This is a genomic window from Streptomyces sp. RGM 3693 (assembly GCF_050471125.1).
In the GTDB taxonomy this organism is placed as follows: domain Bacteria; phylum Actinomycetota; class Actinomycetes; order Streptomycetales; family Streptomycetaceae; genus Streptomyces.
The window spans coordinates 2860130-2915732 of record NZ_JBMPPQ010000001.1 but is presented as its reverse complement, the minus strand read 5'-3'; the positions used below and the strand labels follow the sequence as shown (position 1 = coordinate 2915732).

Sequence of the window (55603 nt, the reverse complement as noted above, 5' to 3'; positions counted from 1 at the left end):
CAGTGAGTGCGGCAAGACGAACCTGCTCAAGACCATCGCGAGCGGTCTTATCGAGCGGTACAGCGAGGACGAGCTGGTCTTCGCCGTCATGGACCCGCGGCGTAGCTTGCGAGGCGCGATCCCTGAGGAGTTCAACGGGGGCTACGCGTACAACGCCAAGATGTGCGCGGGACTGGCCAACGGTGTCGCTGGCGTACTGGAAAAGCGACTGCCCGATGACAGCGCATCCCTTCAGGACCTGGAGCCTGGCAGCTGGGGCGGCGGCCCGCGCATCGTGGTCCTCGTCGACGACTACGACGTCCTGACCACCGCCGGCCAGGACCCACTGGCCCCGTTCCTGTCCTACATCCCCTCCGCGGTGGACATCGGCCTCCACTTCATCCTGACCCGCCGCGTCGCAGGCGCCTCCCGCGGCCTGTACGAACCTCTCGTACAGGGCCTGCGCGAATCGGGATCCTCTGCCCTCGTCATGGCGGGGGATCGCAGCGAGGGCCAGCTGTTCCCCGGCGTCTACGCCTCCCAACAGCCCCCAGGCCGCGGTGTCCTCATCCGAAGGAGCCACTCCAACCGCCTGATCCAAACCGTGTATTCCCCCTCGTAACGCACCGGGAGCCGTCCCGCGCACGTGACCCACGAGACACCGGCATCGATGCCACAAATGATGAAGGACCAGACGACCCATGACCAAGGACGTCATCGCCCTCACTCCACGGATGCCCGACCCGGGGGCCATGTTCGCCAGCCTGTTCTCCGGGGGCCCGGACAAGCTGGTGGACACGACGGGGGAGGGCGCTGTCGTGCGCCTGTGCGACGGTGAGGGCCGGCCCCTGGTCTCCGTCGAGGCACCACTGCTCGTGCAGGTCCCGGGTGAGGCCGAGCGGCTACTGGGGGCCACCCCACCGCCGGTGCCGTACTGGTGGACCGAAGCCCGCGCCACCACCGGCGTCGAAGAGGCCGAGCAACTCGCGGGCACCTTCGCAGCCCGGCTGGCCGCTTTGGCCGACGGCTCCGCCTGGCCCCCCGAGGCCGCCCGTTCCCTGGCCGTGGTCGCAACCGACGGTATGAGTGTCGCGCCCACCCCGGCCGCCGCGCAGCCTGCCGTCGACGTCCTCACCGACAAGGTCGCCGTGGTCATCCAGGACCGCCCGGTGCTCGCCATGACCGCCTGGCTCTCCGATGCCTTCCGGACCGCCGCCACCGCCGAACTCGGCCTCCAAGTCGTCACCCCGCCGGGAACCACGCTCTCCGCGGCCGCGCGTGACAGCCTCAGCAACTGGCCCTCCCGCTGGGTCGTGCGCGATGAACGCGACGGCTACTACGACGGGTTGACAGGAGCCGTACTGCGCTGGCAGGACGGCATGTTCGCCCCCATACCGTCGGCTGAGGCGCCCGCTGACGATCCGCGTACTCCGGTGGCTGCCTCCTACCAGGAGGTCACGGTTACCGGTGAGCGTCAGCTGGCCGTGACGTTCCGCACTGTCCACCCCGCCAACGAGGACTTGGTGCTCGGTGGCGCGCTGGAGTTGATATGGCGCGAACTGACCGGCGCGCCTCCGGCCGGGTGGGGAACCGCGGAACCGGCCAATCTCCCTTGGTCGCCGCGCCAGATCACCGACCTTGCGCGTGAGAGGGTGCCCGAGCCGACCTGGGTCGTGGTGGTCGGCAGCGCGGGCCGGCCGGGCCTTGCCACGGTGCGGATCAGTCGTACGAAGGCGGGTGTGGAGGAAGACGTCACGCTGATGTTCGGCTACGGCCCAGACGAGGAGCCTCCGGTGGGCGCTCTGCCCAAGGTGGCGGAGCTGCTGGCCACCCGGCACCGCCTGCAGTCGATGCTCGTCCAGCTCCGCAAAGCCCGCCGCGACCTGGCGGTGCCGCCCCGCTTCGAGGGCCCGGGCGTCCCGGTTGCTTTCGTGCTTGGTGCGGAGGAGATTCGCCAGATGCCCGATGACCGTGCCCGGCGTACCCCGCTGTCCCAGCCGCCCGTCTCCCTCGGTCCGAAGTCCCGCCCTGCGATGTACTACCCGTTGCCGGGAGACCCGTCGGACCTGTCGGGCTGGCAGGACTTCGAGCGCCTGATGCGGCATCTCAAGGGCGAATGAGGCCCCTGGTGCGGGGGCGTCGCCTCTCGGCGCTGAGCTGTTGTCACACCTTCGCCATAGCATGGTGTTTACGGATTGCAGCAATGACAACCCGGTTGATAGGCATGTCCGCACACACGATCGTCAAGCCCGCGGGGGGAGCCCGATGAAGTTCGACATGGGAGCGCAGACGCTCTCGACCTTGAGGTCGCAATCGCAGGGATCGAGCACGGAACTGGGGACGTTGATCCACCAGCTCGTCCAGGCAGCCCAGCCGCTTGAGGGCAAGTTCAACGGCGCGGGCAAAGCAGCCTTCGACTCCTTCAAGTCGCACGCGGACGAGATCAGCGCGGAACTGAACAGTGCGCTAGCCGCGATCGTGGGTGGCCAGTCGGGCATGGAGTCGGCCTTCAGCACCGGTGTCCAGGAGCAGGCCGACAACGCCCGGTCGCAGATGTCGGCGGCGAACTTCGACGCGGCCCGCTTCTCGGGCCGCTGACAGCCCGGTTGCGGAAGAAGTACTTGAGACCCCAGGGGGAGTGATTGTGATGGCTGCTGGCATGGACCGCCGCTCGTATGACTCGGGCGCATCGGCGGAGGCACAGGGCAACATCCAGGCGGTGATCGCGCGCCTGGAGCAGGTGATCGCAGCGCGTGACGCGCAGGTGAAGCAGGCGATGGCGGACTTCACGGCCGATGGTGTCGCCGAGGAGTACCACGGCAAGGAAATGCGCTGGAACCGCGCGTCGCAGGAGGTCAAGAACATCGTCCACCTGCTAAAGACGACGCTGGAGAAGAACGACGCCACCGCGCACCAGACGCTCGCGCGCGCGAAGTCCGCGGTCGACAACATCGGCTGAACCGCCCGGCGCATTAGCGGGAGGAGCGTTTCTCCGGAGTGCGCCAACTTGCAGCCGACCGCGGGAAGCGGTGGTGCAGCGCGGGGTGGGGTGGCGGTGATGGTGCAGTAGAGAGAGGAATGCGGGCGTTCATGGCGTCGTGGGACATTCAGCCGCAGGGAGTGCAGGGCCAGTTGAAGGTCGTCGGCACACATGCCGAAGATCTGGGCGACGCCCTCACCACGCTGCTCGCGGACCTGCGGGAGGCAGCCGGGGCGGCGGGCACGGCTGTGCTGGGCTCGCAGGCAGCCACGCTGCCGCATGGGCCCGTGATGGACGGACCCACGCTGAAGGGACCGATGGGCAAGCCCGTGTTGTCGCAGACGTCGACAGGGCCGGTCGCCGCGGCACTGGTTCAGTACGCAGCGCACCGCAACAAGGACTTCACGGCGATGGCCGATCGTTGCCAGGCCGCCGTCCTGGGCGCAGCCAAAGCCACCAACGAGTACGTCCAAGGTGACCTGGAGGCGGCGAAGTACGCCCAAAACGCCGCCCGGAACGTGCAGGTGGATGCGCTCAAGGACTTCGGGGGGAAGCAGAGATGAGCAGCGACGCGCCGGTCGACCCGTCCGAGGTACCGGTCTTCACCGGTGATCTGGACCTTCTCGAAACGAAGGTGAAGTCGCTATCCCATGGTGGCCCCAAGGTCGAGACCGCCGGCTCGGACGTCCACAAGTCCTTCGGCGGCCTGTCCGCCTTCTACAAGGCGCCCGAGGCGGAGCAACTGTTCGGCGTCACCAAACCCGTGGCAGACAAGGCCCACGATGTCGGCCATGACGCCCGTGTCATCGCCGGGGCCCTGGGCACTTACGCCCGTGAAGTAAGGCCCCTTGTCCACCAGCTGCAGCAGCTCAAGCAGGACGCAGCCAATTTCCGCCACAAGGTCGACTCCAGCGACGACGACTGGCGTGAAGACAGCGACCTGACTGACGAGAACCTGGCCCGCCGCAACAAGATCGCTGAGGTCTGGGCCGCGTTCCAGGCAGCCGAACGCGACTGCCACGCCAAGATCGTCGGCCTGGTTGGTGGCCCGGCACTCCACGCCATCGACGCCTCCCACAAGAACGGCTACGGCTACGACGCCGAAACCCTCACACAATCCAAGAGCCTGCCCTGGGGTGACGCGGTGGAGGAATCCGTTCCCTGGTGGAAGGTCTGGGACCACGCCTACGACTTCGGCAAGGGCGTCGTCATCGACGGCGTGTGGGGCTCCATCAAGGGCCTGGGCGCCCTGATCGGCCTCGAAGGCTCGGAGGCCGCCGGACAGGCATGGACGGGCCTGGCCAAGCTCACCACCGGAACTACGATCCTCACCACCATGCCGTTCCTGGCCCCCATGTACTTGATGACACCGGGGCACATGCTCCCCTCCTGGCTGCGGGACTCACGTACCGCGATGCTGGAGACCGGCAAGGCATTCGTGGCCTGGGACCAATGGGAATCCAACGGCTCCCGAGCCGCCGGCGCGGTCTCCTTCAACGTCGTGACCGCGATCCTCACCCGTGGCGGCGGCGCCGCCGTGGAGAGTGCGAGCAAGGCTGGCGTGGCGGTCAGAGCCGTGTCGGTGGCCGGGAAAGTGGGCGAGGTCATCGACCCGATGACCTACGTCTTCAAGGGCGCAGGCGCCGGCATCTCCAAGATCGGCGACGTCATGGCCCACCTCAAGAACGCGGGCCACCTCCAGGTCCCGAAGATCTCCGAAGGCGCCTACAGCCTCCCCGAGGGCGCCGCCAAGCTCACGGACGGCACGGTGCAGCTCCCCAAGGGCACCGCAGTCCCGGACGGGGCAACCAAGCTCCCTCACGACAGAATCAAGCTGCCCGAGGACACCGTCACCCTCCCGCCAAATACGGTGAAGGACCCGGCCACCGGGAAGTACATGAGCGGCAGAGGCGACCTCTACAACGAGGACGGCAGCCTCTTCCAGAAAGCCGAAGACGCCCACAAGGAACAGACCACCACACCGGCCACCGGAGCGGACAACCCGCGGACCGAGACCCCGGTTCGCCAGGAGCAGCCGGTCCTGGCCGGCGTCGGCGGACGCGGCGACGACATCACACGCGTCGGCTCGGACATCTCCGACCCGATGCGTACCGGCGACAATGCAGGCCACGTTGGCACCGGCCCTGCGCACACCGACCCCATGGGCCGTGCCAGCGACCACGGCACCCCGGGCGGCAGCGCAGGCGACCACATGCCTACGAACAGCCACACCCCGGACGGCGGTGGGACCACCCCTCACACGTCGGGCACCGGCGGACTGGACAACTCCACGAGCAGCGCAGGTCACACCGTCGAAACGAGTGGCACGCGCAGTGGCGGCCACGGCCCCGGCCCGTCCATCCCGCATCAGGGCGACGGCCCAGTAGGCATCGGCGCTGGACACGATGTGGTCGGCAGCAGTTCTGCCCATGCTGAACCTCCGGGCGCAGGTAGCGACACGCACACCCCAGCGGGCGACAGCGCCCCGCCACAGCGCGACCCTGCGCCTCGTCCCAGCTTCATGCACGAAGGCGCCAATCCCTATGGCCCTCCTGGTCGGCTCACTCATGAGCAGATCCAAGAAATTCAGGTCTACCGCGCCAATCACGAGCCGGGTTACCGCGAGCACTACTACAGAAAGGACGGAACGCGCAAGGACCTGGACCTGTACGACGAGAGTGGCCACACTCCGCCTCAGCTCGCACGGCTTTCGGAAAACTCCCCGTGGATCCCTGCCAAGCACGCCCCTGAGCCCCCCAAACCCCATTTCTACGACAAGAATTACATCAAAGTGGGGGCGGACACGGTCAACAGCCCGGCCAGGCGTCACATACTGGAAGAGGCTGCGAGGGAGCGCCACTTCGCCGTCCAATACGACAACATCGTGAAGGACTGGAAGGCGGAGGCCGGAGCAGCTCACGAAGCCCATGGCACCGGCGAATCGGCCGCGCAGTGGGGGGAAGCTAAGGGGACATACAAGGAGTCCCACACTGCAATGGGTGATGCCACTGAGGCATTCGGCGAGAAGGCGGCCGAATACCACTACATCGCCGAGAACTACCCGGACTTCGAGAAGCAGACTCTCCTCGGCCCAAAGAATGGCAACGACCAGTTCGACCAGGTGTGGAAGCATGATGATGGTCGAGTGGCCGTCGTCGAGGCCAAAAGTAGCCCTGGTACCGAACTGGGAAGACGTGAACTTCCAAACGGTAGGAAAGTGTCCCAGGGAAGTAGAGAGTACTTCTTCGACATCCTCAAAGCTATGGAAAAGCGAGGCGAGGACGATCTCGTCGACGCTTTGGAAAAGGCCCTCGATGAGGGGAAACTGGAGTACGTCGTCGTCAAGGGCGAGAAAAATTCGGGAACGTATACTGGCTACCAGTACCGGCGATTCGACATCAGCAAGGGGACCCTTCCGTGACCGTCACTGTTGCCCGGCATGAACTCTCGGTAGGACCCGACGCCGAGCGGTTCGCGGAGCGGCTGAATGAACGAGTAGCTAGGCGTATCGGCCGCCTTCAGGAGTCGGCCAACTCGATTGACTTCGCCTTCAGTACCTCTGTCATGGCGCTACACGCTCGCTGCGTCATCGATCCACGCGCGGCGAAGGTGGAGACCTGGGAGGCGACCGTCAACGCAATGCAGCTCGGCTCGGCGCTGTTCGCCGTGACAGGTGCAGGCGAGGGAACTATCCATTGCCGCATCGACCGGAAGACGCGGACCCTTCAGGCCATTGGTCCTCTTTCTTCTGCAGACGCGGGGACTTGGCTGACGGCGTTCTGGTTGGCGGTCATTTGCCGTGAACAGCAGCGGATGACGGAGCTGTGCGAGATTCCCCTTGAGCGCCTGCGCGCGCCGGAGGGGCAGTACGACGAGTACATCTACCAATGGGTGGACGCCCTGCAGACGTACTGGATGCGGCGGCCGGGGCTAGTGGAGAAGCTCACCGCTGCACTCCAGATGTCGCATCCCGACGTGGCGCAGGTCGCCCCGCGGGACCTGCTTCAGGGGGTGCTCTATCCGCCGATCAACCTCTTCTACCACTTCGTGCTCAAAGACGAAGCTGGCTTTAGCCCCGCCTTGGAAGAGGCACTGAAGCTGCACCAGATGTACTGGACGCTGACCGAAGAGCGGCGGACGGACATCGACGGCAGCATCGCCCTGGGCCCTCTCGCGATCGCCTGCCTCGCCTACGACGGAAAGCTCCCGATCGAGGTGGAGTCGGAGTACCTGCCCAAGCACCTCCTGCAGCACAGTTGGCTCGGCGAGTTCCCCACGTGAGGCAGCCGACGCCAGAGGCCGCGAGCGTGCCTTGTCCGAACTACCTCACGGCCGTCATGTCCACAGCGATCGCTTCGAAGCGAGCTGCTGGCGCGTGGCTCGCCCGCCTATGCCAGTTTCAACACGAGTAGCAGGCCGCCCAGAATCACGAGAGGGGCTCCCAAAGCGCGCAGGCAGCCCGGACGCGCGTTGAGCGTCGGTACGTACGGCGTCTCCATGTGGCCGTTTCGCCACAGCATGTTTCGGTGTCGCTCAGCTGCCTTGCGCTGTACTCGCGCACACCAGCGCCGGATGAAGCCACCGCAGTCGACGAGCAGAACGACACCAATGGCTATGTACGCCAGCGCGAGAACGATCCCCATGTGGGAAACATATGACCACCGTGGCGATGCTGGGGATCCCTCGCTGACGTCTCGTATTCCAGACGAATTGGCGACCCGCAGCGGCCTTCTGCACCAGGGATCACTCCCGACGGCCGAAGTCCGGGGTGGAGGTGGCAAGGTGAGCGGTGCTGGGGCGGCTGGCTGGGCTTGGGATCCGGCGCAGCGACGGAGCAGTCGCCCCGCTCTCGTTACCTTCCACAGCAGGCAGGCCGCCGGGCGACGCGGAGGGGCTGGCTCGACCATGTACGGGCGCCGCAGCTACCAGACTTCGGCCAGGTGGTGGCCTGCGAGGTGGTGCGTCGGGCCCGGGTGACTGGGTTACGGGCCCGACTTGGTGGATACCGGCCGGTTCAACGAGTTGGTCTCCATCTCGTCACGGTGGGCCTGCGCGAGGCGATCCCCCTTGGGGTAGGTGCTTCAGGCCCTGCGTAGTTTTGCTGGCGAGTGATTGCGGACCGCGGGCCGGTCACCGGGCACTCATCTTGCCCGGACATCACCGTCGTGGTGCTCCGCAAGCCAAGTGCGCCAGACATGCCGCGTGTTGGGTACCTCAGGGCGGTCGAGGAGCCAGAGAATGTAGCCGGCGTGGCGCTGTGGCCATGGGTTGTCGGACTCGGCGGCGCTGGTGAGCCTGGCACGTAGGTCATTGCCGTCCATGACCCGGCAGATGCGTACGTACTCGCGGTCCTTGCAGCGATAGGGACGTTGGACCACGAGATCGAGCAGCTCCGAGAGCTTGGCCTTGACTGGCTCGGAGTGGTTGTCGACAGCCAAGTCCCGTAGGAGAGATTGTTTCGTGCCCCATGCCTTGGCATGGCGCGTCCACTCCTGTGGGCACTTGGCCTCCCACTCCAGGAACAGCAGCGCAAACGGCAGTCCAGGCCACTTGGTGATGTCGGCATCGGTGGGGCGGTCCCACAACGCGTCGGGCAGCGAGTGTTGCCGGACCACGCAGTATTTCCAGGCGGCCTTCGTCCAGGCTCGCGACGGCCACATTCGTTGCCAAGACTCGTTGAGGAGGTCGATAGCAGTCTGGGTATTGCGCTGCGCTTCGGCAAGATGGGAGAGCGCGGCTGCGCGTGCCGCAGGATCGCTTGCTACCAGTCCGTATGCCCATCCGAGGCACTTGTGCCACTCGTCGGGACCTGCTGGCCTTGCCCCGGCATCTGGTTTCTTCTTCATCCCAAAGAACATGGTTCCGTCAGCCGACTCCGCCTGTGATGACCTCGGTGGTGAGCTGGCGTGCCGCTGAGCGGCGGTGCGTACGGTCCATGTTGGGTCAGCCGCTCATGAGGTTGCCGGTCGTGGTGTCGAGGGTCGATGCATGCGTGGGTTGGGTTACGCGGACGGGTTTGCCCAGGTCGGAAAGGGCCAGTGTGAGGGTGGCCAGGGCCTGCTGCTTGTCCTTGAGCGCGAGGCGGGCCTGAACGAGGCGTCCCTGGGCGTCCACCCATGCCTCTGCGGCGACGGGCAGGTCGCGGCCGTAGCTGTCGCGGAGGTCGTCGAGCTTCTGGCGTGTCTTCTTGGCCATGCGCAAGGTAAGCGTCTTGTGGTCGAGGTTGCCGCTGTAGCGCGTGGCCTGGGTGCCGTTCACTGTGTCCTTGCCCATGTTGCGTGCGTTCCGCATCCTCGCGATCTGCACAAGGGTGTGTTCGGGGTCGTTGAGCGGAGCGCGCAGTAGGTAGTGGGCTTCGGCGGCGTGGCGGGTGGCGACGGCCCAGGTGTGGTCGACGCCTTCCGGTTCGACGTTGCGGACGTAGATTTTGTCGCCGACGAGCAGTTCCTCGGCCCGGTTGCTGCCTTCGATGAGCCGGACGTCGAGCCGGCCTCGGTCGGCCGCCATGTCGAGGCTGCCTTGCGTCTGGATGTGGTAGCTGGTGGTTCCGTCCGCGGTGAGTTCCAGTGTTGCGTTGATGCGGGCGCTGGTGTGTGTGGTAGCAGTTACGGCGCTCTGGACAACGTCGGTCGGTGTCGGGGTGTTGGCCGACTGAGGAGAGTCGGTGGGGGAGCACGCCGCGCAGAGAGCAGCAGTGGTGGCGGCTAGCACGATGCGGCGACGCATTGGGAATCTCCGTGAGTTGTTGGCTGGCCCCGCACGGCCGGACGGCCGTTCCTTCAGTGGCTGGCCGTCCGGCTTTGCGGGGCGTGATGGTCGGTTGGGGCGTGCCGCTATGCGTATCCGTGCGTGAGAGCGACGGGCTCGGGCTGAGGATGTGTTCGCTGCCTGCGTGTCAGCTTCCGCACGACCAGGATGGCGAGGACGGCTGCCGCGATGTTGATCGCGTCGGAGACCATCTCCACCCGCGTCGCGTACTGAAGGGACTGGGGGCCCTCGACTTTGGCGTTCAGCCGCGCTCCGGCTATGCCCAGCGCGTCCGACGCGGCCCAGGTGATCCACCAGGCGAAGAGGGTGGTGCGTGACACCGCGCGCCGGGAACCCTCGGGAGCGTCTTGGAAGCTGGCGTCCCAGACTTGACGCGCGACGCGGAGGGGCAGCCAGTAGTTGCCGATCGGTATGAACCAGGAGCCGATGGCCCACCCCTTGCCCGTGGTGCACGCGCCTGGTGCGAGGACGTCGGCGTTGACGCGTGCTCGGTAGAACCAGATGAGGAAGCAGGTGCCGGTGGCGATCATTCCGAGGACCTGGAGGACTCCGGCCGTCCCGTAGAGGGTGTCCGCCCAGGTGATCTCGCTGAAGTACACGTTCTCGAAGCCGTCGGATATGACCTTGCCCATGAGCGAGTGCATGTTGAGGCCCGCGTACAGCGAGAAGAGATCGATGGCGATGAAGGCGAGCAGCAAGACGGTGATGGCCGTTGCCAGACCCTTGGTGGAACGCAGAACGGGGCCGTCGGGCTGGGCGCCGACGGGGTGGTGCGACACTGCGAACTCCAAATATGTTGCATAAACGCACATCTATGTGTGCGACGGATAAACATACCTTTTGTGTATTCCGTGTGCGCCGGTGGGGCGACCGGGTAGCGGAGCCCCTTGATCAGCCGGCCCGTCAAGTTCGTTGCCAGCGAGGAAGCTGCGCCGTATGTGGGGGCTGCTCCCGCTCGCGCTGCGGCGGAGTAACTGGGCTCCGCTGCAGGCGCCTTGAGCAACATTGAAGTCCGGGCCAACGAAGCGCCTTCGGTGATCGCCGGCCCGGACTGCGGGTGAATCGGTGCTGGCCTAGCGGGGCACGCCCGTGTGTTCGGCGGCTGCGTTGTACCGGGCGTAGACGGAGGCGGTGCCGTCGTCGGAGCGCCGCGCAGTGGCTTCGAACGCGCCGGCGGGTTGGAAGGCCCCGTGCCTGCCGGCGCGAATGCGGTAGGCGAGGTTGTGGGCCCGGTTCAGGTTGCCGAGGGTTTCGATGCGCGCCCACTCGCCTGGGCGGTCTCGGAGGGCTTCTGCAGTGTCGTAGGCGGCCTGACGACGGGTAGGGACGGGCAGGGGTTCGAAGAGTGCGTGCATTCAGCGGCCTCGGACGGTTGGCATGGTGGTCTCGGCGAGTTCTCTGATGCGGGCGGCAGCACGCCACTGGCTGTCGGCGAGGTGCTTGCACAGGCCGTCGGCGAGGACCGCGATGGTGGCGAGGGCCTGTTCGAGGCTGCTGCCCGATGTGGGGGTGGTCTGCTCGCGGATCGTGGCTACTGGTGAAGTGGGCGCTGGTGTCGAGGGGGTGGTGCGAGCAGGGGTGTTCATGGTGCGGGCCTCGGTGCGTTTAGCGGTTGTTGCAGCGGCAGGTGTTGGTGATGGGGTTGAACCAGCTGTCGCAGGACTTGCACCAGATGGCTCCGGGCACCGGCGGATTCTGGCAGGGGTGGTTGTTGGTGTCTTCGCGTATCACGTTGGCTCTCTTTCTAGAAGTGATGGGGGAGTTGGGCGCGGGACCCGTCTGGGGCGAGGACGTTGACGATGTGGTCGAGGTCCTTGGGGCGCCACAGGGCTGTTTCGAGTCCGCAGGCGGCGAGGTGCTTAAGCCATGTGCGTTGTGCGGGGCGGATACGGCCGGTGTCGGACTTCAGCTCGACGAACAGGACACGTTTGGCCTTGGGATGTCCGTAGACCTCGTCGGGCCATCCGGCGTCGCTGCGCTGCGAGTTGTGGGTGTGGTAGGCGAGGGTCCAGCCGCGGAGGGCGGCGAGTTTGCGGACGTGCCGGCGGAACTGTTCCTCGGTCACGCCGCTCTCCGCCGGTGGGGGGTGATGGCTTCGAGGAGGGCGGCGCGGTGTGCGGCTGCGTCCGGATCGGGATGCGGCCGGTGCCGGGGTGCGGCGGGGAGGCGGGGGCGGCGTTGGCGTTCCTTGAGGAGTTCGGGAAGCGGGTGTCGGGTTTCTTCCCAGAGGATCTCGTGGAGGGGGCGGCCGTATCGCTCGATGACGAGGGCCTCGTAGAGGTCGTTGTCGTGGGCCGTGTGCTGGGTGTCGTGGGCGTCGTTGGTGATGGCAGGCATGTCGGGTTTCTCCATGGGATGGCCGGGACCCGCGGGGGCTGCGGGTCCCGGCCTGAGGGGTGGCCCGTATCGGACGGGCCGTTCCGGGCGGGCGGGGCGCGGGGGGTCGCTGCCCGTCCGGAGGCATGGGTGGTGTCGGGCCGTGCCAGGTCCTGACATCACTCAAAACCTAGCACGTCGATGTGCACTGGCCTATTTGAGGTCAGTCGATGTAGGCGAGTTCGTCCGGGTCGTACGGCAGGGGTTTGGGTGCGCCAATCCACAACACCATCACCAGTTCCTTACCGGTGAGGGGGTCGGTGGCGTGGCCGTGGACTTCGCCGAACAGGCGGCGCATGCCCTCGGGAAGTCGGATCAGGGTTACTCCGGTGCGCTTCTCGAAGCCTTCCATGCTGTTCTCCTCGCGTGTCAGGTAAGGGAGTTGTGGGCGACGATGGTGAGTGCGTGCCCCCACTGTTCGGTGACGGGCTCGTTGAAGGCGAAGCCCGATCCGGAGGCTTCGAGGTCGGTGGCGCGCCAGTCGGCGCAGGTGCCGGCGGGTGGGCGTTCGAAGTGCTGGACCGCCCCATCAGGGAGAGTGACAGCCAGGCGGATCACGCCGCAGGGGTCGGTACTCGCGGCAGCCTTGCTGCCGGTGGCCAACGCTTCTTGGGTGAGTGCGTCGCCGAGGTCCATCGGATACTCCTGTTAGGTACTAGCCTATTTCTGGTCAGGTGAGGACGGCGAACCCTTCGCAGGTGGCGCAGGTGGCGCAGGTGGCGCAGGTGGCGCAGGTGTCGCCCGTGCTGCGGTTCGTGCCGTCGGTGCATGTAGGGCAGGGGAGGGATCGGCCGGCTCCGTAGCAGGTGTCGCACTCACGGGTGTGCTCGTAAGGGCCGTGCAGGTAGACGATGGTGCCTGTGCCCTCGCAGTTGTCGCACTCGGGTGCTGAGACTCCGAGGGTTGCGAGGGCGTCAGGCGTGGTGAGGGTGGAAGGCATCGGCGACTCCTTGGCTGCTTGCTCCTGTCGTGCGGCCGGGCTAGTCGATCTTGGTGTAGGTGACGATGCGGCGTCCCCTCAGTGCGCCCCGGCTGCCGGCCAGTTCGATGCGGTCGCCGTCCTGCTCCAGTATTTCGTAGGCGAAGAGGCGTGACTTCACCTCTTCGCGCAGGTCGGCGCCCGCGATGATGTCGGTGTTGCTGGCGGTAATTTCGCCCGCGTCGTCGAAGATGTAGTACTCAATGCCATAGTGGGCGGTCGCATCGATCCGTAAGTCGTCAGCGTTGATCATGGCGGGATTGACCTTTCGGGGGCCTGGGTGTGGGCTCCCACCCTCACCTCTTGCATCTATTCTACTATGGTTTAGGGGGGTGTCCACTCCGCGAAAGCGACCTCGCACCCACAAGTCCCCACCCATGAAGCAGGGTTGGAACCCCTCATGTCTGGCGCGCGGGGAAAAGCTCCTCCTGCACCGAGGCCGGGCCCGCAGGCACACAATCGTCCTCCAGGAACGCCAGGTGCTCGGCAACAGTCCACTTCAACCACTGCCACTCCGGCAGAAGTGGCCGTGGCCGCGGCCCACGCCCGACAACCACGGGCGCCCCGCCGGCTTCGGGAACGTTGGCCGCCGTCGACCTGCGCTCAAGGATAAACAGCTCGCCCCTGACCCGGTGGACTGTGGTGTCGTCCAGCCACACCTCGCAGTACGGCCTGCCCGCACAGGTGAGCATGGCTAGGCGGTGCAGGTCGCCCCACGCTGGATGCAGGCCCCCCGGCTTCACCCACAGCCACGTGCCGGGCAGGACGTCGCCCGGCCCACTTGGGGTGTGCTTGTATGGGGGCCGCTGGCGCCTCCTGCGGCGTGGCTGTGGTGGTCGCCGCGGCGGATAGTGCGGATGGGCCTGGTGGTACTCGTGCCGCTCCTTCGCGTACGCGGCCAGAACATCGGCCCGCGTGTAGCAGATCGGCCCGACGTGCCAGCGACGCCGCCCACGCACCTCCCAGTAGGACGGTGCTCCACACTGGCAGCGACTGACCGTGAGATACGGGTCAGCGATCTGGCACGGCCAGGGAACCGCGCAGGAACGACATGTCCACGGATCCGTGCCCGCACTGGGAAGATGCTCGTCCGGTAGGTAGAGCCGCGGGGGCCTCCAGTCGTCCATGCGCTCACCGGCCCGTGTGGTCCAAGAGTGCCGTGGCGGCCCCGTGGATCTGGCCGACGGACCACTGCGAGCCGTCGAAGGTCAGCTGTGTGAGTCGTTGAGTGCCCTCGATGAGGGTGACGCTGACGGAGCCGGTTCGCGCTGTCAGCGCAAGACGACGTCCGTTCTTGCTGCCGGTTGGCAGACCAGAGAGCTGCCACCCACGGACCTTGACGTTCTCGTCGTCCACTTCCTGTGGCGCGTGGTGGCCTATGACGTTCAGGAGCGTGCCGCTGTCGTGCCGGCAGTCTCCGTGGCACGTCAGCAAGGCGGCACGAGTGCCTTTCACCACGAAGGCATGCCGGGCGAAGGTCTTGAACCTGCGGGTGCGCACGGTGACGTGCGGGGCCGGGGCGTAGGGGGTGCGGTGCATCCAGAAGGCGTCGCTGATCTCGTCACGGTGCCGCCGGCCGAGCTCCCATCCCTTCAAGCGTTGGAGCCTGAACCAGCTCCACTGCTGGGCGTGGAGGCGGTAGTCGGGGTCGGTGGGCCGGTCGGTCATCCACAAGGAGGTGGTCGGCTCCGCATCGAACATCGCATCGTCGGGGATCACGGACTCGATGCGGATCAGTACCAGGGGCGGGTTGAACGGCACCTGTTCCCCAGGCGAGTCGAGCGTAGCGGCCATCACCGGACAGTTCGTGCAGTCCCGCTGCTGCCGTATGCAGGAGCCGAAGCCGCCCCAGCGGGCCCGGCGGGTATCGAAGCTCTCCAGCAGCGTCGTGTACGACTTCGGTTGCAGGGCGCACTGCGGGCCGCCCAGACCCATGTGGGCGTTGAGAGTTAATCGGTTGTAGCCCTTGCCGTCCGAGGGGCGGCCCGGTTCGGGTTCAGGGAGGTAGATAGGCACGAAGCCTCCTGGAGGAGAGAGGAACGAGGAGAGTGAGGGCGGCCGGGCGTGTGATCGTCGCGGGTCAAAACAGTGCGTCTTGGCCATCGGCGTCGCCCGGGCGGAGGAGCCGTTCACGTCGCGGCTTCGGGGCGGGCACCGGATCACCAAAGAGAGCCTCGGTACCCACCTGGTCCGGGACTGCGGGAATGCGCACCCGGCCGGTGGAGATAGGCAGTTCGTTGGGCGCGTCGTAGTCGAACTCAGCGCGCTGCATGGCCGTCCAGTTGTGGCCCATCAGCCGTTCGCTTCCATTCCAGCGTTCGGGTCGGTGGCCATACGAACCCCAGCCTCGACGTTCAGGTCGATGATGGTGCGGACGCCGTGCCCGTCATCCACTTCCAACACTGGCGGCCCGTCTGCCGCGAAAGCCTTGAGCTGTTCGTACGCAAGCCGCGCGGCCTCCTGCGGGCTGGCTGCCTCGAAGTCGTCGGTCCATACCACGCCGTAGGTACGCACAGGCGGCGCAGCCGCCGCCCTGGCCCGTGCCGCGACGTCTGCGGGGACCACGGCTACAGGCTGGTTGCGCAGGACAACGACACACGGCTCGTCGTCTTCACTCGGCGCCAGGCATACGAACCGCCATCCGACGTCCGCGACGCGGGCGTGGTCAGCGAGCGTCCAGGCGTCCATGTCGTCACACTCATCGCACCCATTGCACGGGCAGTCGGCGAAAGTGTGCGGGGCGGCCGGGAACGGTTCGGGGACGTGCTTAGCCGGGCGGACGCCGGTCCCGTTGGCAAGGTAGGCGACCACGAGGTCATCAGGCTTCACCTGATGGGCGCGGACGGCCACGGCGTCGGCCAGGCTGAGGCCGTAAGGCAGAGGCGGGAGCCTGCGGTCGGCCGATCGGTGAGGGTGAGGGGCGTGGAGGAGCCGGTAAGAGTGAGGATGCGCAAGGGGCGTCCTTTCGAAATGAGGACGTTTTAATGGCGGCAGGATTGGCGGGTCGGTGAACCGGCATGTCCCTGGGAGGGATACGTCCGGGGAGTTGGGGTTGGGGCGCGGCGTTCGGCGGCGCCCCGGTGAGTGGTCAGTGGTGCTCGCCGCGCAGGTCGGTCTGCCCGTCGATCCATCCGTCGTTGTACGCCGTCACGACCTTGGCGTCCGGGTCGGTGCCCGTGCAGGATCCGATGAGGCCGGGGTCCCCGCGCCATTCGATGCTCACGGAGCATCCGGGCGCGCCAAAGGTGACTCCAGCGTGCTGGCCGTCGTAGACGTTTGCGAAGGCGTTGAGGGCGCAGAGTGCGGCGGTGACGAGTCCGGCGACGAGGACCGCAGCGCGACGGGGCCGTCGGGTGACAAGGCGCGGCATACGCATGGGAAGGCTCTTTCGGTTCGGGTCTGTTGGCCGTCTCCCCCAAGAGCTTTGAGGCAGCACGGGCAGGGCGGGGTGCGGACGGACTTCGCCCGCACCCCGGGCGATGTGGATTCAGGCGGTGGCAGGCTCAGAAGCCGTATCCCAACCGAACGTGGTCCCTTGATTTCTGCTGGTCAGGCATGTTTTCGCTCGGGTTGAGGGAGGCATGCCGATGTCTTGTGTCCGCTTCATGGTCGAGGGGTGCGTGGTGGCGTCGGTGCTGGGAATGCTGGAGGAGCGGGAGGCGGCTGCCCGCGTGCGGGTGGAGGGCTTGCGGGAGGAAGTCGCGCGGCTGGCTGAGGTGTTGGAGGCCGCGGAGATCGAGCTGGACCGGCGGGTGATCGCGCGGGAGGAACTGGTCGAGGCCCTGGCAGTCTCTGCGGCCGGGTCCACTGCCGTGACCATGACCGAGGCGGAGGAGGAAGCGGCGTCGTCGCTCGCGCCGGTGCCGGGCTCGATGGTGCCGCCCTGGCGGGAAGGGCTGCCGGTGACGGTTCTGGCGCCGGACTATCAGCGGATTGTGGGCGTGCTGGAACAGCAGCGGTCCACGGGTCACGGGCCGCTTCGAGCCAAGGAGATCGCTGTGGAGCTGGGCCTTGGGGCGACTCCGGCGAAGGTCGAGGGGCTGCGGTCGAAAGCCCGACGCCTGGCGGAGCGCGGGTGGCTCCTGCTGGAGGCGTCGGGGGCATTCAGTGCCGGTCAGCGGCCCGTGGCCGTGCCAGGCGTCGGCTCATCCGCGTGACCATCGACCACTGGATCATCGCTTCGCTGGTGGCGGGCAGGGTCTCGTAGTCCCGGGCCAGGCGGCGGGAGTGCATCAGCCACGCGAACGTGCGCTCTGCCACCCAACGCCTGGGCAGCACCACGAACCCTGTCATGTCGTCGGTGCGCTTGACGATCTCCAGGGTCAGGGCGAGTTTGTCCCGGCACCAGTCGACGAGGCCGCCGGTGTAGCCGCCGTCGGCCCAGACGAGGGTGATGTCGCGGTGCAGGCGGCGCAGCCGGGTCAGCAGGCCCGCCGCGGCGTCGCGGTCGCCGATGTTCGCAGCGGTGACCGCGACGACCAGGAGCAGACCGAGGGTGTCGGTCACGATGTGCCGTTTGCGGCCCGGCACCTTCTTCCCGCCGTCGTAGCCGCGTGAGGAGGCCGGCACCGTCGCGGCGGCCCGCACCGACTGTGCGTCGATGATCCCCGCCGTGGGCTCGGCCTCGCGGCCCTCGTGTTCACGGACTTTCCCGCGCAGCCGGTCGTGGAACTCGGCGATCAGCCTGTGCTCGCGCCAGCGCCGGAAGAAGGCGTAAACCCGGCCCCAGCCGGGGAAGTCCGCAGGCAGCGCCCGCCACGGGATCCCGCCTGCGACCAGGTAACGGATCGCGTCCAGCAGTTGCCGATGACAGTAGCCCTCGGGCCGTCCGCCTCGCCCCTGAAGCCAGGCCGGCACCGGCAACAATGGCCGCACGGCCGCCCACTCCGCGTCCGTCATGTCCGACGGATACCGGCGCACCCGATCGGGGTGATCGGCCGCGTTGCCGTACAGGTGCGCGAGACAATCGCACGACACGACGGGCGAGTTGAAGTCAACGGGCTCGGACGCGTACAACAACGACAACAGGGCCTCCGGGAACCGCTCGGAATGGGATCGCACCCCCGAGCTACCAGGAGGCCCTGCCTTCATGCGCGTACCGGCGGAAGATCACCCGACCAGGAACTCCGTTCGACCTGCCCGTTCCAAGATCGGTTGAGATACGGCTTCTGAGCGTTGAAGACCTTCTCCACGACCGGATTAGTGTCCTGTGCCTCGTCCAGGAGTAGGAAGTCCGCTTCGATGCGAGGTTCGGTGAGGGCCCAGATCTTCAGGTAGTGATCGTGGTCGAAGCGAACAACGCCGTGATCAGGGTTCTGGAGGTCCTCCCACGCCTTGTGCGCGTAGGGCAGGACTACGTCGACGAGTTGGGCATGCAGGTCCTCGGCTTCGATGCCGCGGAGGCGGGGGACGTGGTATCGCTGGATCGTGGTGTCAGCGGACTGGCAGAAGCGTGTGACGGTACGCAGCACCGTGTAGGAGAGGGCCTTGTTAGTGACGTTTCGCTCGCCGATCCTGATGCTCATGTTGAGGCCGATTCCCAGAGAGGCCCCGGTCTTCCAGCCCGGCACACGCGGGGCGTCCATGCGGCCGGTGAACCTGCGTCCCACTTCCGCGTAGGCGAGGGAATGGGCTGTCTTGCACTGCACATTGGCCGGGAACTTGGTGGAGGCTTCCACCGCGATGGACTTGTTGAAGGCGACGTACTTCCCGCGCTTCTTGGTGCTCGCCGCGAGCATGGCGAGTGTCGTGGTCTTTCCTGTCCCAGCGCCGGCTTGGAGGACCAGGTGGTCGCCGCTTTGGAAGGTGTCGACGGCAACGCTCTGCTCAGTGGTGGGGGCGGGCATCGTGCTCCTCAATCGTGTGGGGACCGTACGCATGCGCACGGTGACATGACTTGCAGGGTGGTGTCGGGTGATCACCGGAGTCGCTGCACGTGGTTCCGGAATTGGCGGAATCAAAGCGGCCCTGTGGCGCCTTAGGACTGCCGGATAGGACAGGCCTGTTGACCTCCGGGCGGTTGCGAAGCTGGCAGGACTCGTTGCCGCGGAGTGAGAGGTTCTTCGGCGGCACCCAACTCCCCTTCCGTGTCGAGACCGCGCCATGTGGCCGTGTCGGAGGTGTAGCAGCCGCCACTGACAAAGGCCCTCTGAGGAATGAGCCGCTTTTCCCTGCGCGAACGAATGAGTGTGTCGCCCCGGCCAGAGCCCCGCCCGCCGAGGTGGGCATGGCAAGACTTCTGGCCATCGCTAAGGCGGGGTGAGGCCAGGGCCCGAGGCACTCGCTTCACTCACCTAGGCTCGACGTTGGGCGTGGGGCTGGAGCCCTATGTCCACCGCGTCTCGCATTCCGGCCTCGCTCGCGGGCCTGGCCGTCCCCGTCGATGAGCTGGCGCCGTACCACCGCAATCCGCGGACTGGCGATCTCGACTCGATCGCAGAGTCGTTGTCCACGAATGGTCAGTACCGTCCGATCGTCGTCAACCGTGGCACGCTCACTGGGCGTCCGAACGAGATCCTCGCCGGCAACCACACGTACAAGGCAGCCAAGCAGCTCGGGTGGGTCGAGATCGCCGTGACGTGGCTGGACGTCGATGACGACGCCGCGGCGAAGATCGTCATCGTCGACAACCGCACCAGCGATCTCGCCGGGTACGACACCGTCCTCCTCGCGGACATCCTCCAGGACCTGCCGGATCTGCAGGGCACCGGCTACGACCAGGAACAGCTCGATCAGCTCCTGGACGAGACTGATCTGCCGGCTCCGATCGAGCTTCCCAGCGACGGCGTCGGCACGGGCGCCGCGGCCACGGTGGACTACCTCCAGTGGGGCTACCTGCAGTGGTCGTCCACCAGGGTGCGGATCACGCAGGCCGAGGTCGAGTTGCTGGACGCGCTGTACAAGCGGTTCGTTGCCGACAACGACTCCGACATGGGGTTCGGCTGGCACGTGCTCAACGACGAGCACCGCGCCGAGACCGGAGCGGGTGCTGCGGAGTGAAGAGCCTCAACGTCCACTTCGATCCGGCCTATCCGCTGGCGAAGCTGCGGCCGGCCGACTACAACCCGCGACGCCTCTCGGACGACGCGTTCGAGCGCCTTCAGCAGTCTCTGCGCCGCCATGGGGTCGTCAAGCCGGTGATCCTCAATGCGGATGGGACGCTGGTCGCGGGTCACCAGAGGACCAAGGGGTTGAAGGCGATCGGGCAGGACACGACGCCGGCGATGATCCTGCCGCAGAAGGTGCGGCTGCAGGACGAGATCAAGTTCAACCTTCTCCACAACCGGGTCGAGACCGAGTCATCCGTCGTGTACGCGGAGCCGGGGCCGATCGGTCAGTGGTGCTGGATTCCGTGGCAGACCATCGAGGTTGAGGAGTCGAAGAACCTCCCGTTCCAGCAGGCCATCGGGTTCATGACTGCCGCCCACGGCCCGTGGGGCTCAGTGGTCATCGACGACCAGGGCCGCATCGTCCTGAACGCTGAATACGCGGCCGTCGCCCAGTCCCAGCGGTTCGATGTCCTGGCCTGGACCGTGGCGTCCTTCGACGCCGGCCAGCTCGTACAGGACCTCACTGGGGAGTACGGCGTGTACGACTGGTCCGGTCTGGAGGATCAGGCCCCGGTATGGAATCAGCACATCGTGCAGCCGAACCGGCTGCGTGAACACTCCTCGAAGGCGAAGGCGGACAAGGTCCGCTACAAGTCCGAGGTGTGGGAGCGGCTGGTGCTGCCGTGGCTGACGACCTCTGACCGGGTGGTGGACTTCGGTGCTGGCCACGGTGACTACGCCCGGCACCTACGCGCGAAGGGCTACCGGGTGCAGGACTATGAGCCGTACCGGACGTTGAAGGGGAAGTATTCGATCGACATCCGCACGGTTGTCGGCCAACTCCGCGGCATCGAGCGGGAACTGCGGGAGAACGGCCTGTACGAGGTCGTCGTTTTGGACTCCGTCATCAACGCCACCACGTCCCTGGAGTACCAGCATTGGGTGCTGGTCACCGTGAACGCGTTGTGCGCCGCCGACGGGCAGGTGTGCGTCGGAACCCGCAACCTGGAACGCGAGGTGGCGTACGAGAACTCCGAGCACTCCATCAGCCGGGACTCGACCCGACTGGCGTTCCTCGACGATCACAACGTCGATATGCGGTTCGTGCGTGGCAAGTGGCAACGAATTCGCTACCACACGCCCGAGTCGCTCCGCGGGCTACTGTCCCGCTACTTCGAGGACGTACAACTCAGCGACACCACCAGAGCCACCGTGAAGGCCGTATGTCGCAAGCCTCGACCTCTCCCGACAGAAGAATACGAGCGGGCATTCTCCGAAGAATTCAACATGCCCTACCCCAACGATTTCCGTCACAGCAAGCACCACGGAATATCGGAAATATTGATAAAATTGACCAAGGAGAGGAATTCAGCTTCGAAGGAGTGAGAGATGAATCCGGGATCTCCACCAGAGCACGTTTACGTCGAGGTAGACTCACTCGACACGTATCGCGTCATGTGGTTAGCCGGCATACGACAGTTGGACCTGACGCAGCACTGCCTGAAAACGTTCGCAGAGTGCGACCGCCACCACGTCAATGCCAAACGCAGACGACAGATTCTCCGCTTGCCGGGCAGTAATCCTCCTGCGGCCTGGTACTTGTGCGCGCTGCCCATACCATGGGACTGGTCCCGCAATGCACACCTCGCGTTCGAGTACGCGCCGGGAGAGACATGGGAGGGCGATGCACTGGTCCGCGGCCTTCACGTTTGCCTGACCAATGCTCGCCTCATTGCAGACTGGGGCGAGCATTCCATCCCGCTCGATGCCCCCAAGAGAAACTCACTGCGGTATCGCACGTGCAGAAATTGGCAGTTTGCATGGTGGCTGCGAATAAATCGCAACGTTCCCGATGCCCCTCCGCCTTCACCCACACCTACGGAGAATGAAGGTGGGCCAGAACAGCTGATGCTGACGTAGGGAGTGCCTTCACGCTGGCCGTCGGCCACCAAGACCGCCGGCAAGTACAAAGGCACCCCGCTCTACCGACGCCAGTGGCGGGCAGGCCCGGAGGAGGGCCGAGAGGGACGGCTTACAATCCCACTTCGTGGCTATCGAACTCCCCGCTGACTTGATCGAGAAGGAGCACGCCGCCTGGAGTCAGATCCAGGCGGGCGTGCTGACCGTCGAGACTGCACACGAGGTGCACCAGGCGATCTCGGCGTTCGCTGCCAAGTCCGGGGAATCTCGTCTCGACGTCGAGATGGAGTTGAAGCGTGTCGTTCGGCACCCGCAGCCCGACAGCAGCACTGGCTGACGCTCCAGATCTTCGACTCGCAGCCGTGCCACTCATCCGGTGCCCCCATCAGCATCTGCCGGTCCGCAGAGACGGGTGTTGACTACCGACGCATCCCCTACGGCACTGTCATCAGGGCGATCACGGCAGCCAGGCACATCACGGAGAGGACGCTGAGGATCCAGGCCATCGTAAGTCCGTCAGGCTGGACTTCACCGTCGGGATTCCTCCGCTTCTGCTCGACGTACTCCCTGAGCATTCGGCCACGGACCGGCACCAAGGCAATCGGCATCGAGGTGCACACGACGCTGTACAGGAAGAGGATCTCTGGCGCCGGTTCGGGCCGTAGAAGGTTCATTCCCAAGATGGCGCCGAACACTACCGGGGCCAGCAAGGCCGCCGCCCACTTGGATCTTCGTGGCGACTGTTTGCCGGTACTACGCAGATCCTCAGGGAGTTTCGTTCCGATGGCCACCAGCCACAGCCCGAGCATGAGGAAAACGGTCGAAGCAACCGCAATCAGCCACCACCCGTACTCAGGTATTGAAAACAGCATCACCATCGCCTTCCGCAATGATTCTGGACTCATCACCCTATCCAGGGCCCCGAATGACTGCCCGACCAGGTACCGAACAGCCAGTGGGGCGGGGCGCCGTCCGACTGCGTAGCCCGGTCAGGGATCATGGATGGTGGGCGCGGGGCCAGGGAGTTGAGTCATGGGCCGCCCCAACCGGGCCACTCGGGCAGCCATTACCCAGCGCCGCGCCGACGCCATCGACCTGAAGCTGGCCGGGGTGGACTGGCTGACGATCGGCCGGAAGCTCGCCGCGGACCCCTCGATCAACTCCGACGGCATTGCCTACCCGCAGGGGTACGGCATCGACAAGTACAAGCGCAGCCAGGAACCCCCAACCGACAAACGGCTCATCGAGCTCGCTTGCAAGGACGTCTCCAAGGCCCTCGCTGAGCGCACCACTGCTCTTGACGAGAGTGCCGATGAGCTGCGGCAGCTCATGGTGGAGCGACTGGAGCGACTGTTCTTCGGTGTCTACCGGGCCGCGATCCGCAACGGCGACTATCAGGCCGTCGACCGCGCCGTGCGGATCATTGAGCGCAGCAGCCGTCTTCTCGGTCTGGACCGGCCTGCTCGCACGGAACTGTCCGGGCCGGACGGCGGTGCCGTCCAGGTGGAGACCGCGGGCCTGGATGAGTTGGAGCGTTTGATCACCCTCGCTGGTGGCGAGGGTGAGCGGGGCTGACGAGGCGGCTGTCCTCGATCTGTACCGGACGCTTTCCGCCCAGCGTCGTCGTGAGATAGCAGCCGCCTCCAGCCCTGAACTTCGCGCCCGCCTCGTGCGTATCGAGCGCGAGCTGGCGATGGACCGCTCGCCGGGCGCGATGGCGGCCGTGCTCACCGATGGCCGGGAGATGCAGGCCCCGCACCTGGGCTTGATCGATGCTGCCTTCGAGCAGGTCGCTGCCGGGAAGCCGACCAGGCTGCTGCTGACTATGCCGCCGCGGCACGGCAAGAGCCGGCGAGCCGCCAGGTGGGCGCCCTTGTGGTATCTGCGCCGCCGCCCGGAGCACCGGGTGATGATCGCCTCCTACTCCTCCGATCTGGCCGACGATCACGGTCGGTGGATCCGCGACGCGATCCTCACCTACGGCCCGCAGCTCGGCATCAGCCTCCGTCCCGGCTCCAGCGCCGCGAACCGCTTCGATCTCGTCGGCACGGAGGGCGGCGCGGTCATGGCTGGTGTCGGTGGCGGCCTCACCGGCAAGGGCGCGCACCTCGCGGTCGTCGACGACCCGATCAAGGACGCGGCCGAAGCCTCGTCGCCCACCATGCGCAAGCGTCTGTGGGAGTGGTGGCAGGCCGTCCTCCTCACTCGCATCGAGCCCGGCGGCTCGGTCATCTTGATTCAAACCCGCTGGGACGAGGACGACCTTGCCGGACGCGTCCTGTCCGACGAAGGCGACCGCTGGACCGTCATCGACCTGCCCGCCCTCGCACTGTCCGAGGACGACGCTCTGGGCCGGCCGGTGGGCGCAGCCCTGTGGCCGGAGCGGTACGACGCCGCTGCGCTCGCCGAGATCCGCCGCTCCGTCGGTGAACGTGTCTGGTGGAGCCTGTACATGCAGCAGCCGCGCCCGCAGGACGGCGGCGTGTGGCAGTGGCCGTGGATCACCAATAACCGCATCAGTGCTGCCCAGTTGCGGGGCATCGATCTCGCCCGCATCGTGGTCGCCGTCGACCCGGCGGGCGGCGAGTCCGCAGTCGGTGACGAGACCGGCATCGTGGCCGCGGCCTCCGATCGCAACGGTCACCTGTACGTCCTCGACGACCGCTCCGGCAAGCGCGGCGCCGATGCGTGGGGGCGAGAAGCGTGCCTGCTGGCGATCGATCTGCGCGCGGACGCGATCGTGGTGGAGAGCAACTACGGCGGCGACATGTCCCGCCAGATCCTCCAGCAGGCATGGCAGGAACTCCAGCGCGAGCAGCGCACCGAGAACATGCTCATGCCCGCCGTACTGCCCGTGACCGCCAAGCACGGCAAGAGACTGAGGGCCGAGCCCATCGCCCAGCTCTATGAACAGGGAAGAGTTCACCACATCGGGGAATGGCCGGCCCTGGAGCAGCAGATGGTGACCTGGGTCGCCGGCATGGACTCTCCGGACCGGATGGACGCCGCCGTGCACGCGCTCACCCAGCTCGCCGATCCCGTCCACGGCGCGGGGCTGTCTTCTGCGTCGTATTCAGATGGACGGCTTCAGGGCCGTCGATAGGCTCCGATCACGGGAGCTTTCCGGGTTGTCCGATGCGCTGCTGGGGGACGGCTCCTGTCTCATGCCCGGCGAGGCCGAGGCGCGGCCTCGCCTTGGGGCTTGAAGGTTTCCGTGCCTGCCTCGACCTGCGCGGATCGAAAATCCAGGTGCATATCTACCGGTTTACATCCGTATACTCGTCCGGACTTATGGAGGACAGGATGTGCAGACGATGAAGCTTGCTGAGGCACTGGCAGAACGCGCGGAGGCGACGCGTCGTGTGGAGCAGTTGCGTGCGCGCGTCGTCGGCAGTGCGCGGTATCAGGAAGGGGAGACGCCTGCCGAGGATGCGGCCCAGTTGCTGGCCGAGGCCGGTGAGGTGCTGGACATCCTGGAAACGCTGATCCGGCGGATCAACCGGACCAATGCCACGGTGCAGATGGGCCCGGACGGCACGCTCACCGACGCACTCGCGCGCCGGGATGTTCTGCGGATGCGCCACTCGGTGGTCACCGCGGCGGCTGATGCGGCAGCGGGTACGGGCGAGCGAGGATACGGGCGGCAGCTTCGTTCCGAGCTGATGATGCTCTCCGCGCTTCCGGTCGCGGAATTGCGCCGACAGGCAGATGAACTCGCCCGGGAGATCCGTGAGATCGATGTGCGGATCCAGCGGACGAACTGGGAGGTCGATCTGCTGGACTGAGCGTCTCAGCAGACGAGGCGATGTGGAGCAGGTAGCCGTTTCGGAGGCGTGCACAAACCGAGGGCTGGCGGTTTTCCAGCCCACTCCTGGCGCGTGAAGAGCAACGCAAGGGGTTCGATTCCCCTTTAACAATGCAGCTCAGCACCGCGTACAGGTAATGGTGCACATAGCACGGCACATCACCACGTGCAGATCCGGAACGGCGAGGGTGGGCTCGGGGTTTCCCACATCGCAACAGCCAGACCCAGCGGATGGGATTTTTGGCGCAGTGATCGCTCCGCCGCGCGGATGGGAGTTTCACGGCACTACGCTGAATTGCGGCGCGGGGCCGACGATTGGCTCCTGCTGCTGTGGGTGTGCGTGCTCTGCTGACCGATGCCTGGTCGTGGCTGAACTACAAGCCCGTCATGGCCTCCACCGTCGACGGTCGCCCGCACCGGGCGCTGGCCCCGGAGATCCAGGCCAGCTGGCTGCCTGAAGATTCGATCCGCCGTCTGGCCGCCTACAAGCTGCTGGCCACCTACGACTCGAACCAGGCCGGGGAACTGGCCGCACTGACCGGGAACGAGGCAGCCGCGGAACGGCGGGAGTTCGGCGATCCGTCCGCGTTCGTGGATACGGCGCTCGCGCATCTGCTGGGGAAGTCCCAGCAGATCATCGTGCCCGGTGCCGAGCATGCCGGCGACGAGGACGCTTCCCCGAAGGCCGTGGCGGCAGCGGAGGTCCAACAGCGGCTGCGCGACTGGGCGGAGCTCGAGCTGCTGCCGCTGCGGATGCAAGCCGCGGAGCGCAAGGCGGTCCTGCTGGGCGATGCGGTGTATCTGCTGGCGTGGGATCCGGCCAAGGGCCGGGTATCGCTGCGGACATACGATCCCGGCTTCTACTTCCCGGTGATGGACGACGACGCCGACCCGGGCGACTACCCCACCAGAGTTCACCTGGCATGGGAGATACCGGAGGACCCCCGCAAGGGGGTCAAAGCCCGGGTCCGGCGGATCACGTTCGAGCTCGGCCCCATCACCACTGCCCCCGGCGACCGCGAGACCACGCGCCGCTATCCATGGGCGCCGGATCGTCCTTCGCATCTCACCTGCTACCTCTCGGACGCCGAATGGTCCATTGATGACCTGCGCCACGGCCAGAGGCTCGATGAACTCCCCCTGGATAAAGCTAAGTTCCGTACCCGCCGGGACGGACAGGTCCTTGACCGGCTGGACTTGTTGATCGACTTCATCCCCGTGATCCATGTCAGCAACACGGTGGATGACGGTGAGCACTTCGGGCAGTCGGTGCTGGCGAAGGTGATGCAGGCCCTGGATGAGCTGGCGGAGACGGACACCGACTCGGCCCGCGCCTCGGCCACGACTGGCGCGCCGATCATCGGTCTTGCGGGGGCACGGGCGGAGCTCGACCGGGTGACTGGGCGGCCGAAGCCGCTGGCAGTGCAGCCCGGCACGATCTTCCAGCTTGCCGACGGTGGGCGCATGGATGTGCTGGACACCTCCGGTCAGCTGGCAGAGCTGCGAGCGCGGGTCGAGGAGATCCGGGACCGGGCAGCAGTCAATGCCCGGCTGCCCGCCGTCAGTCTCGGCACCGTCGATCCCACCGACGTGCCCAGCGGCTATGCCCTCCAGATCAGCCTTGGTCCGCTGGACTCGCTGGTCGATTCGATGCGGCTGGCCCGTGCCCACAAGTACGCGCTGCTGCTGAAGATGGTGCAGCGGCTTCACCAGGCCGGACGCGCTCACGGGTGGCCACTGGGCGAGACCCTGCCTGCCCGGCTGGTGTTCGGCCCGCACATGCCGACCGACCGGCAGGCCATCCTGGATGAGGTGGTCAAGGGGGTGGGGGCCGGAGTGTTCTCGCTGGAGACCGGCATCCGCATGCTCCAAGACGCCGGCTACCCCATCGGGGATGCACAGCAAGAAGTCCAACGCATTCAGGCTGGTAGCAATCCCACCCAACTACGAGACGGTGATTGGCGCCGAGAGTAGTTCAGCCGTTGAGTAATTTGCCTGTTAGGTTCCGTATGCGCGCTCTCGCCAGGGTCGACATTGAGCCATTCGCCGTTGCACCTACAACCCGATCGCGTCGAGCTGGTGTACGAAAGCTCGGGAGGCGAACGGGCTTCTCGCGCCGGGACCCCTTCGCGCACAGGCGCGCATGGCTCGAACCATCCATGAGCACCCGGTACCGACGACGTGCGCCCACTGGCGCCGAGCATCGATAGAGCACCGGTCGATCATTTGAGCGGTTTGGCCTGCATGTCACCAGCGAGGCGCAAACATCCTTTTTCCACACTGCGATTGCGAGTCTTCGCCGAGCGAACTCGCCATCGGCGCACACTCGGACGAATACCAGGCGCCGAACAGCGCATTCTTCGAGGAAGCGTGAGCCAGACCCATGCGCCGCCGGCCGTGAATTTACTGTTGCATCTTTGCTTTTTTCCCATCTGCACGAGCTTCTGGCGCCGGAAGTGATGCTTCCCCTTGCATGACACCGCCGCGAGCGCATCGAATATTCATCCGAGCCGTGCCACCATTGATTAACCCAAGTTCGATCTCTGGGCTCACATTTGAGTGATCGACATCGATCAAAATCGATGCACAACCCAAAGCATTAGCTCATTGATGCAATGAATACACCGCACAATTATCGCAATCTGACGGACTTGCGGGACGGAGGAGATTGCAAGGCGGGAAAGTTGCTGTTCGCGCAGCGAATTCCTCGATCGGACGATAATCTGGTGCGACCGCATGCAGCCGCCCAGTGGCAGGCTGTAATGGCGGTGGCCTCGGGAGGAAGCCCGAGGCCACCTGTCACGCCATCAACGACCGAAGAGAGAGGCCGAACGTGACCGTTGAAGAGAACCGGGAGCTGCCGTTGCTCCCCCCGGGATTCCCTTCCGTGATTATCCCTGCCCTGAGTGGCGGTGAAACCCCGAGCGTCGCACTGGTCGATCTGCACCTGTGCGCGAGTCTGGCGATCGTCGTCATCATCGTGGTGGCCGCCGTCGTCCTGCTGCCCAGTATGTGGCCTGCCGTAGCCGGCGTACCCGGGGTCTGGCCATTCGCTATGTCCGCGGTGGTGAGCCTGGCAGGTATGTCCTGCCGCAGCTACCTCCGTATCGTCCGCGCCCGCCGGGGCTGAGCCCCACCTCCTGGGTGGGCGCCCACATGCGGCGCCCACCCAGGACCGACTGCTGGGACCCCGGAGCAGATGACTCTCGCCCGGGGCAGCGAAGGGAATCGTCGATGGCAGTGCCATCACCTAAGCGATGTGCCTTCTGTGGGAAGGGCATCGAGCAATCAACATGCGGCGGGCGGCCAAGGGAATACTGCGACGTCACCTGCCGGCAGCGGGCGCAGCGCCGCCGCGACCGTGAGCGGCGAGCCTCGCGGCCATCAGAAACCTTATGGAGGGAGATCACGTACGACCTGTCCTGTCGTGCTCAGCAGTTGCACGTTGCCAGTTCCAGCCAACTACCTCTGGGAATGGTGCTGGAGGTGACAGACCGCCTTCGTGAGGATGCCGAATGCCTCGCCGCTGTCGCGGTGGACTCCGTGCGCCATGAGGGGTGGGCCTGGAGAGAGGTCGCGTCGGCCGCCGACCTGAGTGAAGCATCCGCTCGAGCACGGTGGGGTGGAGTCCGCGTCGTGCGCCTGGTCTCCGCACGCACTCCTGTGTCCACAGGCCGGACAGCACCTCAAGCCCCACTGCTTCCGGCCGCCCGCATCGAATTCGCCCTGCAACCCCCACTGCCGCGGGACCGCGATATCGCGCAGAACGCCACTACTCCGGGGAAGGCGAGCGATGGACGTGGATGAAGGCCGCCACCCGGTCTGCCAGCTCCGCGGGTTCCAACTGGAGTACGCAGCCTTCTGCGAAGCGAACCAGGCTTCCTACCATCGCTACGCCATGGTGCGCCTGGCGGACCGAGTGGAAGCAAGGCGCTGCGTCGAGTCTGTCCTGGGCAACTTGGAGGCAAGCTGGGTCGCAGTGCTGGCCAGTGAATGCCCCGCCGCCTGGGCCTGGAACAGTCTGCGTACCGAGGCCGCCCACCGGACGCTCAGCGCGCTGGGACGTTCCGGACGGTTTCACGCCGTCCTTCGGGACGACCAAGCTGACATCATGCTCCTCCATCATCACCTCAGATTGCCTCTCGACCATGCAGCCAGCCTCATGGGCCTTTCAGACCACGGCGCCCGGGCCTTGTTGCGCGGAGCCAAGCGGGATCTGGGTCACCTGATGCCTCGTTAGTGCAGCTGAAGTAGCTGGTGCATGCTCGGGCAACCGGGCGTGCACCAGCTTGCACTTCACCCTCATTAGTGGTGTAACTCCCCTTGGCTAAAGCTCATTTGAGCGACTAGCCGACTACTCACACGCACTCCTAGGATGAGCCCTCATACCCAGGACTCAGCCAGCACCAGGCCCCACAGGAGTGCGCATGGCTTTCGGGGAGAAACCCCAAACTCACCTGATCGACACCAGCAAAGCCAGTGCCGCGCGTATGTACGACTGGCTTTTAGGTGGGACGGAGAACTACGAGGTCGACCGCGAGGCATGTGGTGAGCTGTTGGCTATCGCGCCCAGCACCCAGCAACTTGCCCGCACCAACCGAGACTTCCTCAGGCGTGTGGTACGTATTCTGGCTAAGAACGGGATCAGCCAGTTTCTCGACCACGGTTCCGGTCTGCCCACGCAGGACAATGTGCACGAGGTAGCGCAGCGGGCTCGCCCTGGCGCCAAAGTCGTCTACGTCGACAACGACCCCATGGTACTTGCCCACGCTCGTACGTCCCTGGACGACAACGAGGACACCATGGTCGTCGACTACGACATGCGGCGCACCCACGACATTGAGGAAGCCACCAAGGGTTTCCTCAACTGGGACCAGCCCATCGCGGCCCTGTTCGTGTCCGTACTCCACTGCCTGCCCGACACCGACGACGAACGGGACCCGGCAGTCCTCATCAGAAACCTCGCAGACCAGCTCCCGGCAGGCAGCTACATCGTCATCTGCCAGCTCGTCAGCGACGATCCTGAAGTCCGCCAAGGCGTCACACAACTCATGGACACTGTCACAGGCGGCAACTGGGGAAGAGTCCGGGAACCCCACGAGGTACGCCGATACTTCGACCCACTGGAGATCCAAGACCCAGGACTGGTTGACGTGATCGACTGGCGGCCTGACTCTCCGCCACCTCCCGCCCATCTGCGCCCCACGGACTGGGTCGAATGGGGCGGAGTTGGCCGCGTCCGAAAGTGACGCCCAAGTGACGAAGCCGCGGCGAACTGAGGGGTACGGTCCCCAAGCCCCTCAGTTCGACGATACTGCGGCGGTCTCCTGCTTCCAGCACTGGAGTGCACGCTCTAGCGCCGCTGCGCTGTCCTTGCGCTCGTAGGCGTTGGCGCGCACGTTGAGCAGGAGCCGGCGGTACTTGTCGAGTTGACGCTTTTGCGTGATGTAGTTCGCCCCATCCAGGTGCTCCACATAGGCCAACTCGTCCCAGTCTCCGTCAGGGAACGTCAGGTGAAAGATCGGGTACGGAGGCATCATGACCTCCTTGCGGACGATGCGGACGTTGATCCCCTTCGTCAAGGTGGCCTTGAGGAGAAACTCGATCTGCTCAGCCATCACGTCGGCGTCGCCGCAGATCCGGTACAGGACGTCCTCGCCGATGAGCGCGGCCAGGGCGGGGCTGCCCTGGTCGATCATGACCTGCCGCTGCATCCGGAGGGCGACGATGCGCTCGATGTCAGCGTCCGGAAGACCGACCTCCATATATCTCACGATGGCCCGTGCGTACGCCTCTGTCTGCAGCAACCCCGGCACCACGCGCGGATCGAACACGCAGATCCTGTTTGCGCTTCTCTCCATGCGGATGAGGCGTTTGAGGAAGTTGGGTGTCACATCGGCGAAGCGTGCGTAGAGGTCAGCGTTCCCGGCCTGCGCCAGAAGCTGCTCAAGCTGGCATCGCTGCTCGCGGGTAAGCCCGTAGAACAACGCGAGGTCGTGGACGTCACGAGGCTTGGCCGGACTCTCGCCCCGCTCCAGGCGACTTACCTTCGAGGTGGAGGCGCGGATCACGTGCGCCGCATCGGCAAGGGTGTACCCCAGTCGCTCGCGGTGGAACCGCAGTTCATCACCCAGCAGCCGGCCTGCGGGACGCTGCTCGTCCGGAAGGTCCATGCGGACGACGGACGCGTGTGGTTCAGGTCGGGCCTTGTGGACGGCGGGCATACGCACTCCGAAGAGATTTAGGGCACACAAATTGGGCCCAGAATGCCCTGCATATGCCCGCCACCACAAACTATGGCCAAAGCGTGGCTCAGAGTTCCATCGTTAGACGGCCAGGTTGTCGAACTCGGCGCTCTTCGCACCATCGAGGAAGGCCCGCATCTCCGTCCTCGTAAAGACCAGGGCCGGCCCCTCGGGGTGCCGCGAGTTCCGGACAGCGACCTCGCCATTTGGCAGGCCAGCCACTTCCACACACTCCCCCGCACCCACGCTTGCTTGCGCCTTCAACCAGGTAGCGCCCTTGATCTCGCCCGCCGGGACTCCGTTCACAATCGTCATCGTCACCCTCATCCTTCTGCTCGTAACTAGCCGAACGCGGTGCACGTCATTCCCATATGGGAAATGACTGCGCCACCCATGCAAAAGGATAGGCATCCCACCCCTCGCAAACAGACCCCCGAAAGAGTGGCAGTTTGATTCCGACTTTCCGATAAAATTACGCAACGACCATGCAGTTCACTGATGCGCCCAACCCCAAGGAAGGCTCTAGCCAGTTCAAGCAGGACTGCCACCCATAGATGGTCAGGCGAGTGCCCGACAACTGTGCGAGGCGGCCCATTCGGCGTGAGCGCCTGTGCTGGGCCTTGGGGTGCGTAGACTCGGTCACGGCGCGGGGCCATCTGGGAGTAGCACTCTTGAGGACCCGCCGCTTGCCCGCACCGTCTGCCGTGCTCGGCTACCGTCGCGATGGCCGCCCGATCCACCCGGTGCTCGGGGCGTCGCCGGAGGACGATTCCAATCGTGACGAGGCGACCGTCAGTCTCAGTCAAAAGCACCTGAGCACTCTGATGGCCAGGGAGAAGGACCAGGGCGGCCGAGCGGCGGTGCGAGGGCTCGTCGACAAGCTCGGGTTCTCCAGCGCCTCTTCCCTGGAGGAGTTCATCTCCCGGGCCCGGCAGGCCAAGCATGAGCAGCTGACCGAGGTCGAGCGCCGTGAGCAGGTACTGGTCGAGCGGGAGCAGGCCGCTGTTGTCCGTGAGAACACCGCGCTCGCGCGGGAGCGTGATGCGGTGCGACGTGCGGTGCTGGCAGGAGCGGGTGCCTCCGGCCGCGATCTCGATGACGCTGTGGCTCTCCTGGGTACTGCTGACGACGCGGACGAGGACGTTCTCGACGCTGCTGTCCGGGAGTTGAAGGGTCGCCGTCCTGAGCTGTTCGCCGCGTCCGGTCAAAAGGGTGGGGTGCCTGCTGCTCCGGGTGGTGCTCCGGCGTCGGTACCGCCACCACGGCCCACAGGGGCCCCTGGCCGACGTCCGGGTGCCGCGGGTCTGGAGATGGCCCGCCGTCGCGGTCTGCTGCCCCATGCCGAATAACTCGCGCACCACACCAGCTCCTGGGGACCACGCCCCTTTTCCCCTTCGTGGACCGCGCCATCGTCCGGTGAGTGCGCGACCGCCACTGGCACCCCTGGAGGATGCGGCGTGAGTCTTCAGCCGTTCACCACCTCTGTGACGGTGACCGCGAACCGGGACTGGCTCGCCTCCCGGCACGGCACCGACTCCACAGAAACGATCACCCTCGACCTGGCCAAGCTCACCAAGAACACCCACTACGTCGAGTCCCCCCATGTTCAACCGCACGGCTACGTCCGCTCCGGTGTCCCCATCGGCCGCGTGACCGCCTCTGGCCTGTATGGCGCCTACGACCCGACGGCCGAGGACGGCCGGCAGATTTTCGCCGGCGTCGTGTACGCCGAGGCCCCGCTCACCCCCGGCGCCACCCTGGTGCCGGCGGCGCTGCTGTGGCACGGAACCGTGCACACCGCGAAGATCCCCGGCGGCATCGACCCTGCGAAGATCGCGCCCAACCCGGCTGGAGCGCAGATCCGCTTCCTGGGGGAGGTGAGCGTGTGAGTGTCGCCGATCTGCTGAAGAATGTCTCGGTTGCTGACCTGACCGTCTATGCCCGCGCCATCCCCAGCCCGGACGACTTCCTGCTGACCCGGACGGTCTTCGCCGAGACCCGGGTGCAGGATGTGAAGTGGCGCATCCGGCAGAACAAGCGCCGTGTGAACGCCGCGAGTTACCGGGCCTACGACACGAGTGTTCCGTTCGCCAAGCGGCAGGCCGAAACGGTCCAGACCGAAGGCACCCTCCCCGCCCTCGGGCAGAAGCTGCTGGTCGGCGAGATGGAGCAACTGCTGCTGGACGCTTCTCGCGGTGCGGACGAGGATCGACTTGTCGAGCTCCTCTACGACGACGTGGAACGACATGTCGAATCCATCCGCTCCCGCCTCGAACTCGCCGCCGGCGACGTCCTGCTGGACGGCAAGTTCACCTTGGCCGGGGAGAACGGCCTGACCGTTGAGGCCGATTACGGGGTGCCTGCGGCGAACATGCCGACCGCGCCGAAGCCGTGGTCAGACCCGCAGGCAGATCCGATCGCGGATGAGCTGCGGTGGATCGACTACCTGGACTCCATCGGTGCCCCGGCTCCCGAGATGGTGCTGACGTCCCGTAAGGCGTGGTCCCACCTGGCGTCCAACGGCGCCTACCGGGCGGCCTATTACGGCACCTCGGCCGGTGGTCAGACGCCGACGGCGACGCTGAACCCGCAGCAGGTCAACTCCGTGCGCGCCACCTACAGTCTGCCGCCTGTCACCTTCTACAAGGCCCAAGTGTGGCAGGACGACGTGTCCAAGCGCGTGCTGCCGGAAGACCGGTGGATCATGCTGCCGCCCGACCGCGCGAAGTGGGGCCAGACCCAATACGGCACCACCACCGAGTCCCTCGCCCTGGCCCGCGGCACAAACCCGCAGATCGAACGGGAAGACGCACCCGGCATCGTCATCACCCGCGATGTCGAGGACGACCCCGTTCAGATCTGGACCAAGGGCGCGGCGATGGCGATGCCGGTCCTGTACTCGCCGGACTGCCACATCACCGCGACCGTCCTGTGAGCGCCACCGTGCAATCTCTCGGCGTCCTGGCCGCTGCCGTCCACATCCTCGATCCGGTGGAGCGCATCCCTGTGGTGCTGCTTCCAGGTGAGCACATCACGGATCCGGCAGTCGCCGAGCAGATCACGCATCCGCGGTGCTGGGAGCTCGGCCAGTCACCCGCCCAGCAGACGCCACCAGGTAAGTCCGTCCGGAAGGCGAAGCCCGCCTAGGGCCAGCCCGCGCGGCGGGGAGAAGCGGATCCCTCACTTCTCCCCGCCGCCCTCTTGATCAGGAATCGTGTGAACAGCGATGTATTGCGCTGGCTCCAAGCCCAGCTCGGTCCCGGCATCGACGCCGAAGACCTCGCCACCCGCTACGAGCGGCTCCGGTCAGCCAAAGCCGTCGCGCTCGAAGTGCTGCACGAACGGGTCGCGGCGCTCGTCGCCGAACCGCTGAAGGTCACCGTTAACGGCGTGGCCACAATCGACAACTCCGCCAACGTCGCCGCCCTCGAACGCCAACTCGCCCAGCTCAACGCCGCATCGGCACCGGACGAAGCACCCGCAGACCCCTCAGATCTCCTTACGGCCATTCCGATGCGGACCCGCCCACGCCGGTAGGCCACGTGAGTTCGCCAGGATCGCATTCCCCCAAGTCAAGGTGCTCCGGATCATCCCCGCGAGGGTGGAGAGGACCTCCTGTTGCCCTTCGCGGCATCCGTCGTGAGCGGTTCACCCCCGCGTCGGCGGGGAGCACCGCTGGAACCTACCTCGTCATCGGTTCGGTGGCGGTTCACCCCCGCGTCGGCGGGGAGCACGGAGCCCCCATGCCCACCGTCGCCCACGACCTCGGTTCACCCCCGCGTCGGCGGGGAGCACAGACCTCATAGCCCCAAGACGACTCCGAAAGACGGTTCACCCCCGCGTCGGCGGGGAGCACTGCCCCACCAGTCCGACGATGGCGCCCTCGCGCGGTTCACCCCCGCGTCGGCGGGGAGCACTGGTCACCGATTTTCCCTTGAGGAGGTGAAAACGGTTCACCCCCGCGTCGGCGGGGAGCACCCACCCGGGCACCCCCTGCGAGGACGTTGCTACGGTTCACCCCCGCGTCGGCGGGGAGCACTTCTCCCCGCCGTTGCGCAAGAGCCCGCCATACGGTTCACCCCCGCGTCGGCGGGGAGCACCGGGGAGCGGGGGGTTAGCCCCGCAACCCCGACGGTTCACCCCCGCGTCGGCGGGGAGCACGGTCGCTGACCTCCACGCCCGCTACTCCGCAGCGGTTCACCCCCGCGTCGGCGGGGAGCACTCCCCGAAGCTGTCACTGGCCTTGTCTGATGCCGGTTCACCCCCGCGTCGGCGGGGAGCACCAGCCAAACGTCAGGAACCTGCAAGGGCTCGGCGGTTCACCCCCGCGTCGGCGGGGAGCACGAGCACCTGGTCGCGGTTCATCCAGTTTCTCTGAACTAGCGATTCTTCCTCCGATTATGTGGGTGGAGAGGGCGAAGGGCAGCCTCCCCACCCCGTGTGTCGACGGACGCGGTGCTACTTGAGCCGTCCACGGACACCACCTCGCCGTCATCGCGCACATCCCGATCGCCAGCAGCTGGACAGCCGGAGCGCACTCCACGTGGATCCAGAGGGTCGGGCACCCTGGCCAGCGCCTGTAACAGGAGGGCGGGAAGGCACCTTCCTGCCCCGGGACGCCGGAGAAGGAGGGTGCCGTGCCGTTGGATACAGATATGCGCGAGGATGGAGCGACGAGCACGGCATTTTTGCTGATCTGGGAGCGTATAGGACTCCACGATCCGCAAGAGCCGTGCTTATCTTATGCCCGGCTATCGGTGATCATCCGGCCAGAACCGGGACCTACGGAACGTCTCCCGGAGCCCTGGATGGCGTACCAGGGGGCAGCGAGGTTGATGCGTTCACCTCAGCACGAGGGTTGGGTTGAGCAATCTTCCAGAAACCCCCTCACAGCTAACGTTCCAGCGATATCATCCCGCCTTGGGTCCCTCTAACCGGCCACTCTATCGAACGCGGAGACCACATGAGAGCGAACAGCCGCACCACGGAATGGGTACGCGAGATTGAGATTGAATGCGCCGAGCCGGAGGCCCTCCAGCAACTTGAGGAGGAGATCGCTGACGACCCAGGGATTAGCCTTCGAGAGCCAAACGTACATTCCCCAGGGCTTCGATCCGAACTAATCCATACGATCATCATCGGAGTGTCCAGTGCGGGCTTCGCGTCGGCCACAAGCGCAGTGCTGATCAATTTCATCAAAAGTCGCCGCGTGAAGATCACCGTACGGCAGACCAAGGCAGAGAACACCGTTACGTACGAGGGGCCCGTACGAGACGGCAGAAAGGTTCTTGAAATTGTCAATCCATCCCAGACTCCAGAGCTACAAGAATGATGCAGACTCGCTCTCTCTGCGTTCTAACCATGGAAGTTTCGATCCCACAGCAGTTCTCATCGAGTTGGGGGGCCAGTCCCAGGAGTCACAAGAAAGCACTAGCGAGGATGAAGCTCGCCGAATTAACTCCATCCTGCTTCACGAGCGACATCATTGGCTTCAGCACGTGGGTACCACTGGGGGGATTTACAACTCCCTACTCCTGCAGTTCGAAATGGGGCTGATCAATAGCACGCCTGGGCTTGAAACTCTCAAAGAGGAGGACATCCCGCTCCTTCGATCCGAACAATCCGAGCACCGGAAGACTCTGGACGTTTGGGAAATCTGCGAACAAGTTCGCAGATCATTCTTCGGCTGCAGGATCGGCGACTTTCGAGAGCTGGACACCGGAATCGCACTGCCTACTCGAACCCTAACTGACGCCTTGGCCAATCAGATTCAAAGGCATGTTCCGGGGCCGTCAGGTCTCCCGCTCTCGCTTCCTCGATGTCCAGATGAAGTATTTCAAGGTGGCGGGGGGTACGTAGTACCGCAATATCGCGGTTGGGTGCTTGGCATCAGGCATCTCATGGAGTTCTCGGCGCGTATCAGCGAAATTTCCAAATTGGCTGTCGACGCTACCCTGCTGGGAGACGGAAAGCTGGACATTTCGTCTCTCCTGGCCGGAATCTACACCGTAGCCTACGATGTCTTTTTGAAGAACTGCGGCACCGCTGAGCGGAGCATGACGACACTTATCACCGCCGCGACGATTTGCGACATATCGCTAAACGGGTACCATTTTCCCATCGGCCCTGCACTTTTTCAATCTCCGGGGCTTTTGTTTACTCAACTTTCTGGAGAAATGAAGGGCTTCGACTTCCGGCGTCCTGTTGTGGTGAATGTTCCATCTACCGTAGGTGAACTCATCCATGCGATCTATCGCCACCTGGAGGGCCGAACCAGTATTGACTGGAAACATGCCGCCTCGGCAACCTCAAGCCTCTTCGGCCACCTGACTCCCTTCAAGATGAACGAGCCCCTTGGAGGTGGAAATCTGGAAGGCCAGCCCAATACTTTCCCTAATTCCATCCAGTGGTTAGCCCCTCTCTGGGGGAAATCTGCCAGCGTCAGAATCAACCACCCCGAACTATTCATCCTCCCTGCGTGCATCTACACTGACGACCGACACCACTTTCATCAACTGTTCGACGAGATCGCACCTCCTGCAGTCAAGCGTCTGGGCACATTGCGTGGAACGCAAGCCATAGACCCCAGCTGGGTTCCCTGGATCCTGCAGTTTTCAATCGAAGCGGATCTACTGAGGGGGATGGTTTACCTAAATTCAAGCGAATTGGCTACAACTTTGGCTCGACATTCGCAATCGCTGTCAGGTGGTTCCGCGATACGCGAAGGATCCCTGTCCGCCGTTTTCCATAGTGTATATTTTGCCTCCAAGCAATCCCCTCTAGGGGTATCATTGGTGCGCAAAATCGCTAAGATTCTAGGTGTTGACTCACCTCTCTAAGACTATGAGTACCCCACTCTTGGTCGACTGAAATAGTTCGGGCGAGTGCCCGGCAGTACTTGGCGTGGCAGGGGGCGAGGCGACCAATCCGTGGGGACGTAGCGCACCAGATCTCCATTCAAGGTTGGTCTGCCTGTCGGCGGGGCGGGATGGTGGGAATTCCGAGGTTGGTCTGGCGGGTCATGCCGGCGAGTTTGCGCTCGGCGGCGGCGATGGTGATCTCGAGCCCTTCGACCTCGCCGAGCCAACCGCGTTCGTGGGCCTCCTTCAGACGCTCGCGGAGGTTGGCGAGGATCTCGTCGAGTCGGCGCCTCTGGGCAGGGTCCGGCTGTAGGAGGGGGCATCGCAGGCAGGCGTGTTCGTGGGCGCAAGGAGTGCCGTATCCGCGGCCACAGGTACCGAGTTCGACCTTCCGCTTGGTGAAGTGCTGGTGGAATTCTTCCCACTCTTCGGTGGTGGGGTCCCGGTACTCCTCGCTAGGCCGCACGCTGCGGCGCTTGGAGAGGAATGCGCGGTAATGGCGCAGCATGTCTTCTGGATATACGGCTAATGGTGCACTCGGGTATTGGAACTCTCGGAATGCCTGCCTCATGAGCCGTTCCTGCGGCTGATCTCGGCTGCGTAGGCGCCCCAGTCTCCGGCGGCGGCCCGCTGCCACTTGACGGCGACGGTGATGTGGATGCCGAGGGTGCGGGCGAGGATCGCAGCGGGCAGCTCGGTGGCGAGCTGGAACAGGGCAGTCGAGCGGGTCTGGGCGAGACGGATGCCGAGCTTGCGGAGTCGTTCTCCCATCGCCCAGGCACTGATCGGACGGCCGGGCTGGCCGCCGGGGAAGAGCCAGGGCGAGGCTGTGCGGGCGAGAACGGCATGGCTGCGGCGAACTGCGACCTGCTGAAGGGCCAGGTCAGCGACAGGTTCGGGCAGGTCGATGGGAACGTCGCCGAGGCGGATGCGGACCGCTCCGCCTGTCTCCACGATGTGGTCGACGGTCAGCCAGGAGATGGCCGAGGGCCACTGGGCATAGAGGAGCAACAGCAGCCCGGCCAGGCGGTCTTCGGTGCGGATGGTGTCGTCGTGCAGCAGGCGGCGGGCGGTGGCCCAGCGGGCTTCGTCGTCCATGGGTCGGGAGGGGCCGGTCCATTTCACGGCGGGGAAGCTGAGGTCGCTGGCGATCTTCCGTGCGAGGGCCCAGCGTACGAAGTGCCCAGCCTCCTGGCGAAGGCGGGCGTCATCGCTGGTCAACCACCGTTCGAGGTCAGCCTGGCGGCAGGTGGCGATGGTCAGGCCCTGCTCGGCGAGCCAGTCCAGGAGGATGACAGCTGCCCGGAGGTGCTGGCGGACGACGACGAGCTGTTCATGAGTGACGTCTTCGCCGCGGGCGCGGTGGCGAAGACGCCGCACCAGATGCCAGGTCGCGTATCGGTGGAGGAGCTGGCGCCCTTCGGCGGTGGAGTGGGAGGTGATGAGATTGCTCACCACGCGTTCGAGCCGGATCATCTGCTCGTCTCGCGAGGGCAGGGCGCCGGTGGCCACGAGGACGCTGCGGATGTGTTCGACGACCTTGCCGTCCGGAAGCTCATCCAGGGCCTCGTGGGTCAGCGGCCGGCGGCCGGAGCCCAGGTCGGAAAGGACGGTGGAGACGATGCCGCCGGACAGCCAGTGGATCGCTGTTGCCGCCCGTTCGGTGCCGGCCAGGGCCTCGTGCAAGGCTCGTAGCTTCGGGGCGACGGCGCCGGACGGGCCGACGAGGAGTTCGTCGAGCCGATGCTTGAGGACACAACGGCGGCAAGGGCCTGGGGCACGTAGTCGTTCTGCTTGACCACAGACAGGACAGGGGCGCCAGAGCTCGGCGTCCGGTTTCGTGCACGGGCCGCAGACGGGTTCCTGAGGGGTGCCGGAGTGGACGCGGCGGAAGGAGCCGCAGGCGGTGCAGCGGGCTTCACGTTGATCGCAGGCGCCGCAACGGGGTTGGCCGGTCAGGCGGGAAAGGGTGCAGGGGGCGGTGCGGCCGCAGATCGAGCAGACCAGCGTCGGCAGCGGGCGGCAGTTAGGGCAGATCGGCCCGTCGGGAGTCCGCGTGTTCACCAGGCGCCGACGGCCGCAGACGATGCAGGTTTCCAGGTTGGCCGGGTCTGTGATCAGGCAGTTCGGACACAGCGGTCGCCCCCGGTCGTCTCGCGTGGCCGGGTCACGGCGGGTGCCGCAGCGTGCGCATTCCTCGACGCGGGACTTGGCGATGCAGTTCCGGCAGACCCGCTGGCCGTCGAGAGGCTTGCTGATGCGTACGGCTCTGTGACAGCGGGGACAGGTAGGCCGGACGATCCCGGCGACTCCGGCGTCGATGAGCCGATCGATCAGCCGCAGGATCACGGGGAACGGCGCGAGGTGTCCGTTGCCGGTCAGCAGCGAGGGGTCGGCCTCCAGGACCCAGGCGATCTTCTGCTGGTTGGCGGGCCGCAGTGCAGAGTGGCGGACCACGTCGGCGACCACGTCCGGGTCGGCATGCGGATCCAGCCCGGCGATCACGCCGTGAATCACTGCAAGGGGGTCCCGTCCGTCGATGTCGCGACACCTCACGCAGCGTGGTCTGCCGGCCCGGTCTCGTGTGGAGATGCGTCGGGTCTTTCCGCAACCGGTGCAGGGTTCGAACGTAGTGGGCCCGCAGACTCCGCAGTACCAGTCCTGGCCGCGACGTTGGAGCGTGCGCAGGTGTTTGCCGCACTCGGTGCAGACCGGTGGCGAGGTCGCCTGGGCCCCGGCCTTGCGTAGGGCGATGAGCAGGTCGCCGACGGCCCGGGGGGCCGGGGATCGGCCGTCGTTCAAGACCGCTGGGCGGCGGGCCAGCGCGGCGGCGAGCATGCGGGACTTGGCCCGTCCGCCGGCGACTGCGGTGACCACGGCCCGGATCGTCTCGGGGCCAAGTTCCTTCTCAACTCGCGTGATCAGGTCAGTGGCCAGGCCGATTGGGTCGGGGACAGCGCGGCTGTCATGGTCTGGGGCAGTCATGGGTGGTCAACGCCCCGGATCCTGGCTCGCTTTGGGCGCAGGCCGCCGAGCCCCTCTGCGGGTGTCCCGCTGCCGCCCGCGGCGGCCTTCTTCGGCTTCCTCACGGTGCCGGCCGCGGCGATCGGCTCGATGAGGTCGTCCATCGTGCAATCCAGAATGTCGAGCAGGGCCATGAGGATCTTCAAGCTCAACCGTTCGGGCCGCTCGACCACGAGCCGGTAGACCTGACTTGACGACAGCGAGATGCCGCGTTCCTTCAGTGGCGGGATGAGGTCGGTGGTGGAGAACATCCCGCGGTCCGCCATCACCTTGCGTAGGTGCCAGCGGTGGTCGAGCTTGGCGACCATGATCGGGTTCCTCCCTCTCGTCGGCCCGCGAGTCCCGGGCCCGGTTCCTCCGGGCCGACTTCCGCCGGGTCCGCGTCTTCCGGATGGCGCACCAAGGCGCTCAGTTGTCCGGCTCGAAGATGTACGGCCGGGTGAAGGTGACCACCTCGAAGCCGCGCTTGCGCAGGATTGGTTCGGAGGTGGGCAGCGCATCGGTGACCAGCAGCCCGCAGCCGCGCTCCCTGGCCTGCCGCAGCCGGGAGCCGACCACTGCGGTGAAGAAGCCTTGCCGACGGTGGGTCGTCTTGGTCCGGGCGCCCGCCAGCTCGGCGAACGGGCTGCCAGCCTGGAAGTAGACCCGTCCGCAGGAGACCGGCTCGCCCTGGGCATAGGCGATGTGCACGCTCATCGCGTCAGGCTGCTCTTCGAGCAGCCGAGCCAGCTGCCGACGCTCCTCGTCCGCGTTACGCTGACCGATCTGGCGGGAGATCTCGGCGTAGTCGTCAAGCTCGGCGCCATCGGTCACCTGCCGCACCTCGTAGCCCGAGGTGTCGAAGAGGGCCGATGATGCCTCGGCGACTGGGAGCATCAGCACCTGCTCCTCCTCGTCGGGCTCGAAGCCCGCTGCTTCGAGCGCGGCAGCCAGGCCCTGCTGCCTGTCGTGGCCGTAGACTTTCCACTCCAGGGTGTAGCCGCCGGACCGGGCGAGCTCCTGCTCTCCGCGGACCAGTTCCACGACCTCGCCGTCCGCCAGATCGGCGAAGACGATCCGGCACTCCGAGCCATCCGCCGAGTACTCGCGCACCAGGTCGGCGTGGTCGGCGGCGAGACCGCACGCGCGCCGCAGCGCGTCGAGTTCCGCCAGAACCTCGGTTTTGACTGCTTCGTTCATGTCGGTCCTTCCTCGTCAGACGCCGGCGAACGCCGGGGCCAGGGCCTTGCTCAGGGCCGTGTTCATGAAGTCGTCGCTGACGTGCGTGTAGATGGCCGTGGAGCTGTCACACTCGTGACCGACTTGCTGCTGGATGAAGCGCCGGTCGACCCCGTCCTCAGTCAGATGCGTGACGTAAGAATGTCTGATTGAATGCGGAACTAGATCTTTTGGGAGCTTTAGGGCATCCCTGTATGCCTCGAAGCGGTCGTTGATGGAACCGGGCTGGAGGCGTCCCCCGCGTTCGGTGATCCAGAGAGCCGGATGATCGGGGAACCCGAATCGCGGCCGGACGTTCTCGACGTAGTCGGCGACCGCGTCGACGGCCCAGTCCATTACCGACAGCACGTTCCGGCGCCGCGGCGGCTGGCCCTTCTTCGCTTTGCCGTAGCGGACGTTGAGCGTGCCGTACCGGCCGAACTGCGGAGCCTTCGGGTTTCGCCCGAAGTCGACCACATTCAGCTTGGACGTCTCGGTCCGCCGAAGTCCCCAGCCGTAGATGACTTTGAAGAGGGTGGCGTCGCGGTAGGCAGCGAGGGCTCCCTTGCGCTTGGACTTCACGGCACGATCGACCTGGTCGTCGGCGTAGTCGAGGAAATGCTGCAGCTCTTCGCGGGTGAACGGCCTCGCCTCCGGGTCACCCTCATAGTCCTGCAGGTGCGGGAGGGTGTTCCACTCGTGAGCGATCGCCACCGGCCCGGTGCCGAAGGCTTCCTCGCAGGCTGGCCCCCATCCGTAGCGGGCGTCGATGAGGAACTCGGTGAACAGGCGAACATCGCCCTGGTAGCTGCGGATCGTGGACGGCGCCAGATGCTTCTCGCCCGTCAACGAGGCCGACCACTCATCCATGTGACCCGGTGTCCACTGCCACGGGTACTCGTTCGTGGTCTCGAAGAACCGGCGGACCAGCCGTTCCCGGTCGTCAACCGTCTCGTCCTGCAGCCCCCGCGACTTCTGCTGGGCCCGCCAACCTCGCAGCATCGCCTCGAACATCGCGTCCTCGGGACGCAACTGGACGACCCCGGAAACAAGCTCCAGATGAGCTGCCCCAGCCAGGGCCAGCTTGCGCTGATGCACCACTCCAGACCCTCCCTTCTGGAGGGCAGATCATGCATCAGACGGGATGGTGTGGGCAACTTCCCTGATCAGGCTGTTAGTTGGTAGTAGCGTTGGAGTTCCTCAGCCTCTTGCTGTGAACTGGCGACCTGCGGTTTCTCGCCCGTTAGATGCAATTCCCGAGGGTTCAGGTACGGCTCGGTCGACCTCAGCGATCCGTGGCCGGCGATGTCCCGAACTTCCAGCAGGTTCAGCTCCTGGGCCATCCGCATGAGTGCTGTGTGGCGCAGGTCATGCAAGGTCCAGTCCGTGCCCAGCGCCTTCTGCGCCCGCAGTAAGACAGCCCGCGCGGCGTCGTATCCAAGGGGTCGCCAGGGACGTCGCAGCGTCCAGAACACCGGTGCGGACGCACGAAGGCACGACGCAGGCAGATCCCGCTGATACAGCCGCAGCCATACGAACGCGTCTGGTGAGGCCGGCACATGCTGAAGTGCTTTCGTGCCCTTGCGGATAACGCCGATCGTCTGGTTCCCCGGATCGACCAACTTGTTTGTGACACCTAGGAGTTCGCTCGGGCGCGACGCGCTGCTGACGTAGAAGGCGAGTAGTGCGCGGTCGCGGTCGTACCTTATTGACGCGAATAGCTCGTCGAACGCCTCGTCGGGCAGGGATCGCGGCGCCCGCTTGGGCACCTTCTGCCGGAACGCGGCCCTACGACTGCTCGGAAATGACTGCAGCGGATTGTGATGTGCCGCGTACCTCTCTCCACCAGGCCCCGGCCGTCGGGCAGGCACCGGGTTGAGCAGCGGACCGGCCCCTGTGCTCAGGTGATGCTGGTAGAACTCACTGACCACGGACAACGTTTGATTGATCGTGGTAGGCGCGGTGCCATTCCCCGGACGTCGTTTACCGGTTGTCGTGTTCACAGTTCCTGCCCGGCCGGGACGGGGCCTGTGCCGGTGGAACTTGTTCTGCTGAAGCCAGAGCGTGAGGTCCCGTGCTTCCACGCTCGTCGCACGGTCCCAAGGAATCTCGACGGCCCAGAGGAATCGGAACCAGCGCAGAAGCGCACGGGCGTACGCCTCGATGCTCAACGGCTCGAAGCTACATGCCTGACAGGTGCGGAGGTATTCGAGTACCGGTACTACGGGGTCGTCGTGTGGGTCGAGCACCAGGAACGGCACGTCACCGCTGCATGGGGCGACTCGACCAACCTGGGCCAAGCGAAGGCGTCCGACGTCGCGGACAAGCATTCTTTCGTTCATGAGCAAGAAGTTGAGCAACATTCCCATCCCTTCCCGCGCAGACACGCCGCAACCTCTCTGACCTGGCATTATTCGACGCTTAGCCTCGATCGTTCATGAGTCCTCGTCGGTGTGCTGACGGGGACTCTGTGTTTGCGAGGTGCGGTCTTTTCGGGGCTGGGGCACGTTGAGGGCCCGGTTGTCGCGTCGGATGGGCGCCGGGTTCCACTTTCCCGGTGTGGTGGTGCGGATCGTTGGGGCGGTCGGTGTGGCTGGTCAGCCGGGGCTCGGCAAGGCATTGAGCCGGTCGATTGCCCGGGTGACTTCGTCGGTCCAGGGCCATCGCGTGGTGAAGCGGAGCCAGCGGCGGCGGCCGGTGGTGACCAGCTGGGCGGCGGCGGAGAACAGTCGCAGGCGGAGCTTCTTGGGTTCCCAGCGGCGCATTTCTGCGGTCAGGGCGAGCATCGGCATCCAGGCGAGGAGGTCGAGTGCGAGGGAGACGATCTCCAGCCAGATCCGGTTCTGTGCCGTGTCATGCAGGGGCAGGTTGCGCAGGCCGGTGTCGCGGGCGTTTCGGATGCGGTCCTCGCAGCGGGCCCGCCTGCGGTGGCGCAGTTCAAGGTCGGCGAGCTGGCCGCCTTGGGTGTTGGTCGCGAAGCAGGTCAGTCGCAGTCCGTCGACGTCGGTGAAGCGCAACTGGGCGCCGGGGTGCGACCGTTCCTTGCGGACGATCAGCCGCATCCCCTTGGGCCACGTGCTCAGGTCGGGCATGTCGGTGATCTCCGCGACCCAGGCGCCGGGCCGCTCTGTGCCGCCCGCGTCGTAAGCCGGTGTCCACGCCTTCTTCGGGATCTTCAGGACGGCCTGGTGGATGGCGTCGGTGATGGTCATGCCGACGGAATACGACAGCCACCGCCCCGGCGGGAGAGCCAGTCGAGGAAGGCGTGGGTGCCGCCGGCAGAGTCCGTGCGGATCAGTGTCTGCCGGCCCCGCCGCAGGTGTTTGGGGAGTTGGGCCAGGGCGAGTTGGGTGGTGGTGATGTGATCGCTCGCGGTGTTGGAGCCTGCGTTGCCGGGCCGCAGCAGCGCGGCCACCGGCTCTCCGGAACCGGCTTGGCCGTGGTCGACGAACGCGACGAGCGGATGATGGCCGAAGGTCTTCTTCCAGGTCGCGGTGGCGTCCTGCTTCTCGGAGTGCGCAAGGACCAGCACGCCGTCGATGTCCACGATCACGTGAGCGTCGGCGGCCGGACCGTTCGCCCCGGCCAGTTCCCAGACCCGCGACCGTACTTCGGCCCGCGCCGACCGGATCGCGGTGAGCGCCTTCGGTCCGGCTGCGGCGAGGGCGTCGATGAGTCGTGAGACCGTGGGGTCGGACGCCACCGGGCCGAACACGTCGGGCTCGGCCCGCAGCATGGCGACATCGGCGAGGCAGTCCCCGCCCAGAGCGACTCCGAGCGCGACATCCAGCAGAACCTTGCCCGGGTCGTGCACTGCCCGCGGCTTGCGCCACGGTGCCAATGCCACCGATATCGCGGTGTCCAGGCCCACCTTGCCGACCGTCTCGACCAGCAGCACCGCCCCGGCCTGCGAGACCGCCCCGCTGCCACCGCCCTCGACACGGACACGCGGGTACAACCCGATACGCTTGCTCACCTGGAGAGTGCTTCTTTCCGTGCAGCCAACAGGACCCTAGACAAGTCCCATCGTTGCAGGTCAGGAGCACTCTCCGCTTATTTGATCAAGGCATGGACGAGCACGCTCATGAAAGCGCGAGGTTAGTTCACTAAACGGGGTGGAAGGAGGTTCACCCCCGCGTCGGCGGGGAGCACGCCGCCCCCGAACGGGTCGCCCGCCTGGACGACGGTTCACCCCCGCGTCGGCGGGGAGCACGCTTTCGCCCCTCGCGGCAGGAACTCGCCGTCTGGTTCACCCCCGCGTCGGTGGGGAGCACCCCTCTTGCAGTCGCGCCGCATGGACGAGCAACGGTTCACCCCCGCGTCGGCGGGGAGCACCCGTCCTCGTCGCGCAGGATCGTCCTGGTCAACGGTTCACCCCCGCGTCGGCGGGGAGCACACCCGGATCGGCGTCCGTACGTCCGCCAACGCCGGTTCACCCCCGCGTCGGCGGGGAGCACCTCAAAGCCCCTGTCCTCCAGGACCCGTCGAACGGTTCACCCCCGCGTCGGCGGGGAGCACGGCCAGCGGGCGGAGAAGGAGATTGCCGACATCGGTTCACCCCCGCGTCGGCGGGGAGCACACTGACCGCCGTCGGCACGCTCACCCGCCACCCCGAACTACTGGTTCACCCCCGCGTCGGCGGGGAGCACAGGGTGAGGAGCTGGCGGTGGGCGGCGGTCTTCGGTTCACCCCCGCGTCGGCGGGGAGCACCTCCAGGAGACCGTCCGCGCCGAGATGGCCAACCGGTTCACCCCCGCGTCGGCGGGGAGCACGTCACGACGTGGTATCACGGCTACCGGGAGGGCGGTTCACCCCCGCGTCGGCGGGGAGCACGCCTGGCGGGCCTTTTCCGTGCCGGTTTGTGCCGGTTCACCCCCGCGTCGGCGGGGAGCACCGAAAGACGCCGGTCGGTCTCGCGGAGGAGTGCGGTTCACCCCCGCGTCGGCGGGGAGCACATCAGGACGTCCGGAAACACGATCGGCCAAATCGGTTCACCCCCGCGTCGGCGGGGAGCACCCGGCCCACACCGACGAGGCCGACCCTGAGCCCGGTTCACCCCCGCGTCGGCGGGGAGCACGGCTTGTTGGAGGCAGACTTCGAGGGTGTGGGCGGTTCACCCCCGCGTCGGCGGGGAGCACCCCTACAGCCCTTGGGGGTAAAGGGAAGCAGCCGGTTCACCCCCGCGTCGGCGGGGAGCACGATACCCAACCGGTAATCTCACGGTGAGATGGCGGTTCACCCCCGCGTCGGCGGGGAGCACGTCGCCGAGTCCGCCCGCCTCGGCATGAAGAACGGTTCACCCCCGCGTCGGCGGGGAGCACCAGATCTCTGACTCATCACTCGCCACATGCGACGGTTCACCCCCGCGTCGGCGGGGAGCACCAACTCATCGGCTGCATCGATGCTGTGGCCGGCGGTTCACCCCCGCGTCGGCGGGGAGCACACTTCGTGACCTGCAGATTATCCCCGGCTTTTCTCTTCCTTTGCCATTCCTGGTCGCTGCGGAGTCCCAGTCATCCGCATGAGGGTGAGTCCGTCGAAGTCCACGGGGACGCGGCGGCGGGTGCCTGCGGTGCGGATGGCGTAGCCCTGTTCTGTTGGAGCTGGGTGTACGAGGACGGCAGCACCGTCACCTACGACTTCCGCGACTGCGTCCCACAGCTGGTCGCGAACGCGGGCGGAGACGGTGCCGACGAAGATGCCGGGGACCACTTCGGTGGTCCACCGGCTCAGGGCGCCACGTAGGTGGTCAGGGACGGCGGTGGTGGCGATGACGAGCATGGAGGGCATCTCAGCCTCCGTCCGGTGCGTAGTTCACCCCAGCAGGAAGGACTCCCGTCTTCGGATCCCAGAGATGGACCAGTCGGACGTCATGGCGCTCGGGGTGGTCATCGTCGGTGTCGGCACCGGGAGTGAGGAGGGTCTGGATGTCCCGGATGACGCGAGGTAGCAGCCGGATGAGGCGGAGTTCTTCGCGGAATTTTCTGCGGGCTTCCTGTTCGGGGTTGGTCGATTGGTGGAGGGAGAAGGCGACGGGGAGGGTGGTTTCGGCTTTGTAGAGGTCGGCGATGTCGTAGACGAAAGCGTGTTGCTTGCCCGTGTGGACGAAGCCGAGGGCCGGTGAGCAGCCCAGGGCCAGCAGAGCGGCGTGGATGATGCCGTACAGGCAGGTGTTGGCGGCGGACAGTGCGAGGTTGACCGGGTCTTGCTGGTGCCACTGGTCGGGGTGGTAGTTGCGACGGAAGCGGCCGATTCCGTGCTGCTGGGCGAGGATTTTGTAGAGGGCCTTCATGCGCTGGCCTTCCATGCCGCGCAGTTGGTCGAGGGTGGTGCCGTCGGGGACGGTGTCGTCACCGAAGCGCATCTCGTACATGCGGGTGGAGGTGGCAAGCCGTTGTTGTGGGTCGGACCAGGCGGTCACCTGTTGTTCGAGCCAGTGGGTGGTGAGGGAGTCCGGCAGGATGCTGGCATAGGCGCGGACGCCGCCGGCGCCCGTGCACACCACGCTGGTGCCGTGGCGAGCGAGGGTGGACAGGGCGCGGGTGGTGATGGATACGCCCGGTCCCAGGAGCAGGCAGGTGAGTGCGGCGGTGGGGATGTAGACGGTGTCGGTGCGGTTGTCGTCGGCTTGGATCTGGGCGCAGACGCCGGTGTCGTCCTGTACGACGCGGACCTTGTCGAGGTAGAGGAAGGACAGGGAGTCCGCGATGCGCGGGAGCATGGCGAGGGTGGGGGCGGCGAGGCGCCTGCGGGCCTCCCCGCCGCCGGGGAGTGCGTTCACGCTGCGGCCGCCGGGGCGAGGCTGAGCAGGCCGGCGCCGTAGGGCTTGGCTCGTCCGATGCCTGTCAGCAGGGCATGTGTGAGGGCATCGGGGTCGGTGACTGTGGCGGTGCCGTCGTAGCGCAGCAGGTTGTGCCGCATAGATGGAGCATCTTTGGCTCGGGATCGTACGGCTGTGACCGGGGTGGGCAGCAGGGACTGGAGTTGTAGCCCGGCATCGTCGGCGCGGCGCGTCCACCACTGGTCGGCGTCCGGCCCGAAGAGCGGGACGATCTTGCCGCGCTTGTCCTTCTGTTCCAGGGGGAGGCGTTCGCGTTTGACCGGGTTGAGGACGATGCGGTAGCGGACAGCGAGTCCCTTTTTGAGGGCGTTGAACAGCGGGGTCAGGTCCTTGATGTCGGTGTGACCGTATTCGTCGGGGAGACGGGTGGGGTCAAGGGTGGTGGCTTGCACGAGAAGTGTGCTGGTGGTGGCGGATTCGTCGAGGCGGTAGAGCAGTCCAGCGGCCTGACGCGAGCCATCTCCGAGACCGTCGGGGACCATCCGCATGAGGGTGCGGTGCATCTGGGTGGGGTCGCGCAGGTCACGCTGAACGGAGCGACTGTGGGGATTGAGGCGGATGCGGGCGAGTGCCACGCGAGGACTCATGCGGGGACCTCCTTCATGGCGTAGTCGATCAGTCGTCGGTGCAGGCTGTGGGAGCCGACTGCCAGGGAGGTGGGGAGTCTTTCCACCGTGCGGTACAGGCGGCGCTTGCCGTGACTGCGGCCGTGTGGGGCGAAGCTGTGTGGAACGTCGTGGACAGTGAGGATGTCGATATCCCGCGCGGGTGGGGCTGGCGCACGCTCCCACAGGAAGGTGACCGGGATGGCGCCGTCCTGGGGCGTGGACCGTTCCGGGTCGGGGCTGAGCGGCACGCGGTGGAGCAGTTCGTCGATGGGGTCGGTCGTGTCGGTACGCAGCAGGAGGGGCTCGTCCGGGACGCAGGAGCGTCGGCCCAGGTACGGCGCCCAGTGTGGCTGGTGCAGGGCGGCGGCGAGGCGCGCAATGTCCCCATCCGGGCCGGAGACGGCGACGACGAACACCGCGTCGGCCAGGTAGTGGCGGCGGGTCACCACGGCAGCGCCCTTGTGGTTGCCGCCGCTGGTGGCGGCAGTCTTCTCTTTGGGCTGGCCGCCGCCGACGGTGTGGTAGTCGACGAGCCGGGCGCCGGGTCGGTCGATGCGGACGGTGAACTCCAGTGCGGCATAGCGTTGCAGGGCTGCTGTGTCGTGGCGGGCGATGCCCTCCGCGGCCGCGAACATGCCGATGAGCGCGGAGCGGGTGGGGAACGGCGCGGTGTCCCGCTCCGGGGTGAACGCCGAGCGTTCGCCCCAGGACTGCAGGGGGCCGGCCAGTCGCAGTACCAGCCCGGTCACACCTGCTCCCCGGAGACGGGCAGGGCCGCGTCCACGGCGGCGTCGATCAGGTCGTAGAAGGAGTCGTGGGCCGGGCCGAGGGGAGTCAGGTCCACGGTGTCGTCGGTGATGGCGGCATGGCCGTGGAAAGACCGGTGGCGGCTACCGGTGAGGCGATTGAGGTTGTGCGCGTACGCCGCCAGGGCTGCGCGGGAGGCGCGGGCGAAGCCGCCGTCGCTGTGCTTGACCGGTGTCTCGAAGGCTGCGGCCAGGGAAAGGGGGCGCTGGGTGCGGACGGCGAGGTGGGCGAGGTCGGGGACGGTGTGCGGGGCAGTGCTGTTCTTCTTCGCCTGAGGCAGGGACAGCAGGAAGTGCTCGGCGAAGGAACCCAGCACCGTGCGGGCCGCCTTGTGGTCGCCGTCGAGGTTGGTGAGCAGGTCGGTGATGTTGACGGTGGCGTAGCGGTAGAAGACTCCGGCGCTGAATTCGCTGGTGTCCAGGTGGCCGCTGCCGGTGTCGGCCTCGCCGAGCCAGTCGTCGACGGCGGTGAAGTAGTCGCGCTGCGGCTCGGAGGCGTGGGTGGTGAAGGCGTGGGCGACCTGGGCAGCGCCGTCGACGTTGGCGCCGGGCAGTTCGGCGAGCATGCGGCCCAGCAAGCTGATCGAGGCGGTGCGGCGCTTGAGGATCTCCTCGATGCGGTCGGCCGGCAGCACTTGCCCCGGCTTCTTCTTAGCGGCGTTCTGCTCCAGGCTTTCGCGGTGCTCGACACAGACCGCGACGAGTTCCTCCAGACCGCTTTCCGGCAGGAACAGCAGGACCGAGGTGTGGCCGTCCTTCTCCGTGCCGATGCCCTTCTTGCCGGCGCTCGCGGCGACCTGGACGCCGGCGAACTCGGCGAGGTCGGCAGGCCATCCGGCGCTCTTGAGGGCCTCGCGGACCTTGACGGGCACCAGCCGGGTGCGGGCGGCCTTCTCACCGAGGTCCTGCTCGACACCGTGGCGGATCACCCGCTTCCAGGACTGGCTGGAGACCCGGATGCGGGGCGCGTTGCCGTAGCGGACGGTCTTGGGCGATCCGAGGTCATCCCGGTTGAGGTTGGCGGCCGGCACCGACTGGGTGGCGCTCAGGTCCATGAACAGGGCCATCAGATGTTCTCCTCGTGCAGGTCGGTTGTGTCGGTGACAGGGGTGTTGGCGTCCGTGTCGTCGGCGCCGTCGCCGTGGTTGACGGTGCGGAAGTAGTTCTCCAGCCAGCGGGTCGCGATGCGGTCGCGGTCACGGTCCCACCAGGTGAGGTCCTCCAGCAGCACCGCCCAGTCCAGGGCGATGCCCCTGGACTGCAGGTGCCGGGTCAGCGCAGGCAGCCGCGCGTGGAGGGCGTCGCTGCTTTGGCGGCTGAACAGGTGCAGGTCGCCTTCGGCCGAGTCGGGCTTGATGACCCCGGCGTTTGTGGCCTCAGCCAGGCTGGCGCCCAGGTTCGGGCGCTTTGGCCAGTCGGACACGGGATCCGTCTGATCGGCACGCTCCGCGTCAGCGTCGCGGGCGGCTCGGGGCCGGGCTGCGATGAGCGCGGCCACCGCGTAGTGGGCACGCTTGGCATCGCGGTGCAGGCGCTCCGGCAGGCGCCGTACGAGATAGCGGTGAAGGTAGTTGCAGCGTTCGACGGGCAGCCCCAGACCGGTGCGCAGGTCGGACTGGACGCGCTTGTTCTCGCACAGCGACAGCACGTAGGCAACGAATTTGTCGGAGTGCTGCGGTCGAGTAGGTGTCGTCGGTGGTGGCACGGAGGTGGAAGTCATGGCACATCCCTGAAAGCGGTGGGTGGTGGGCTACGCAGCGGCGCGCAGGAGAGCCCGCACGGCCGCGCGAGCGCGCGTGCGGGCACGGGCGACGCGGATGTCGGCCCGGCTAGCCTGGCCGATGGCGTCATCCAACGCCGTCAGTGCGGCCTTCACCAACGACGGCAGTGGCGGGGTATCGCACCACGCAGGGTCGGCAAGCCGCCAGAACTCCCGCTCGGCCGCGGGCCAATAGCGGCTCATCGCTGCCGCGGCCCACGGGCCGGGCTTCCGCGCATCGAGCTTGATCTTGGCCGCGGAGGCGGCGCTGGTGTCGTTGGCGAGTTTCCAGGCGAGGCGTGCGGCATAGTCCAGACGGGAGCCGACGTCTTCAGCGGCCTGGTGGCAGCGGGCCATATGGCGGGCCATCCGCGCGTCGGCCTCCTCCTGCCACTGCAGGATGGGCGGAGTGGTCGCCTCGAACCAGATTGTGTCCGTTTGCTTGCCATCCTGGTGGAACCCGTACGCACGTACGGAGAGGCGAGGGCGCAGCTGCGGTGGGAGGCCGTCGAGGCTGTGCGGCCGCAGCGACTGGTGACCGGTGTCCTTCAGCAGCAGCGCGTCCACGTCCCGCCACAATGCTCGTGTGCCATTTGCCTCGCGCGCCTCCAGCCGGCCTTCTCTATCCCGGTCGAGGATCACGTACGGGTCGCGCGCCTTCTGCTTGGGCTCGTGGGTGCACCATGTGATGTAGGCGTCGATGACCTCATTGCGGTCCGTGGACGGCACCAGCAGCACAGCGTGCCGAAACCGGCCGGTCAGCACTCCGCCCGGCCAGGTCAGCTCAGAAGGCGGCCCGAGCGGATCCGGCAGATCCGCCGCCTCCCAGGGGCACACGTCCCCCTCGTCCGAGGCCGCGGCATCGTCCGGCACCGGGACGCCCAGCACGAGGCTGGTGAACAGGTCCGGCCCCCACGCGTGATACGACACCGCTTTGCGCAGCGGGCCCGCGTCGCCGTTGCCGGGCTTCACCTGGGTGATCCGGCGCGGGGTGCACTGCCCGGCCGGCCCGTAGTACAGCTGGGCGATCAGGTGCCACGCAGCCTCGGCCGCCGGAACCGCCACCGGCTCACCGTCCGTGAAGTGCCCGAACAACACCGCTCCGTTGACCCCGGTGGGACGCCCGAAGACCAGCTTGTTCACGCCCGACGGATTGGGGTTGCCGCGCCCGTCCACGCACTCCGCTACCAGGCGCGGATCCTGCAAGAAGGGCCGCACCGGATCAAACAAGTCGAAGCGGCCCGACGGCACCTCGTCATCGAAATACGCATCCACTGCCCGAGGATCGAACCGGCCCCGGGCCAGGACCCCGTCACGCACCTCCAGCCACGTGACAATCTCTTCCGCCGCATCCTCGTCGTCCAGGCGCACCCCCTCCTCGTCCCGGGCGATCCGCGCGGTCATCGCCGCGAGGATGCGCTGCAGCCCAGACGCCGCCGGCGGCACGGGTAGCTCCACGTCCACGATCTCGTGCGCCCGATGGAACAGCTCCCGCAGCCCTACCCGAGTGGCGTCCCCCGCCGCTAACCGGACCGGGATCCACTGCTCGTCGCGCAGGTCGAACCCATCGGCCATGCGCCCTCCCTCAGTCTGTCCTGGTCGCCTCGCTGCACGACGGCACGACAAAGCCGCGTGCTTCACGCTCGTGGTGAAGAGCGAGGCACTGGGCACAGTGAAGCAGGCACCACTGACACTGGCGGGCCAGAACAGAACAGTCGAACTCCCTTGCGAACTCATGGGGTTGGGGTACGGGGCGCCTCTGGGACGTCTGGGCCGGAGGCGGACGGGCATCGCCACCCCGGGCTCAACATGTCACTGCCTGACCAGCCCCAAATCCGCATCCAGATACAGACTCTTACTGCCCACGCGGACGGGCTGCACCTGACCGTCGACGAAGGACTGCCGCAGCATCACCAAGTCGCCGAGCAGCGGGTGCTCAGCCCATTCGTCCGGGACACGATGGGTCGTCAGTTCCCCCCGGAACCAGTCCGCGTTGGCCGGAATAGTGCGGCCCATCACGGACCGCACATCCGCGGGGGTGAGGGCGCTTCCCCATCCCGGCAATGGCCGGGTCCCCTCCGGATCCAAAGTGGTCGTGCCGTCGGCGTGCGCGTAGACGCACACCAGGCGCACGGCGTCAGCGCCGAGCCGGGTCGCCGCTTCCCACTCTTCCTCAGCACCTCGCAGATGGTGCAGCTTGTGCAGCCCCGGCACACTCCGCGCGCGGGGAATGGCGAGAATGTCCCCGACACTCCTCTCCGCCAACTCCTTGCCCCGGTAGGCAGTGTAGGCCGCGGATTTCGCTGGGTCGTCCCAAGCGAACCGCTCCGCCCGATCGCCGTGCACCTCTTCGACTAGACCCTGCACATCCTCCGGAATCGCGATGGGCTCCGCTCCCCGCCGCGCC

Annotated in this window: 61 protein-coding genes, 1 pseudogene and 2 CRISPR repeat arrays (2 of these 64 cut by a window edge); of the genes and pseudogenes, 25 read left to right on the top strand and 37 right to left on the bottom strand. The window is 66.4% G+C overall.

Features of this window, described 5'->3' with window-relative positions; all coding sequences use genetic code 11:
* The 7 genes from eccCa to ACO0M4_RS12590 form a co-directional block, all read left to right on the top strand.
* Positions 1-601, top strand: partial view of a type VII secretion protein EccCa gene (gene eccCa, locus ACO0M4_RS12620; RefSeq protein ID WP_430369987.1) — the 3' portion only. The gene continues 3374 nt to the left of window position 1, outside the view; the window shows 601 of its 3975 coding nt (coding positions 3375-3975); the start codon falls outside the window, past its left edge; it ends in the stop codon at positions 599-601.
* Between the two features lie 79 nt (positions 602-680).
* Positions 681-2099 (top strand): DUF6177 family protein, encoded by a 1419-nt coding sequence (locus tag ACO0M4_RS12615; protein WP_430369985.1) that lies wholly within the window; start codon positions 681-683, stop codon positions 2097-2099.
* Positions 2100-2244: 145 nt separating this feature from the next.
* Complete coding sequence (locus ACO0M4_RS12610) at positions 2245-2577, top strand: hypothetical protein (protein WP_430369983.1); 333 nt, start codon at positions 2245-2247, stop codon at positions 2575-2577.
* 49 nt (positions 2578-2626) lie between these two features.
* Positions 2627-2938: a pore-forming ESAT-6 family protein gene (locus ACO0M4_RS12605; RefSeq protein ID WP_430369982.1), complete on the top strand. Its 312-nt coding sequence runs from the start codon at positions 2627-2629 to the stop codon at positions 2936-2938.
* Between the two features lie 131 nt (positions 2939-3069).
* A complete protein-coding gene (locus ACO0M4_RS12600) occupies positions 3070-3522 on the top strand; it encodes a DUF6507 family protein (RefSeq protein WP_430369981.1) in 453 nt (150 codons plus the stop codon).
* Positions 3519-6380 carry a hypothetical protein gene (locus ACO0M4_RS12595; protein ID WP_430371430.1) on the top strand — a complete coding sequence of 954 codons (2862 nt, stop codon included), beginning with the start codon at positions 3519-3521 and terminating at the stop codon, positions 6378-6380. The genes ACO0M4_RS12600 and ACO0M4_RS12595 overlap by 4 nt, the downstream gene beginning before the upstream one ends.
* Positions 6377-7240, top strand: a complete 864-nt coding sequence (locus ACO0M4_RS12590) for an immunity 49 family protein (RefSeq protein WP_430369980.1) — start codon at positions 6377-6379, stop codon at positions 7238-7240. Before ACO0M4_RS12595 ends, ACO0M4_RS12590 begins: the two co-directional genes overlap by 4 nt.
* A 107-nt stretch (positions 7241-7347) precedes the next feature.
* Here the strand turns inward: ACO0M4_RS12590 and ACO0M4_RS12585 are convergent, their stop codons facing one another.
* From ACO0M4_RS12585 to ACO0M4_RS12505, 17 genes are all read right to left on the bottom strand, one after another.
* Positions 7348-7602, bottom strand: a complete 255-nt coding sequence (locus tag ACO0M4_RS12585; protein WP_430369979.1) for a hypothetical protein — start codon at positions 7600-7602, stop codon at positions 7348-7350.
* Between the two features lie 498 nt (positions 7603-8100).
* Positions 8101-8805 (bottom strand): hypothetical protein, encoded by a 705-nt coding sequence (locus ACO0M4_RS12580; protein ID WP_430369978.1) that lies wholly within the window; start codon positions 8803-8805, stop codon positions 8101-8103.
* Between the two features lie 97 nt (positions 8806-8902).
* The gene (locus ACO0M4_RS12575; RefSeq protein ID WP_430369977.1) at positions 8903-9685 is read right to left on the bottom strand and encodes an LppX_LprAFG lipoprotein; all 783 of its coding nucleotides are present in this window, start codon (positions 9683-9685) and stop codon (positions 8903-8905) included.
* A gap of 107 nt (positions 9686-9792) precedes the next feature.
* Positions 9793-10518 carry a DUF4328 domain-containing protein gene (locus ACO0M4_RS12570; protein ID WP_430369976.1) on the bottom strand — a complete coding sequence of 242 codons (726 nt, stop codon included), beginning with the start codon at positions 10516-10518 and terminating at the stop codon, positions 9793-9795.
* A gap of 282 nt (positions 10519-10800) precedes the next feature.
* Positions 10801-11082, bottom strand: coding sequence for a hypothetical protein (locus ACO0M4_RS12565; protein ID WP_430369974.1), 282 nt, complete (start codon positions 11080-11082; stop codon positions 10801-10803).
* Positions 11083-11313 carry a hypothetical protein gene (locus ACO0M4_RS12560; protein WP_430369973.1) on the bottom strand — a complete coding sequence of 77 codons (231 nt, stop codon included), beginning with the start codon at positions 11311-11313 and terminating at the stop codon, positions 11083-11085.
* A 19-nt stretch (positions 11314-11332) separates the two neighbouring features.
* Positions 11333-11458 carry a hypothetical protein gene (locus ACO0M4_RS12555; RefSeq protein ID WP_430369971.1) on the bottom strand — a complete coding sequence of 42 codons (126 nt, stop codon included), beginning with the start codon at positions 11456-11458 and terminating at the stop codon, positions 11333-11335.
* Between the two features lie 13 nt (positions 11459-11471).
* On the bottom strand, positions 11472-11792 hold the full coding sequence (locus ACO0M4_RS12550; protein ID WP_430369969.1) for a VRR-NUC domain-containing protein: 321 nt from the start codon (positions 11790-11792) through the stop codon (positions 11472-11474).
* A complete protein-coding gene (locus ACO0M4_RS12545) occupies positions 11789-12064 on the bottom strand; it encodes a hypothetical protein (RefSeq protein ID WP_430369967.1) in 276 nt (91 codons plus the stop codon). The genes ACO0M4_RS12550 and ACO0M4_RS12545 overlap by 4 nt, the downstream gene beginning before the upstream one ends.
* A 202-nt stretch (positions 12065-12266) precedes the next feature.
* Positions 12267-12455, bottom strand: coding sequence for a hypothetical protein (locus ACO0M4_RS12540; RefSeq protein WP_430369966.1), 189 nt, complete (start codon positions 12453-12455; stop codon positions 12267-12269).
* Between the two features lie 17 nt (positions 12456-12472).
* The gene (locus tag ACO0M4_RS12535; RefSeq protein ID WP_430369965.1) at positions 12473-12739 is read right to left on the bottom strand and encodes a hypothetical protein; all 267 of its coding nucleotides are present in this window, start codon (positions 12737-12739) and stop codon (positions 12473-12475) included.
* 34 nt (positions 12740-12773) lie between these two features.
* Positions 12774-13043: a hypothetical protein gene (locus ACO0M4_RS12530; RefSeq protein ID WP_430369964.1), complete on the bottom strand. Its 270-nt coding sequence runs from the start codon at positions 13041-13043 to the stop codon at positions 12774-12776.
* A 40-nt stretch (positions 13044-13083) separates the two neighbouring features.
* Complete coding sequence (locus tag ACO0M4_RS12525) at positions 13084-13335, bottom strand: hypothetical protein (RefSeq protein WP_430369962.1); 252 nt, start codon at positions 13333-13335, stop codon at positions 13084-13086.
* Between the two features lie 878 nt (positions 13336-14213).
* Positions 14214-15098 carry a hypothetical protein gene (locus ACO0M4_RS12520; RefSeq protein WP_430369960.1) on the bottom strand — a complete coding sequence of 295 codons (885 nt, stop codon included), beginning with the start codon at positions 15096-15098 and terminating at the stop codon, positions 14214-14216.
* Positions 15099-15162: 64 nt separating this feature from the next.
* On the bottom strand, positions 15163-15375 hold the full coding sequence (locus ACO0M4_RS12515; protein WP_430369958.1) for a hypothetical protein: 213 nt from the start codon (positions 15373-15375) through the stop codon (positions 15163-15165).
* Complete coding sequence (locus ACO0M4_RS12510; protein WP_430369957.1) at positions 15375-15932, bottom strand: hypothetical protein; 558 nt, start codon at positions 15930-15932, stop codon at positions 15375-15377. Before ACO0M4_RS12510 ends, ACO0M4_RS12515 begins: the two co-directional genes overlap by 1 nt.
* Before the next feature lie 238 nt (positions 15933-16170).
* A complete protein-coding gene (locus ACO0M4_RS12505; RefSeq protein ID WP_430369956.1) occupies positions 16171-16458 on the bottom strand; it encodes a hypothetical protein in 288 nt (95 codons plus the stop codon).
* Between the two features lie 205 nt (positions 16459-16663).
* Between ACO0M4_RS12505 and ACO0M4_RS12500 the strand changes: the two genes are divergently transcribed.
* Entirely contained in the window at positions 16664-17239 is a 576-nt protein-coding gene (locus tag ACO0M4_RS12500) for a hypothetical protein (protein ID WP_430369954.1), read from the top strand.
* Here ACO0M4_RS12500 and ACO0M4_RS12495 read toward each other — a convergent pair.
* Positions 17187-17981, bottom strand: a complete 795-nt coding sequence (locus ACO0M4_RS12495) for an IS5 family transposase (RefSeq protein ID WP_430369953.1) — start codon at positions 17979-17981, stop codon at positions 17187-17189. The two genes, ACO0M4_RS12500 and ACO0M4_RS12495, sit on opposite strands and share 53 nt — an antisense overlap.
* Positions 17982-18169: 188 nt before the next feature.
* Entirely contained in the window at positions 18170-18928 is a 759-nt protein-coding gene (locus tag ACO0M4_RS12490; RefSeq protein WP_430369951.1) for an AAA family ATPase, read from the bottom strand.
* A 481-nt stretch (positions 18929-19409) separates the two neighbouring features.
* Between ACO0M4_RS12490 and ACO0M4_RS12485 the strand changes: the two genes are divergently transcribed.
* From ACO0M4_RS12485 to ACO0M4_RS12475, 3 genes are all read left to right on the top strand, one after another.
* Positions 19410-20081: a ParB/RepB/Spo0J family partition protein gene (locus ACO0M4_RS12485; RefSeq protein ID WP_430369949.1), complete on the top strand. Its 672-nt coding sequence runs from the start codon at positions 19410-19412 to the stop codon at positions 20079-20081.
* A complete protein-coding gene (locus ACO0M4_RS12480) occupies positions 20078-21517 on the top strand; it encodes a ParB N-terminal domain-containing protein (RefSeq protein ID WP_430369948.1) in 1440 nt (479 codons plus the stop codon). Before ACO0M4_RS12485 ends, ACO0M4_RS12480 begins: the two co-directional genes overlap by 4 nt.
* Before the next feature lie 661 nt (positions 21518-22178).
* The gene (locus ACO0M4_RS12475; protein WP_430369947.1) at positions 22179-22388 is read left to right on the top strand and encodes a hypothetical protein; all 210 of its coding nucleotides are present in this window, start codon (positions 22179-22181) and stop codon (positions 22386-22388) included.
* 97 nt (positions 22389-22485) lie between these two features.
* On the opposite strand, the gene ACO0M4_RS12470 is transcribed toward ACO0M4_RS12475, so the two are convergent.
* A complete protein-coding gene (locus ACO0M4_RS12470) occupies positions 22486-22929 on the bottom strand; it encodes a hypothetical protein (protein ID WP_430369945.1) in 444 nt (147 codons plus the stop codon).
* 154 nt (positions 22930-23083) lie between these two features.
* Here ACO0M4_RS12470 and ACO0M4_RS12465 point away from each other — a divergent pair, with 154 nt between their 5' ends.
* From ACO0M4_RS12465 to ACO0M4_RS12435, 7 genes are all read left to right on the top strand, one after another.
* Positions 23084-23626 (top strand): hypothetical protein, encoded by a 543-nt coding sequence (locus tag ACO0M4_RS12465; protein ID WP_430369943.1) that lies wholly within the window; start codon positions 23084-23086, stop codon positions 23624-23626.
* A gap of 94 nt (positions 23627-23720) precedes the next feature.
* Positions 23721-25154, top strand: a complete 1434-nt coding sequence (locus ACO0M4_RS12460) for a terminase large subunit domain-containing protein (protein WP_430369941.1) — start codon at positions 23721-23723, stop codon at positions 25152-25154.
* 211 nt (positions 25155-25365) lie between these two features.
* On the top strand, positions 25366-25836 hold the full coding sequence (locus tag ACO0M4_RS12455; RefSeq protein WP_430371355.1) for a DIP1984 family protein: 471 nt from the start codon (positions 25366-25368) through the stop codon (positions 25834-25836).
* A gap of 356 nt (positions 25837-26192) precedes the next feature.
* Positions 26193-27830: a hypothetical protein gene (locus tag ACO0M4_RS12450; RefSeq protein WP_430369940.1), complete on the top strand. Its 1638-nt coding sequence runs from the start codon at positions 26193-26195 to the stop codon at positions 27828-27830.
* Positions 27831-28689: 859 nt separating this feature from the next.
* Complete coding sequence (locus ACO0M4_RS12445) at positions 28690-28986, top strand: hypothetical protein (RefSeq protein ID WP_430369939.1); 297 nt, start codon at positions 28690-28692, stop codon at positions 28984-28986.
* 663 nt (positions 28987-29649) lie between these two features.
* Entirely contained in the window at positions 29650-30096 is a 447-nt protein-coding gene (locus ACO0M4_RS12440; protein ID WP_430369938.1) for a hypothetical protein, read from the top strand.
* A 187-nt stretch (positions 30097-30283) separates the two neighbouring features.
* The gene (locus tag ACO0M4_RS12435; RefSeq protein ID WP_430369937.1) at positions 30284-31105 is read left to right on the top strand and encodes an SAM-dependent methyltransferase; all 822 of its coding nucleotides are present in this window, start codon (positions 30284-30286) and stop codon (positions 31103-31105) included.
* 51 nt (positions 31106-31156) lie between these two features.
* Here the strand turns inward: ACO0M4_RS12435 and ACO0M4_RS12430 are convergent, their stop codons facing one another.
* Together ACO0M4_RS12430 and ACO0M4_RS12425 are read right to left on the bottom strand one after the other, a co-directional pair.
* Positions 31157-32029: a helix-turn-helix domain-containing protein gene (locus ACO0M4_RS12430; RefSeq protein ID WP_430369936.1), complete on the bottom strand. Its 873-nt coding sequence runs from the start codon at positions 32027-32029 to the stop codon at positions 31157-31159.
* 153 nt (positions 32030-32182) lie between these two features.
* Positions 32183-32416: a DUF397 domain-containing protein gene (locus ACO0M4_RS12425; protein ID WP_430369934.1), complete on the bottom strand. Its 234-nt coding sequence runs from the start codon at positions 32414-32416 to the stop codon at positions 32183-32185.
* 389 nt (positions 32417-32805) lie between these two features.
* On the opposite strand from ACO0M4_RS12425, the gene ACO0M4_RS12420 reads away from it, so the two are divergent.
* The 7 genes from ACO0M4_RS12420 (at position 32806) to ACO0M4_RS12390 (ending at position 38940) form a co-directional block, all read left to right on the top strand.
* A complete protein-coding gene (locus ACO0M4_RS12420) occupies positions 32806-33450 on the top strand; it encodes a hypothetical protein (RefSeq protein ID WP_430369933.1) in 645 nt (214 codons plus the stop codon).
* Positions 33451-33558: 108 nt separating this feature from the next.
* Positions 33559-33990: a head decoration protein gene (locus tag ACO0M4_RS12415; protein ID WP_430369932.1), complete on the top strand. Its 432-nt coding sequence runs from the start codon at positions 33559-33561 to the stop codon at positions 33988-33990.
* Positions 33987-35036: a major capsid protein gene (locus ACO0M4_RS12410; protein WP_430369931.1), complete on the top strand. Its 1050-nt coding sequence runs from the start codon at positions 33987-33989 to the stop codon at positions 35034-35036. Before ACO0M4_RS12415 ends, ACO0M4_RS12410 begins: the two co-directional genes overlap by 4 nt.
* Entirely contained in the window at positions 35033-35248 is a 216-nt protein-coding gene (locus ACO0M4_RS12405) for a hypothetical protein (protein ID WP_430369930.1), read from the top strand. Before ACO0M4_RS12410 ends, ACO0M4_RS12405 begins: the two co-directional genes overlap by 4 nt.
* Positions 35249-35317: 69 nt before the next feature.
* A complete protein-coding gene (locus tag ACO0M4_RS12400; RefSeq protein WP_430369929.1) occupies positions 35318-35638 on the top strand; it encodes a hypothetical protein in 321 nt (106 codons plus the stop codon).
* A 107-nt stretch (positions 35639-35745) separates the two neighbouring features.
* Positions 35746-36445: a CRISPR direct-repeat array (repeat unit 29 nt; unit sequence CGGTTCACCCCCGCGTCGGCGGGGAGCAC).
* Between the two features lie 619 nt (positions 36446-37064).
* A complete protein-coding gene (locus tag ACO0M4_RS12395; RefSeq protein WP_430369928.1) occupies positions 37065-37433 on the top strand; it encodes a hypothetical protein in 369 nt (122 codons plus the stop codon).
* Positions 37434-38001: 568 nt separating this feature from the next.
* Positions 38002-38940 (top strand): hypothetical protein, encoded by a 939-nt coding sequence (locus tag ACO0M4_RS12390; protein WP_430369927.1) that lies wholly within the window; start codon positions 38002-38004, stop codon positions 38938-38940.
* Positions 38941-39058: 118 nt separating this feature from the next.
* On the opposite strand, the gene ACO0M4_RS12385 is transcribed toward ACO0M4_RS12390, so the two are convergent.
* The 15 genes and pseudogenes from ACO0M4_RS12385 to cas3 form a co-directional block, all read right to left on the bottom strand.
* Positions 39059-39469 carry a hypothetical protein gene (locus tag ACO0M4_RS12385; RefSeq protein WP_430369926.1) on the bottom strand — a complete coding sequence of 137 codons (411 nt, stop codon included), beginning with the start codon at positions 39467-39469 and terminating at the stop codon, positions 39059-39061.
* Between the two features lie 59 nt (positions 39470-39528).
* Complete coding sequence (locus ACO0M4_RS12380; protein ID WP_430369925.1) at positions 39529-41838, bottom strand: site-specific integrase; 2310 nt, start codon at positions 41836-41838, stop codon at positions 39529-39531.
* A 104-nt stretch (positions 41839-41942) separates the two neighbouring features.
* On the bottom strand, positions 41943-42293 hold the full coding sequence (locus tag ACO0M4_RS12375) for a helix-turn-helix domain-containing protein (RefSeq protein WP_430369924.1): 351 nt from the start codon (positions 42291-42293) through the stop codon (positions 41943-41945).
* A gap of 100 nt (positions 42294-42393) precedes the next feature.
* Complete coding sequence (locus ACO0M4_RS12370) at positions 42394-43164, bottom strand: GNAT family N-acetyltransferase (RefSeq protein WP_430369923.1); 771 nt, start codon at positions 43162-43164, stop codon at positions 42394-42396.
* Positions 43165-43179: 15 nt separating this feature from the next.
* Positions 43180-44283, bottom strand: a complete 1104-nt coding sequence (locus tag ACO0M4_RS12365; protein WP_430369922.1) for a tyrosine-type recombinase/integrase — start codon at positions 44281-44283, stop codon at positions 43180-43182.
* A 65-nt stretch (positions 44284-44348) separates the two neighbouring features.
* Positions 44349-45545, bottom strand: a complete 1197-nt coding sequence (locus ACO0M4_RS12360) for a tyrosine-type recombinase/integrase (protein ID WP_430369921.1) — start codon at positions 45543-45545, stop codon at positions 44349-44351.
* 234 nt (positions 45546-45779) lie between these two features.
* A pseudogene (locus tag ACO0M4_RS12355) lies at positions 45780-47158 on the bottom strand (IS1380 family transposase).
* Positions 47159-47305: 147 nt separating this feature from the next.
* A CRISPR array of direct repeats spans positions 47306-48625; the repeat unit is 29 nt; unit sequence CGGTTCACCCCCGCGTCGGCGGGGAGCAC.
* Positions 48626-48642: 17 nt separating this feature from the next.
* Positions 48643-48972: a type I-E CRISPR-associated endoribonuclease Cas2e gene (gene cas2e, locus ACO0M4_RS12350; protein WP_430369920.1), complete on the bottom strand. Its 330-nt coding sequence runs from the start codon at positions 48970-48972 to the stop codon at positions 48643-48645.
* A gap of 1 nt (position 48973) precedes the next feature.
* Positions 48974-49903: a type I-E CRISPR-associated endonuclease Cas1e gene (gene cas1e / locus ACO0M4_RS12345; RefSeq protein WP_430371353.1), complete on the bottom strand. Its 930-nt coding sequence runs from the start codon at positions 49901-49903 to the stop codon at positions 48974-48976.
* A gap of 56 nt (positions 49904-49959) precedes the next feature.
* Positions 49960-50610: a type I-E CRISPR-associated protein Cas6/Cse3/CasE gene (gene cas6e, locus ACO0M4_RS12340; protein WP_430369919.1), complete on the bottom strand. Its 651-nt coding sequence runs from the start codon at positions 50608-50610 to the stop codon at positions 49960-49962.
* Positions 50607-51380 carry a type I-E CRISPR-associated protein Cas5/CasD gene (gene cas5e, locus ACO0M4_RS12335; RefSeq protein WP_430369918.1) on the bottom strand — a complete coding sequence of 258 codons (774 nt, stop codon included), beginning with the start codon at positions 51378-51380 and terminating at the stop codon, positions 50607-50609. The genes cas6e and cas5e overlap by 4 nt, the downstream gene beginning before the upstream one ends.
* Complete coding sequence (cas7e, locus tag ACO0M4_RS12330) at positions 51377-52504, bottom strand: type I-E CRISPR-associated protein Cas7/Cse4/CasC (RefSeq protein ID WP_430369917.1); 1128 nt, start codon at positions 52502-52504, stop codon at positions 51377-51379. Before cas7e ends, cas5e begins: the two co-directional genes overlap by 4 nt.
* The gene (gene casB, locus ACO0M4_RS12325; protein ID WP_430369916.1) at positions 52504-53157 is read right to left on the bottom strand and encodes a type I-E CRISPR-associated protein Cse2/CasB; all 654 of its coding nucleotides are present in this window, start codon (positions 53155-53157) and stop codon (positions 52504-52506) included. Before casB ends, cas7e begins: the two co-directional genes overlap by 1 nt.
* Positions 53158-53187: 30 nt before the next feature.
* Positions 53188-54771, bottom strand: coding sequence for a type I-E CRISPR-associated protein Cse1/CasA (gene casA / locus ACO0M4_RS12320; RefSeq protein ID WP_430369915.1), 1584 nt, complete (start codon positions 54769-54771; stop codon positions 53188-53190).
* A 237-nt stretch (positions 54772-55008) separates the two neighbouring features.
* Positions 55009-55603: the final stretch of a CRISPR-associated helicase Cas3' gene (gene cas3 / locus ACO0M4_RS12315; protein WP_430369914.1), read on the bottom strand. 2264 nt of this gene lie beyond the right edge of the window; 595 of the gene's 2859 nt are visible here — the last part of the coding sequence; its start codon lies beyond the right edge, outside the window; the stop codon is at positions 55009-55011.

Excerpts from the sequence above, each read along its gene's own strand:
- ACO0M4_RS12615 (WP_430369985.1), top strand. The coding sequence starts at position 681 with ATGACCAAGGACGTCATCGCCCTCACTCCACGGATGCCCGACCCGGGG.
- ACO0M4_RS12610 (WP_430369983.1), top strand. The coding sequence starts at position 2,245 with ATGAAGTTCGACATGGGAGCGCAGACGCTCTCGACCTTGAGGTCGCAA.
- ACO0M4_RS12605 (WP_430369982.1), top strand. The coding sequence starts at position 2,627 with ATGGCTGCTGGCATGGACCGCCGCTCGTATGACTCGGGCGCATCGGCG.
- ACO0M4_RS12600 (WP_430369981.1), top strand. The coding sequence starts at position 3,070 with ATGGCGTCGTGGGACATTCAGCCGCAGGGAGTGCAGGGCCAGTTGAAG.
- ACO0M4_RS12595 (WP_430371430.1), top strand. The coding sequence starts at position 3,519 with ATGAGCAGCGACGCGCCGGTCGACCCGTCCGAGGTACCGGTCTTCACC.
- ACO0M4_RS12585 (WP_430369979.1), bottom strand. The coding sequence starts at position 7,602 with ATGGGGATCGTTCTCGCGCTGGCGTACATAGCCATTGGTGTCGTTCTG.
- ACO0M4_RS12580 (WP_430369978.1), bottom strand. The coding sequence starts at position 8,805 with ATGAAGAAGAAACCAGATGCCGGGGCAAGGCCAGCAGGTCCCGACGAG.
- ACO0M4_RS12575 (WP_430369977.1), bottom strand. The coding sequence starts at position 9,685 with ATGCGTCGCCGCATCGTGCTAGCCGCCACCACTGCTGCTCTCTGCGCG.
- ACO0M4_RS12565 (WP_430369974.1), bottom strand. The coding sequence starts at position 11,082 with ATGCACGCACTCTTCGAACCCCTGCCCGTCCCTACCCGTCGTCAGGCC.
- ACO0M4_RS12560 (WP_430369973.1), bottom strand. The coding sequence starts at position 11,313 with ATGAACACCCCTGCTCGCACCACCCCCTCGACACCAGCGCCCACTTCA.
- ACO0M4_RS12545 (WP_430369967.1), bottom strand. The coding sequence starts at position 12,064 with ATGCCTGCCATCACCAACGACGCCCACGACACCCAGCACACGGCCCAC.
- ACO0M4_RS12540 (WP_430369966.1), bottom strand. The coding sequence starts at position 12,455 with ATGGAAGGCTTCGAGAAGCGCACCGGAGTAACCCTGATCCGACTTCCC.
- ACO0M4_RS12535 (WP_430369965.1), bottom strand. The coding sequence starts at position 12,739 with ATGGACCTCGGCGACGCACTCACCCAAGAAGCGTTGGCCACCGGCAGC.
- ACO0M4_RS12530 (WP_430369964.1), bottom strand. The coding sequence starts at position 13,043 with ATGCCTTCCACCCTCACCACGCCTGACGCCCTCGCAACCCTCGGAGTC.
- ACO0M4_RS12525 (WP_430369962.1), bottom strand. The coding sequence starts at position 13,335 with ATGATCAACGCTGACGACTTACGGATCGATGCGACCGCCCACTATGGC.
- ACO0M4_RS12515 (WP_430369958.1), bottom strand. The coding sequence starts at position 15,375 with ATGGGCCACAACTGGACGGCCATGCAGCGCGCTGAGTTCGACTACGAC.
- ACO0M4_RS12505 (WP_430369956.1), bottom strand. The coding sequence starts at position 16,458 with ATGCGTATGCCGCGCCTTGTCACCCGACGGCCCCGTCGCGCTGCGGTC.
- ACO0M4_RS12500 (WP_430369954.1), top strand. The coding sequence starts at position 16,664 with ATGCCGATGTCTTGTGTCCGCTTCATGGTCGAGGGGTGCGTGGTGGCG.
- ACO0M4_RS12495 (WP_430369953.1), bottom strand. The coding sequence starts at position 17,981 with ATGACGGACGCGGAGTGGGCGGCCGTGCGGCCATTGTTGCCGGTGCCG.
- ACO0M4_RS12490 (WP_430369951.1), bottom strand. The coding sequence starts at position 18,928 with ATGCCCGCCCCCACCACTGAGCAGAGCGTTGCCGTCGACACCTTCCAA.
- ACO0M4_RS12485 (WP_430369949.1), top strand. The coding sequence starts at position 19,410 with ATGTCCACCGCGTCTCGCATTCCGGCCTCGCTCGCGGGCCTGGCCGTC.
- ACO0M4_RS12470 (WP_430369945.1), bottom strand. The coding sequence starts at position 22,929 with ATGGTGATGCTGTTTTCAATACCTGAGTACGGGTGGTGGCTGATTGCG.
- ACO0M4_RS12465 (WP_430369943.1), top strand. The coding sequence starts at position 23,084 with ATGGGCCGCCCCAACCGGGCCACTCGGGCAGCCATTACCCAGCGCCGC.
- ACO0M4_RS12455 (WP_430371355.1), top strand. The coding sequence starts at position 25,366 with ATGAAGCTTGCTGAGGCACTGGCAGAACGCGCGGAGGCGACGCGTCGT.
- ACO0M4_RS12440 (WP_430369938.1), top strand. The coding sequence starts at position 29,650 with ATGGACGTGGATGAAGGCCGCCACCCGGTCTGCCAGCTCCGCGGGTTC.
- ACO0M4_RS12435 (WP_430369937.1), top strand. The coding sequence starts at position 30,284 with ATGGCTTTCGGGGAGAAACCCCAAACTCACCTGATCGACACCAGCAAA.
- ACO0M4_RS12430 (WP_430369936.1), bottom strand. The coding sequence starts at position 32,029 with ATGGACCTTCCGGACGAGCAGCGTCCCGCAGGCCGGCTGCTGGGTGAT.
- ACO0M4_RS12425 (WP_430369934.1), bottom strand. The coding sequence starts at position 32,416 with ATGACGATTGTGAACGGAGTCCCGGCGGGCGAGATCAAGGGCGCTACC.
- ACO0M4_RS12395 (WP_430369928.1), top strand. The coding sequence starts at position 37,065 with ATGAGAGCGAACAGCCGCACCACGGAATGGGTACGCGAGATTGAGATT.
- ACO0M4_RS12390 (WP_430369927.1), top strand. The coding sequence starts at position 38,002 with ATGGAGTTCTCGGCGCGTATCAGCGAAATTTCCAAATTGGCTGTCGAC.
- ACO0M4_RS12385 (WP_430369926.1), bottom strand. The coding sequence starts at position 39,469 with ATGCTGCGCCATTACCGCGCATTCCTCTCCAAGCGCCGCAGCGTGCGG.
- ACO0M4_RS12375 (WP_430369924.1), bottom strand. The coding sequence starts at position 42,293 with ATGGTCGCCAAGCTCGACCACCGCTGGCACCTACGCAAGGTGATGGCG.
- ACO0M4_RS12370 (WP_430369923.1), bottom strand. The coding sequence starts at position 43,164 with ATGAACGAAGCAGTCAAAACCGAGGTTCTGGCGGAACTCGACGCGCTG.
- ACO0M4_RS12360 (WP_430369921.1), bottom strand. The coding sequence starts at position 45,545 with ATGTTGCTCAACTTCTTGCTCATGAACGAAAGAATGCTTGTCCGCGAC.
- cas2e (WP_430369920.1), bottom strand. The coding sequence starts at position 48,972 with ATGCCCTCCATGCTCGTCATCGCCACCACCGCCGTCCCTGACCACCTA.
- cas1e (WP_430371353.1), bottom strand. The coding sequence starts at position 49,903 with ATGCTCCCGCGCATCGCGGACTCCCTGTCCTTCCTCTACCTCGACAAG.
- cas6e (WP_430369919.1), bottom strand. The coding sequence starts at position 50,610 with ATGAGTCCTCGCGTGGCACTCGCCCGCATCCGCCTCAATCCCCACAGT.
- cas7e (WP_430369917.1), bottom strand. The coding sequence starts at position 52,504 with ATGGCCCTGTTCATGGACCTGAGCGCCACCCAGTCGGTGCCGGCCGCC.
- casB (WP_430369916.1), bottom strand. The coding sequence starts at position 53,157 with ATGACTTCCACCTCCGTGCCACCACCGACGACACCTACTCGACCGCAG.
- casA (WP_430369915.1), bottom strand. The coding sequence starts at position 54,771 with ATGGCCGATGGGTTCGACCTGCGCGACGAGCAGTGGATCCCGGTCCGG.